Source organism: Chitinimonas taiwanensis DSM 18899 (assembly GCF_900119825.1).
GTDB classification, from domain to species: Bacteria; Pseudomonadota; Gammaproteobacteria; order Burkholderiales; family Chitinimonadaceae; genus Chitinimonas; species Chitinimonas taiwanensis.
In genome coordinates this window covers 169172-225315 of sequence record NZ_FPKR01000004.1, presented here as the reverse complement: position 1 = coordinate 225315, position 56144 = coordinate 169172, and the positions used below count along the sequence as shown (strand labels likewise).

At 64.2% G+C, this 56144-nt stretch carries 53 protein-coding genes (1 of these 53 cut by a window edge); 31 read left to right on the top strand and 22 right to left on the bottom strand.

Annotated features, from left to right (window positions below):
* Positions 1 to 67 precede the first annotated feature (67 nt).
* Genes BT173_RS06545 through BT173_RS06535 form a run of 3 tightly spaced genes read right to left on the bottom strand, consistent with a single transcriptional unit; the run spans position 68 to position 4392 of the window.
* Positions 68 to 919 carry a hypothetical protein gene (locus BT173_RS06545; RefSeq protein WP_139256067.1) on the bottom strand — a complete coding sequence of 284 codons (852 nt, stop codon included), beginning with the start codon at positions 917 to 919 and terminating at the stop codon, positions 68 to 70.
* Positions 916 to 2670, bottom strand: a complete 1755-nt coding sequence (locus tag BT173_RS06540) for a hypothetical protein (RefSeq protein WP_072427830.1) — start codon at positions 2668 to 2670, stop codon at positions 916 to 918. Before BT173_RS06540 ends, BT173_RS06545 begins: the two co-directional genes overlap by 4 nt.
* 12 nt (positions 2671 to 2682) lie before the next feature.
* Complete coding sequence (locus BT173_RS06535; protein ID WP_072427829.1) at positions 2683 to 4392, bottom strand: Hsp70 family protein; 1710 nt, start codon at positions 4390 to 4392, stop codon at positions 2683 to 2685.
* Between the two features lie 216 nt (positions 4393 to 4608).
* Here BT173_RS06535 and BT173_RS06530 point away from each other — a divergent pair, with 216 nt between their 5' ends.
* From BT173_RS06530 to BT173_RS06510, 5 genes are all read left to right on the top strand, one after another.
* The gene (locus BT173_RS06530) at positions 4609 to 5133 is read left to right on the top strand and encodes a cytochrome b (RefSeq protein WP_072427828.1); all 525 of its coding nucleotides are present in this window, start codon (positions 4609 to 4611) and stop codon (positions 5131 to 5133) included.
* A 101-nt stretch (positions 5134 to 5234) separates the two neighbouring features.
* On the top strand, positions 5235 to 5780 hold the full coding sequence (locus tag BT173_RS06525) for a YceI family protein (RefSeq protein WP_072427827.1): 546 nt from the start codon (positions 5235 to 5237) through the stop codon (positions 5778 to 5780).
* 56 nt (positions 5781 to 5836) lie between these two features.
* Entirely contained in the window at positions 5837 to 6406 is a 570-nt protein-coding gene (locus tag BT173_RS06520) for a YceI family protein (RefSeq protein WP_072427826.1), read from the top strand.
* Positions 6407 to 6650: 244 nt separating this feature from the next.
* Complete coding sequence (locus tag BT173_RS06515) at positions 6651 to 7025, top strand: hypothetical protein (RefSeq protein WP_139256066.1); 375 nt, start codon at positions 6651 to 6653, stop codon at positions 7023 to 7025.
* Positions 7026 to 7195: 170 nt separating this feature from the next.
* Positions 7196 to 8590 (top strand): M48 family metalloprotease, encoded by a 1395-nt coding sequence (locus BT173_RS06510; protein WP_072427824.1) that lies wholly within the window; start codon positions 7196 to 7198, stop codon positions 8588 to 8590.
* Between the two features lie 75 nt (positions 8591 to 8665).
* Here the strand turns inward: BT173_RS06510 and BT173_RS06505 are convergent, their stop codons facing one another.
* The 4 genes from BT173_RS06505 to BT173_RS06490 form a co-directional block, all read right to left on the bottom strand.
* Complete coding sequence (locus tag BT173_RS06505; RefSeq protein ID WP_072427823.1) at positions 8666 to 9706, bottom strand: sulfate/molybdate ABC transporter ATP-binding protein; 1041 nt, start codon at positions 9704 to 9706, stop codon at positions 8666 to 8668.
* 31 nt (positions 9707 to 9737) lie between these two features.
* The gene (gene cysW, locus BT173_RS06500) at positions 9738 to 10604 is read right to left on the bottom strand and encodes a sulfate ABC transporter permease subunit CysW (RefSeq protein ID WP_308417558.1); all 867 of its coding nucleotides are present in this window, start codon (positions 10602 to 10604) and stop codon (positions 9738 to 9740) included.
* Between the two features lie 21 nt (positions 10605 to 10625).
* Positions 10626 to 11459: a sulfate ABC transporter permease subunit CysT gene (cysT, locus tag BT173_RS06495; protein ID WP_072427821.1), complete on the bottom strand. Its 834-nt coding sequence runs from the start codon at positions 11457 to 11459 to the stop codon at positions 10626 to 10628.
* A gap of 135 nt (positions 11460 to 11594) precedes the next feature.
* Complete coding sequence (locus BT173_RS06490) at positions 11595 to 12596, bottom strand: sulfate ABC transporter substrate-binding protein (RefSeq protein WP_072427820.1); 1002 nt, start codon at positions 12594 to 12596, stop codon at positions 11595 to 11597.
* 266 nt (positions 12597 to 12862) lie between these two features.
* Between BT173_RS06490 and ssuE the strand changes: the two genes are divergently transcribed.
* Genes ssuE through BT173_RS06470 form a run of 4 tightly spaced genes read left to right on the top strand, consistent with a single transcriptional unit; the run spans position 12863 to position 15917 of the window.
* Complete coding sequence (ssuE, locus tag BT173_RS06485) at positions 12863 to 13459, top strand: NADPH-dependent FMN reductase (RefSeq protein WP_072427819.1); 597 nt, start codon at positions 12863 to 12865, stop codon at positions 13457 to 13459.
* Positions 13460 to 13496: 37 nt separating this feature from the next.
* A complete protein-coding gene (locus BT173_RS06480; RefSeq protein ID WP_072427818.1) occupies positions 13497 to 13712 on the top strand; it encodes a TOBE domain-containing protein in 216 nt (71 codons plus the stop codon).
* 53 nt (positions 13713 to 13765) lie between these two features.
* The gene (locus tag BT173_RS06475; protein ID WP_072427817.1) at positions 13766 to 14839 is read left to right on the top strand and encodes a sigma-54 interaction domain-containing protein; all 1074 of its coding nucleotides are present in this window, start codon (positions 13766 to 13768) and stop codon (positions 14837 to 14839) included.
* 28 nt (positions 14840 to 14867) lie between these two features.
* Positions 14868 to 15917 (top strand): NADP(H)-dependent aldo-keto reductase, encoded by a 1050-nt coding sequence (locus tag BT173_RS06470; RefSeq protein WP_072427816.1) that lies wholly within the window; start codon positions 14868 to 14870, stop codon positions 15915 to 15917.
* Between the two features lie 38 nt (positions 15918 to 15955).
* Here the strand turns inward: BT173_RS06470 and BT173_RS06465 are convergent, their stop codons facing one another.
* Entirely contained in the window at positions 15956 to 16873 is a 918-nt protein-coding gene (locus BT173_RS06465) for a LysR family transcriptional regulator (RefSeq protein ID WP_072427815.1), read from the bottom strand.
* Between the two features lie 101 nt (positions 16874 to 16974).
* On the opposite strand from BT173_RS06465, the gene BT173_RS06460 reads away from it, so the two are divergent.
* Complete coding sequence (locus tag BT173_RS06460) at positions 16975 to 17739, top strand: sulfite exporter TauE/SafE family protein (protein ID WP_245794137.1); 765 nt, start codon at positions 16975 to 16977, stop codon at positions 17737 to 17739.
* Between the two features lie 83 nt (positions 17740 to 17822).
* Entirely contained in the window at positions 17823 to 18908 is a 1086-nt protein-coding gene (locus tag BT173_RS06455; protein ID WP_072427814.1) for an Hpt domain-containing protein, read from the top strand.
* Here BT173_RS06455 and BT173_RS06450 read toward each other — a convergent pair.
* Genes BT173_RS06450 through BT173_RS06440 form a run of 3 tightly spaced genes read right to left on the bottom strand, consistent with a single transcriptional unit; the run spans position 18905 to position 22197 of the window.
* Complete coding sequence (locus BT173_RS06450) at positions 18905 to 20254, bottom strand: LLM class flavin-dependent oxidoreductase (protein ID WP_072427813.1); 1350 nt, start codon at positions 20252 to 20254, stop codon at positions 18905 to 18907. The genes BT173_RS06455 and BT173_RS06450 overlap by 4 nt on opposite strands.
* 45 nt (positions 20255 to 20299) lie before the next feature.
* Entirely contained in the window at positions 20300 to 21235 is a 936-nt protein-coding gene (locus BT173_RS06445) for a TauD/TfdA dioxygenase family protein (RefSeq protein WP_072427812.1), read from the bottom strand.
* Between the two features lie 38 nt (positions 21236 to 21273).
* Positions 21274 to 22197, bottom strand: a complete 924-nt coding sequence (locus tag BT173_RS06440) for a TauD/TfdA dioxygenase family protein (RefSeq protein WP_072427811.1) — start codon at positions 22195 to 22197, stop codon at positions 21274 to 21276.
* Positions 22198 to 22527: 330 nt separating this feature from the next.
* Between BT173_RS06440 and yjjJ the strand changes: the two genes are divergently transcribed.
* The 15 genes from yjjJ (at position 22528) to BT173_RS06370 (ending at position 37946) form a co-directional block, all read left to right on the top strand.
* The gene (yjjJ, locus tag BT173_RS06435) at positions 22528 to 23832 is read left to right on the top strand and encodes a type II toxin-antitoxin system HipA family toxin YjjJ (protein WP_072427810.1); all 1305 of its coding nucleotides are present in this window, start codon (positions 22528 to 22530) and stop codon (positions 23830 to 23832) included.
* 355 nt (positions 23833 to 24187) lie between these two features.
* Complete coding sequence (locus BT173_RS19245) at positions 24188 to 24694, top strand: hypothetical protein (protein WP_139256065.1); 507 nt, start codon at positions 24188 to 24190, stop codon at positions 24692 to 24694.
* 451 nt (positions 24695 to 25145) lie between these two features.
* Positions 25146 to 26492 carry a porin gene (locus BT173_RS06430; RefSeq protein WP_072427809.1) on the top strand — a complete coding sequence of 449 codons (1347 nt, stop codon included), beginning with the start codon at positions 25146 to 25148 and terminating at the stop codon, positions 26490 to 26492.
* 19 nt (positions 26493 to 26511) lie between these two features.
* Positions 26512 to 27606, top strand: coding sequence for an ABC transporter substrate-binding protein (locus tag BT173_RS06425; protein WP_072427808.1), 1095 nt, complete (start codon positions 26512 to 26514; stop codon positions 27604 to 27606).
* A gap of 3 nt (positions 27607 to 27609) precedes the next feature.
* Complete coding sequence (locus BT173_RS06420; RefSeq protein WP_072427807.1) at positions 27610 to 28815, top strand: MFS transporter; 1206 nt, start codon at positions 27610 to 27612, stop codon at positions 28813 to 28815.
* Positions 28816 to 28824: 9 nt separating this feature from the next.
* Positions 28825 to 29670 (top strand): ABC transporter permease, encoded by an 846-nt coding sequence (locus BT173_RS06415; RefSeq protein WP_072427806.1) that lies wholly within the window; start codon positions 28825 to 28827, stop codon positions 29668 to 29670.
* Between the two features lie 9 nt (positions 29671 to 29679).
* A complete protein-coding gene (locus BT173_RS06410; RefSeq protein WP_072427805.1) occupies positions 29680 to 30462 on the top strand; it encodes an ABC transporter permease in 783 nt (260 codons plus the stop codon).
* Between the two features lie 25 nt (positions 30463 to 30487).
* A complete protein-coding gene (locus tag BT173_RS06405) occupies positions 30488 to 31306 on the top strand; it encodes an ABC transporter ATP-binding protein (protein WP_072427804.1) in 819 nt (272 codons plus the stop codon).
* Between the two features lie 10 nt (positions 31307 to 31316).
* Positions 31317 to 31940 (top strand): glutathione S-transferase C-terminal domain-containing protein, encoded by a 624-nt coding sequence (locus BT173_RS06400; RefSeq protein WP_072427803.1) that lies wholly within the window; start codon positions 31317 to 31319, stop codon positions 31938 to 31940.
* A gap of 103 nt (positions 31941 to 32043) precedes the next feature.
* The gene (locus BT173_RS06395; protein ID WP_084658257.1) at positions 32044 to 32616 is read left to right on the top strand and encodes a YceI family protein; all 573 of its coding nucleotides are present in this window, start codon (positions 32044 to 32046) and stop codon (positions 32614 to 32616) included.
* Between the two features lie 166 nt (positions 32617 to 32782).
* Positions 32783 to 33307, top strand: coding sequence for a sigma-70 family RNA polymerase sigma factor (locus BT173_RS06390; protein WP_072427802.1), 525 nt, complete (start codon positions 32783 to 32785; stop codon positions 33305 to 33307).
* The gene (locus BT173_RS06385) at positions 33304 to 34239 is read left to right on the top strand and encodes a FecR family protein (RefSeq protein WP_072427801.1); all 936 of its coding nucleotides are present in this window, start codon (positions 33304 to 33306) and stop codon (positions 34237 to 34239) included. Before BT173_RS06390 ends, BT173_RS06385 begins: the two co-directional genes overlap by 4 nt.
* Before the next feature lie 80 nt (positions 34240 to 34319).
* Entirely contained in the window at positions 34320 to 36836 is a 2517-nt protein-coding gene (locus tag BT173_RS06380) for a TonB-dependent receptor (RefSeq protein WP_072427800.1), read from the top strand.
* 98 nt (positions 36837 to 36934) lie between these two features.
* Positions 36935 to 37525, top strand: coding sequence for a biliverdin-producing heme oxygenase (locus BT173_RS06375; RefSeq protein WP_072427799.1), 591 nt, complete (start codon positions 36935 to 36937; stop codon positions 37523 to 37525).
* 7 nt (positions 37526 to 37532) lie between these two features.
* Entirely contained in the window at positions 37533 to 37946 is a 414-nt protein-coding gene (locus BT173_RS06370; RefSeq protein ID WP_072427798.1) for a YbaN family protein, read from the top strand.
* On the opposite strand, the gene alkB is transcribed toward BT173_RS06370, so the two are convergent.
* From alkB to BT173_RS06330, 8 genes are all read right to left on the bottom strand, one after another.
* Complete coding sequence (alkB, locus tag BT173_RS06365; RefSeq protein WP_072427797.1) at positions 37943 to 38596, bottom strand: DNA oxidative demethylase AlkB; 654 nt, start codon at positions 38594 to 38596, stop codon at positions 37943 to 37945. The two genes, BT173_RS06370 and alkB, sit on opposite strands and share 4 nt — an antisense overlap.
* A 4-nt stretch (positions 38597 to 38600) precedes the next feature.
* Positions 38601 to 39332, bottom strand: a complete 732-nt coding sequence (locus BT173_RS06360; protein WP_072427796.1) for a 2OG-Fe(II) oxygenase — start codon at positions 39330 to 39332, stop codon at positions 38601 to 38603.
* Positions 39329 to 40405 carry a bifunctional DNA-binding transcriptional regulator/O6-methylguanine-DNA methyltransferase Ada gene (gene ada / locus BT173_RS06355; RefSeq protein WP_072427795.1) on the bottom strand — a complete coding sequence of 359 codons (1077 nt, stop codon included), beginning with the start codon at positions 40403 to 40405 and terminating at the stop codon, positions 39329 to 39331. The genes BT173_RS06360 and ada overlap by 4 nt, the downstream gene beginning before the upstream one ends.
* 90 nt (positions 40406 to 40495) lie before the next feature.
* Positions 40496 to 41620: a GGDEF domain-containing protein gene (locus BT173_RS06350; protein ID WP_175545564.1), complete on the bottom strand. Its 1125-nt coding sequence runs from the start codon at positions 41618 to 41620 to the stop codon at positions 40496 to 40498.
* 119 nt (positions 41621 to 41739) lie between these two features.
* Entirely contained in the window at positions 41740 to 42309 is a 570-nt protein-coding gene (locus BT173_RS06345) for a GNAT family N-acetyltransferase (RefSeq protein WP_072427793.1), read from the bottom strand.
* A gap of 30 nt (positions 42310 to 42339) precedes the next feature.
* Complete coding sequence (locus BT173_RS06340; protein WP_072427792.1) at positions 42340 to 42879, bottom strand: hypothetical protein; 540 nt, start codon at positions 42877 to 42879, stop codon at positions 42340 to 42342.
* 156 nt (positions 42880 to 43035) lie between these two features.
* Positions 43036 to 43674 (bottom strand): peroxiredoxin, encoded by a 639-nt coding sequence (locus BT173_RS06335; RefSeq protein ID WP_072427791.1) that lies wholly within the window; start codon positions 43672 to 43674, stop codon positions 43036 to 43038.
* Between the two features lie 132 nt (positions 43675 to 43806).
* Positions 43807 to 44805, bottom strand: a complete 999-nt coding sequence (locus BT173_RS06330; RefSeq protein WP_072427790.1) for a sulfate ABC transporter substrate-binding protein — start codon at positions 44803 to 44805, stop codon at positions 43807 to 43809.
* 187 nt (positions 44806 to 44992) lie between these two features.
* Between BT173_RS06330 and BT173_RS06325 the strand changes: the two genes are divergently transcribed.
* A complete protein-coding gene (locus BT173_RS06325; protein WP_072427789.1) occupies positions 44993 to 45667 on the top strand; it encodes a YiaD family glycine zipper/OmpA-like lipoprotein in 675 nt (224 codons plus the stop codon).
* Positions 45668 to 45840: 173 nt separating this feature from the next.
* On the opposite strand, the gene BT173_RS06320 is transcribed toward BT173_RS06325, so the two are convergent.
* Positions 45841 to 47214, bottom strand: coding sequence for a WG repeat-containing protein (locus BT173_RS06320; protein ID WP_175545563.1), 1374 nt, complete (start codon positions 47212 to 47214; stop codon positions 45841 to 45843).
* A 484-nt stretch (positions 47215 to 47698) separates the two neighbouring features.
* Here BT173_RS06320 and BT173_RS06315 point away from each other — a divergent pair, with 484 nt between their 5' ends.
* The 3 genes from BT173_RS06315 (at position 47699) to BT173_RS06305 (ending at position 53178) form a co-directional block, all read left to right on the top strand.
* Complete coding sequence (locus tag BT173_RS06315; RefSeq protein ID WP_072427787.1) at positions 47699 to 48850, top strand: efflux RND transporter periplasmic adaptor subunit; 1152 nt, start codon at positions 47699 to 47701, stop codon at positions 48848 to 48850.
* Between the two features lie 60 nt (positions 48851 to 48910).
* Positions 48911 to 51988: an efflux RND transporter permease subunit gene (locus BT173_RS06310; protein ID WP_072427786.1), complete on the top strand. Its 3078-nt coding sequence runs from the start codon at positions 48911 to 48913 to the stop codon at positions 51986 to 51988.
* Between the two features lie 203 nt (positions 51989 to 52191).
* Entirely contained in the window at positions 52192 to 53178 is a 987-nt protein-coding gene (locus BT173_RS06305; RefSeq protein WP_072427785.1) for an RDD family protein, read from the top strand.
* A 73-nt stretch (positions 53179 to 53251) separates the two neighbouring features.
* Here the strand turns inward: BT173_RS06305 and BT173_RS06300 are convergent, their stop codons facing one another.
* On the bottom strand, positions 53252 to 55072 hold the full coding sequence (locus BT173_RS06300; RefSeq protein WP_072427784.1) for a S8 family peptidase: 1821 nt from the start codon (positions 55070 to 55072) through the stop codon (positions 53252 to 53254).
* 513 nt (positions 55073 to 55585) lie between these two features.
* On the bottom strand, positions 55586 to 55939 hold the full coding sequence (locus BT173_RS06295) for a 2Fe-2S iron-sulfur cluster-binding protein (RefSeq protein ID WP_139256064.1): 354 nt from the start codon (positions 55937 to 55939) through the stop codon (positions 55586 to 55588).
* A 115-nt stretch (positions 55940 to 56054) separates the two neighbouring features.
* Between BT173_RS06295 and BT173_RS06290 the strand changes: the two genes are divergently transcribed.
* Positions 56055 to 56144 carry the 5' portion of a lytic transglycosylase domain-containing protein gene (locus tag BT173_RS06290; protein WP_072427783.1) on the top strand. Its footprint extends 1854 nt past the window's final position, so only the first 90 of its 1944 coding nucleotides appear in the window; the start codon lies at positions 56055 to 56057; its stop codon lies beyond the right edge, outside the window.

Genomic DNA, 56144 nt, shown 5'->3' with positions numbered 1-56144 from the left:
ATGCAAAGCTAGTGCCGTCGCCATTTTCGCTGCGCCGCGCCGCCGGCAAAGGCCTGCGGCCGGCGCCTCAGACCACCAGATGCTCAGCGCGGCCGTGGAAGCGCTCCCAGGCTTCCGGATGGTATTCATGCAGATGGCGGTAATCGCGCTGCCAGCCAAACAGCTCGATCGCACGCTGGCTGAAAACCATGGGCAGTGGTTCCAGCTCGGACAGGCCGACCATCAGCTCCGCCTCAAACAGATGGCGCACATCCACATTGACCAGCATCTCGTCCTCGACCAGGTGGGCGAGCTGCTGGCTGGCATCGCCCTCCTCGCCGCGCTCAAGCTGGTCGAGCAGCGCATCCACCGCGCTCAGTGCATCCGCCTCCTTCAGGCGCAGCTTCAGCCACTCCACCGTACGCGCGTCCTTCTCGGCCAGCCAGTTACCCGGCTCGGTCCAGCCGAACAGCGCAATCGCCTCGCGCAGGAAATCATCGTGGTTGGCGGCAATATCGCAGCACACCCACAGCATGCCGTCCTCGAACAAGGACCAGAGCTGGGCATCCTGCTGCTTGGCAGTGTGCAGATCGAAGCGGACCATCAGCTCGGCCAGCGCCAGCAGCGCCTCCTCGCTGGTGCCCTGCTCATTCAGGCGCGCCAGCTCCTCGATATGCGGGCGCAGCTGCGCCTCCAGATTCAGGTCGCGCGTGTCGCGGCCAGGGGCCTCGGCCACCTCGGGCGCCGGTCCTGCCTGACGCAGCGCATCGGCCGCCCATAGCGCCGCCTCGAACGCACTACGCAGGATTTGGAAACCCTCCGGGTCATCCTCGGGCCGGGTAGTTTTCAGCAGGCGTGCATAGGCACGCTTGATCTCGCGTTCATCGGGGGTCGGCGTCAGCCCCAGGTGCTGCCAACATTCCGGGCTGCTCATCGTCATCCTTTCAACATCCTCGACAGGGCCGGCGCCAGAAACATCAGCCCCCACAGCAACCACCACCAGCTCGGGCTCCAGCCCGAGGGCGCAGCCTGACGCGGCGGCTTGCCCGCATAGTGGCGTAGGGCAAATAGCCAGAACACCGTCGCCAGCACGGCCGCCAAGGCCCAGTAAAACGCGGTGGCCGGCTCGGCGCTGTCTTCATGCGCAGCCAGCGGTGCGGCGCCGATCAAACCAATCGCCAAGCCTATCCCCGCACAGATCAGCGGGCGAAAGCCGGCCGCGCGCGCGCGCAGGTAGGGCGCAGGCAGGCAGCGTTCAGGCCAGGCACAGACCGCGAAACGCGCGCCATACAGCAAGACGGCCAGGGCCAGACCCAGCAGCAGCGCGCCGGCGCCCAGCTCAGTGGCGAACAGCGCGCTAAAGATCAGACTGGATAACAGGGCGAACAGGGCGCCGCTCAGTGGCGCAAAACCATTGGCCAGCGCGCGGTGCAAGGCCGGACGCGTCTCGGCCCAGCTGGCCAGCTTGCGCGGCCAGTGATAGCGGGCCAAATTACCGAGCCAGAGCGTGCCCGCCGCGCAGCCGATGAATGTCCCCAGCCAAAGCAGCAACCACGCCCAGGGGCTGATCCCCTCCAGCTCGCCCAGCCCGTAGGACAGCAGACCGGCACCACCCAGGCCGCACAGCAGCACGGGCAGCAGCAGGAAGGCGGGCGGATTGGCCCAGCCAGCCTGCGGTCCGCGCCAGAAGGCGAGCATCTCGGGGTCCAGGCGCGCAAACAGCGCCGGCCAGGCGTATTCAATTTCGTCGAGCAGATGGCGCACCTGGGCCGCCAGCTGACCGGAATAGCCGGCCAGCCAGCGCTGCCAGGGTTTGCTCGGCAACAGGACGGCGGCGAACACGCGGCTACGTTGGCGCGTCGCCTGATCCCCACCGCGCTCGCGCGCCAGCGCCTGCCAGTCTTGCCAGACCGATTCCTGGCGCAGGCGCTCGCACAGCCAGAGCACCGGTCGGCTGAGCCCGGCGCGCGCATAGCCCTCGGCATCCAGCCAGCCGCCCCATTGCGCCAGAGCGGCCACCAGGCGCAGCGGGGTGTCCTCGAAACCACCCAGCCAGTCGGCCAGGCTCTGTTCGAGCACCGCGCGTGCGTCGAGCACCTCCCACAACGGCCATTGCAGCAGCTCGGGCAAGCACGCCAGTGCTGCGTCCTCGCTGCCGCTGGACACCAGCTGGCGTATCAACTGATCGGTATACAGGTGGTAGAGGCGGAAACGCGCACGCAGCAGCCATTCCGCCGGGCCCGGTTGGGCGCGCTCCACGTCCAGCCAGCCATAGCGTTCGGCATCGGCGGCCAGTTCCTCGTCCGGGTAGTCGCGCTCATGCGCGGCACGGCGCAGGGCCAGCCAGGCCGGTTCGGCCTCATCGGACTGCGCGCCGGCCTGCTCACGCCACCAGACGGTCTGCACCACGGCAGGATCGGGCTCGGGCGCCGTTGCGGAGTGAGCGGCCGTGTCGGCAGCCGGCGCGCTTTGTGTGGCCTCGGCCACCGGCTCGGCAGCTTCGGTCGCGGCCTGGGCCTGCTCGGCCTGCTGCCAGCGCACCCAGTGCAGCGCCGCCTCGTAGGCATCGCGTAGGCGGCCAAACGCCGCCGCGTCGTCTTCGGGGCGGGTGTGCTTGAGGCGCGCGGCATAGGCGCGCTTGATCGCGCGCTCGTCCAGCGTGGGGTCCAGGCCCAGTTCGTTCCAGGGCATCGTCTTACCGGCTTACAGCCAGCCCTCGCCTTCCAGCTCGTCCAGCACGCGTTTAAGCTCCTCGCGCGCCTTCACGATGGCGGCCTCGTCCTGCTGCTCGAGAATCGCCTGAAACTGCGCGGCAGCCTGGGCCACCCATTGGCGCTCATCGCCGAGCAGCTGCTGGTACATGCGGTCGGCCCGCGCCAGCAAGGTCGCGTTCGGCAAGAGTTCGCGCGGATGAATCTTCAGCTTGGACAGCGCGTGCAGGCGCTCTTCCACCTGCTCGGGCGTCAGCACGCCCGGGTTATCCTCGATGATCAGCCGGTGTTTCTCACCGGTAGCTTCCACGGTCATCTCGGCTTCCAGCAGGCCGTTCACGTCATAGGTGAAACGCACCGAGACGGCCATCTGACCGGCTGGCTTGGGCGGCACCGGAATGGTGATCTCGCCGAGGAAGATATTGTCCTTCACCAGGCGGCTCTCGCCCTGGAAGATGCGCACATGCAGCGCAGTCTGATTGTCGGCCACCGTATTCACCACCTGCTCACGCGACACCGGCACCACCAGATTGCGTTCGATGATGGGCAGGTAGAAGCCGGGCTGATAGCGGCCGGGCGCGGTCTGCTCGCTGACTTCGATGCCGAGCGAGTACGGCGCTACATCGGTCATCACCACTTCATTCAATGCCGCGTCGCGCGCCTTCAGGCCGGCCATCACCGCCGCGCCCTGGGCTACCACCTCGTCCGGGTTGATATTCATGGCAGGCAGGCGGCCAAACAGCTTGGCCACCAGCTTGCGAATGATGGGCTTACGGGTAGCGCCGCCGGCCAGCACGATCTGGTCGAGATCGATCGCCTTCAGGCGCGCATCACGCAGCGCACGCTCGATCGGTTCGCGCAGACGCTTGAGCAGCGGCTCGCAGCGCTGCAGAAACTCGCTATCGCTGATCGTCCAGCTCAAGAGCTCACCCTGGTAATGGAGCTCCATGCTCGCGCGCTCGGCGCTGCTCAATGTGCGCTTGGCCTGCTCGGCCTGCTTGCGCAGCGCCTGGTAGAGATTCGCATCAGCCTGCTTGTCGCTCAGGCCGCGGGCCTTGCCCACCGCCTCGATAAAGCCGTCGATCAACAGCTCGCTGAAATCCTCGCCGCCGAGGAAGTTGTCGCCAGCCGAGGCGCGCACCTCCATCACCCCTTCGAACAGCTCAAGGATGGAGATATCGAAGGTGCCGCCACCGAGGTCAAACACCAGAAAGCGGCTTTCCGGGCTGCCTTCATGCAGGCCATAGGCGAGCGCGGCCGCGGTTGGCTCGTTCACCAGGCGTTCCACCTTCAAGCCGGCCAGCTGGCCGGCGATCTTGGTCGCCTTGCGCTGCGCATCGCTGAAATAGGCGGGCACGGTAATCACCGCCTCCTCCACCGGCTGGCCGAGGAAGCGCTCGGCGTCGGCCTTCAAGGACTTCAGCACCAGGGCCGACAGCTCTTCGGCACGGAACGATTGCGTGCCCAGCCGCTCTGTGCGGTTGGAACCCATATAGCGCTTGAAGACCGAGGCGGTCAGCTGCGGGTGGGTGAGCAGACGCTCGCGCGCAGCCTGGCCGACCAATACCTCGCCCTGGTCATCCAGCCCGACCACCGAAGGGGTCAGCGTCTGCCCGAGCGCATTCGGGATCATCACGGCGCGGCCATCCTGCCAGACGGCGGCCAGGCTATTGGTGGTGCCAAGGTCGATACCAAGAATCATTGCAAGAACGCTTTCACAGGCTGATCGGAAATAAGCGGCTATTTTACGTCAGAGCGGGCCGGGCTTAGCGCGCTCATTGCACACCGGCTTTTCGCTTGTTTGATTTTTTTGAACAAGGCAGTGAAAAAGCTCCGCTATCAGGTGTATCTAAGCTGCAGAATAATGCGACCCATACACGGTGAGGGCCAGCTTGGCCTAGCTAGGAAAGGATTGAACATGAGCGTCAAATACACGCTACCCGCCCGCGCGCTGCATTGGCTGACTGCCTTGGCCATCATCGCCGCCTTCGCGCTCGGTATCACCACCGACAATATGGAAGGCTTCAGCATGCAGAAGCTCAAGCTGATCAATTACCACAAGTGGATAGGCATCGCCGTGCTGCTGCTGGTGGCGCTGCGCCTGTTGTGGCGCCTGTCGCATCGTCCGCCTGAGCTGCCAGCCAATATGGCTAGCTGGGAGAAGCAGGTCGCCCACCTCACCCATATCGTGCTGTATGTGCTGATGTTTGCCGTACCGCTCGGTGGCTGGCTGTATTCCTCGGCCAAGGGTTATCCGGTGGTGTGGCTGGGCCTCGTGCAGCTGCCCGACTTGATGGCCAAGAACGAAGACGTGGCCGGCCTGATCAAGTTCGGTCACAAGATCGGCGCCTGGACCCTGATCGGCCTAGCGCTCGCCCATGCCGCCGCCGCGCTCAAGCACCACTTCATCCAGCGCGACGATGTGCTCAAGCGCATGTTGTAAGCCGACTGTATCCGCCCACGGAACCGATACGCGTTTGTCATGACAAAGCCTGGCGCCAGTGTCCAGCAAGCCTGCCCGCGCCCCACCATCAAGGATCAATAATGCGCAAGACCACCCTTACCCTCGCCCTGCTGGCCAGCGCCGGCCTGGCCCACGCCACCCCGGCCGACCCGGCCAAGAGCAGCGTGAAGTTCGTGTTCACCCAGATGAATGTGCCGGTGGAAGGCCAGTTCAAGAAATTCGCCGCCGACGTGGCTTTCGACAATGCCAAGCTCGACGCCAGCAAGGTCAGCATCGCCGTTGATCTGGCCGCGGCCGACGCGGGCAGCTCGGACGCCAACCAGGCCATGCAGATGAAGGAATGGTTCAACACCAGCGCCTTCCCCAAGGCCACCTTCACCGCCACCCAGTTCAAATCGCTGGGCGCTGGCAAGTTCCAGGCTATCGGCCAGTTTGCCCTGAAGGGCAAGACCGCCAACCTGACCGTCCCCTTCACCGTCAAACCCGATGCCGCCAAGGGCCAGTGGTTTGAAGGCAGCTTCCCACTTTCGCGCCTGGCCTGGAAGGTAGGCGAAGGCGAGTGGAGCGATGTCGGTGCCGTGGCCGACGCCGTGCAGGTGAAATTCAAGCTCTACGTACCGAAGTAAGCAGCCGGCCGGCAGTGCCGGCCGCTTAAACCCTAGCCTCCAAGGAGAGAACACCCATGCAAGCCAAACTGATCGCCACCCTGCTCGCCACCGGCCTGTCCGCCGCCGCCTTCGCCGCACCGGAAAAGTTCGTGCTGGACAGCACACACACCTACCCGAGCTTCGAGGTGAACCACCTGGGCTTCTCGGTAACCCGCGGCATGTTCGGCGAGACCGAAGGCACGCTGGAACTGGACCGCGCTGCCAAGACCGGCAAGCTGGCCGCCACCATCAAGACCACTTCGCTGTACACGGGCCTCGCCGCGCGTGAAGACCACCTGAAGGGCAAGGACTTCTTCAATGTGGCCGAATTCCCGACCGCCGTGGTGAAGGCCGACAAGTTCACCTTCGACGGCGACAAGCCGACCAAGGCCGAAGGCACGCTGACCCTGTTGGGCGTGACCAAGCCGGTGACCCTGAACATCACCCCGATGAAGTGCGATATGCGCATGGGCAAGGACTTCGTCTGCGGCGCCGATGTGACCACCACCATCCAGCGCAGCGAATGGGGCATGAAGGCCTATGTGCCTTTCGTGGGCGACGAAGTGAAAATCACCGTGCAGGTCGAGGCCGTCAAGCAGAAGTAAAATCCAGGCCACTTGGCCAATGCAGTGAAAAAAGCGACGAGAAACCGTCGCTTTTTTTATATCCGCTTTTTTTTACTTGAGCCTAAGCGGTGAAGTCACAGCTTAGACCGTCCAAGCATCTCGCGATATTGAGTCAACTGGAACATTGTTTATCTTGCCTCCGCCTGAGCAGCTAAGTATTTTCCCCCGCGATTGTTAATTTACGCTCACACGCATGCAAGGCGTGCCAATGGGAATAAGAACCATGCGGTCAATGCTAAGGCTAACCATCTCCACCCTGATAACAATAAGTCTATTTGCCGCAATGCTCGGCACATTGGTGAGCGCAAATGCTTATGGCCTGCTGCAGATCTCCAATGTGTTCGGGCAAAGTGCAGTGATGTTGATCGCCCTAGGAATAATCATATTGGTCAGCCCGCTCTGCTGGTTAGTGTTGCTCGGCTTAGGCTGGTCGTGGTCGCTGGGGCTAGCCGTAAGGAAACGTACTGTAAAACAGGCATGCTGGCTTGGGATTGCTGCTTCGATTGCCGTTGCACCATTAAAAATCACCATTCCCATATTGATTGCAACATGGGCGTATGCTTGGTTTCTGTGCCACCGCGATATCAACTGGCAGTAGTCTTGGCAATCCACTCCTTTAGCAATTAGTCCATCAGCATGGAAGCAGAACGGCGGATCACCCCGCCGTTTTTCTTTTGTCATAAGGCCAGCTCGCCTATCATGCTGGCCGGCCGCCACCTCCCGGTGCGCAGGCCAATGACGATAAGAAAATCCCTTTCAGGAGGTTCCATGCCCACACCTTTGGTCTACCCGAAGGAAAAAACTCTCTTCACCATTCTGGCGGTGCTGGCCGTGCCGGTCTGGCTGCTCATCCTCTTCGCCTCCCAGGGTTACGCCCTGGTCTATGTGCTGGGTTTCTTCCTGCTCTATCTGTTCGTGCAGTCGGGCTTTATCTCTTATATCAAGGGCACAGCGGTACGCATCACCCCCGAGCAGTTCCCCGATCTGCATGCACGCATTGCCGCCTGCGCGGACAAGATCGATATGCCTACGTTGCCGGAAGCCTATCTGCTGCGCAGCGATGGCGTGTTCAATGCGTTTGCCACCAAATTCCTCGGCCGCAACTACATCGCCCTGTATGCCGAGCTGGTGGATGCATTGGTCGAGCGCCCCGAAGCGCTGAATTTCTATATCGGCCATGAGCTCGGTCATCTGCAGCGCAAGCACCTGGTCTACGGCCCCTTGCTCAGCGTGGTGGCCTGGCTGCCGCTGATCGGCCCCGCCTATTCGCGCGCGCGTGAATACACCTGCGACCGCTATGGTCTGGCCTGCTGCGCGAACCCGGCCGATGCGGTGCACGCGGTCGCCGTGCTGGCCGCTGGCGGCAAGCATGCGCAAAGCCTCGACGCCGGCCTGTATGCGGGGCAACGCGCCTCGAGCAGCGGTTTCTGGATGTCCTTTCATGAGCTGGTCGGCGACTACCCCTGGCTGACCAAGCGCCTGCATGCCGTGCACGAGCTCGGCCAGTTTCGCGAACCGAGCATGCCCAGGCGCCATCCGCTGGCCTGGGCGCTCGCCCTGTGGGTTCCGCGCAGCGGCATGCCGGCCGGCGGCGGCTTCCTGATCGCCATCGCCATGATCGGTGTGGTGGCCGCCATTGCCATTCCGCAATTCAAGGCCTACCAGCTCAAGGCCAGCGAAGCCAGCCAGGCAAGCGCCCTGCGTAGCCTGATGGAGCAGCAGGAAGGCGTGACGCTGGACCCGAATGCCGAGGCGGCACTGCCGGCCGAAGGCGAGGCGGACGAAATGGAGGCCGTCGAGGCGGAGGCGGCACCCGCAGCCAACAGCAGCGCTTCGGATATGCAGCAGGCCATCCAGGCCGGACTGCAAGCCACCGCGCCGCTGGAATCGGCACTCGGGCTGTATCTGCTCACCAATCAGGGCTGGCCGCAAAGCACGGCCGATGTGGGTGTGGATACCCGCGATCTGGCCCATGGCGATATCGACAGCATTGAATGGGATGGCAAGGGCAGCATCAGCGTGAGCTTCCAAGGCGGCGCCCTGGCGGGCCGCACCTTCAAGCGCAGCGCCAGCCTGGCCGAGGATGGCAGCGCCCAGCTCAAGGGCTGGCGCTGCGAGAGCGACTCGATTCCGCCCCAGCTGCTGGCACGCTACTGCGCCTAAGCAAGCGCTGAATGACCGCTAGCAAGCAAAAGGGCGACCCCAGGGTCGCCCTTTTGTATGGCTGGCCGCCGTGGACTAGATCGCGAAGTCTTCGGCAAACACGCGCGCGCTGCGCGGACGGATATACACCCGTTCGCCGCTGGCAAAGCGCTGATTCGCGTATGCCTCGCGACTCAGCTCGGCTTCCACCGGGTCGCCGTTTTCAAGACTCAGCTCCAAACGCACGATGGAGCCGATCGCGCGCACATGGTCGACCTTGGCCGCCAGCGTCTGCTGGGCCGGTTCGCGCAGGATTTCGATATCGTGCGGACGCACATAGGCCACCGCGCCATCGGCCGCAATCGGGTGCTCGCCCACCTGGGCAAAACCACCGTGCACCCGGCTGTGGAACAGGTTCACATCGCCGAGGAACTGGTACACAAACGGCGTGGCCGGCGTGTCATACACCTGCTCGGGCGTACCGATCTGCTCGATGCGGCCCTTATTCATCACCACCACCCGGTCGGCCACTTCCAGCGCCTCTTCCTGGTCATGGGTCACGAACACCGAGGTCACATGCACTTCCTCGTGCAGGCGCTTGAGCCAGCGACGCAGCTCCTTGCGCACCTTGGTATCGAGCGCGCCAAACGGCTCGTCCAGCAGCAGCACCTTGGGCTCCACCGCCAGCGCGCGTGCCAGGGCAATCCGTTGGCGCTGGCCGCCTGACAGCTGGGCCGGGTAGCGGTCGGCCAGCCAGTCGAGTTGCACCAGGTTCAGCAGCTCATGCACGCGGCGCTTGATCTCCTTGTCGTTCGGGCGCGTGTGCTTGGGGCGCACGCGCAGGCCAAAGGCCACGTTCTCGAACACGGTCATATGGCGGAACAGCGCGTAATGCTGGAACACGAAGCCGACCTGACGCTCACGCACATGGCGCTCAGTGGTGTCTTCGCCATGAAAGCGGATCTGGCCACCGTCGGGCGTTTCCAGGCCCGCAATGATGCGCAAGAGTGTGGTCTTGCCGCAGCCGGACGGGCCGAGCAAGGCCAGCAGTTCGCCGGTTTCCACCTGCAGGTTCACATTGTCCAGCGCGGTGAAGGCGCCGAAGCGTTTAGCGATGTTTTGAATCTCGATACTCATGGGAGCGTTCCTGTGAAACGTTTCACACCATTCATTGATCTGTGGCCATGCGCGCGTCCAGCGCACGCTGGCGGTCGGCCTGCCATTCCACCCAGCTCTTAGCGGCCAGGGTGACCAGCGCCAGCAAGGCCAGGATGGAGGCCACGGCAAAGGCGGCCACGAAGTTGTACTCGTTGTAGAGAATCTCCACATGCAGCGGGATGGTGTTGGTCATGCCGCGGATATGCCCGGACACCACCGACACCGCGCCGAATTCGCCCATGGCGCGCGCATTGCACAGAATCACCCCGTACAGAAGGCCCCATTTGATATTCGGCAGGGTCACTTTCCAGAACAGCTGCCAGCCGCTGGCACCCAGCACCATAGCCGCCTGCTCTTCCTCGGTGCCTTGCGCTTCCATCAGCGGAATCAGCTCGCGCGCCACAAAGGGGAAGGTCACGAACACGGTGGCCAGCACGATGCCGGGCACGGCGAAGATGATCTTGATGTCGTGCTCCATCAGCCACGCGCCCCACCAGCCCTGGGCGCCGAACAGCAGCACATAGATGAGGCCGGCCACCACGGGGCTGACCGAGAACGGCAGGTCAATCAGGGTGATCAACAGGCTCTTGCCCTTGAAATCGAACTTGGCAATCGCCCAGGCCGCCGCCACGCCGAACACCAAGTTCAGCGGCAGGGCGATGGCGGTCACGATCAGGGTGAGCTGGATGGCGGCAATCGCATCCGGCTCGATCAAGGCCTCCACATACAGTGCCCAACCCTTGCGCAAGGCCTCGGCAAACACCGAGAACAGTGGCAGCACCAGGAAGAAGCCGAGGAAAGCCAGCGCCAGCGCAATCAGCGACCAGCGCACCCAGCGCGGCTCATCGGTCGCCACCGAGCGTTGTGTAGCTTGCATGCTATGCATGGTGCGGCCTCCTTATTTACGCATGCCGTGGCGGCGCGAATGCCACCACTGAATCGTGTTGATGACCAGGATCAGCGCAAACGAGATGGCCAGCATCACCGTGGCAATCGCGGTGGCACCCACATAGTCATACTGCTCGAGCTTGCCGATGATGAGCAGCGGCACGATCTCGGACTCGAACGGGATATTGCCAGCGATGAAGATCACCGAGCCGTATTCGCCCACCGCGCGGGCAAAGGCCAGCGTGAAACCGGTCAGCAGCGCCGGCATGGCGGCCGGGAAGATCACCTTGCAGAAGGTCTGCCAGCGGCTGGCACCGAGACAGGCGGCCGCTTCCTCCAACTCGGCTTCCAGATCCTGCAGCACCGGCTGCACGGTGCGCACCACGAAGGGCAGGCCGATAAAGGTCAGCGCCACCACGATGCCCAGCGGCTTGAACGCCACCTGGATGCCCAAGGGCGCCAGGTATTGGCCGATCAGGCCGTTCGGCGCATACAGGGTGGTCAGCGCAATGCCGGCCACCGCGGTGGGCAGGGCAAAGGGTAGGTCGACCAGCGCATCGATAAAACGCTTGCCCCAGAACTGGTAGCGCACCAGCACCCAGGCCACCAAGAGGCCGAATACCAAGTTCAGGCCGGCAGCCAAGAGGCTGGCACCAAAGGTCAGCTTGTAGGAGGCGAGCACGCGATCATCGCTGACCACATCCCAGAACTGCGCCCAGCTCAGGCTGCTGGTCTTGATGACCAGAGCAGACAGCGGCAGGAGCACGATCAGGCTCAGGTAGACGATGGTGTAGCCGAAGGCCAGGTTGAAGCCCGGCAGGACACTGGCTTGTTTGAATTTCATGAGTGAGTGAGGGGTAAGGCGTTAGGGGTGAGGTGGCGCGGGGAGGCGTGACGAGGGGCCGGCCGCTATCGCGCCCGCGTGCCGGGGTCTACCACCTGACCCCGCACACCGTTCCCCTCACCGCGCGTCAGCGCCTCACTTCTTCGCGTAAACCTGATCGAAGCTGCCGCCGTCATCGAAATGGGTCTTCTGGGCATTACGCCAGCCGCCGAACACCTCGTCCACGGTAAACAGTTTCACCGCCGGAAACTGGCTCGCGTACTTCTTCAGCACGGCCGGGTCCTGTGGGCGCAGATAGTTCTGCGCGGCGATTTCCTGCGCAGCCGGGGTCCACAGGAACTTCAGGTAGTCCTCGGCCTGCTTACGGGTGCCCTTCTTGTCCACCACCTTGTCGACGATGGTCACCGGCGGTTCGGCACGCACGCTCAGGCTCGGATAGATGACTTCGAAGCCGCCACGGCCGAATTCACGCGCAATCATTTCCGCTTCGTTCTCGAAGGTCAGCAGCACATCGCCGATACCACGCTGCATAAAGGTGGTGGTCGCGGCGCGGCCGCCACCGTCCAGCACCGGCACATTCTTCAGCAGGGCACCAACAAACTCGCGTGCCTTCTGCTCATTGCCGCCCGGCTGCTTGAGCGCAAAGCCCCAGGCCGCCAGATAGCTGTAGCGACCATTGCCGGTCACCTTGGGGTTGGGCATCACCACCTGCACGCCCGGCTTGACCAGATCCGACCAGTCCTTGATCTGCTTGGGGTTGCCCTTACGCACGATCAGCACCTGCAAGCTGGTGAAGGGCAGGCTGTTATTGGGCAGACGGCTGGCCCAGTTCTCCGGGATCAGCTTGGCCTTGTCATGCAGCGCGTCGATATCGGGCGGCATATTCATGGTGATCACATCGGCCTGCAGACCATCAATGACCGAACGCGCCTGCTTGCCCGAACCACCGTGCGACTGCTGGATGACCAGCGTTTCGCCGGTCTTGGTCTGATAGGTCTTCACGAAGGCCGGATTCAGGTCCTTGTAGAAGTCGCGCATCACGTCATAGGAGACATTGAGCAGTTCAGGGCCAGCCAGGGCGGCGGCGGACAGGCTGGTCGCCAGGGTGGCAGCGATCAAGCGCGTAAAGCGGGTCATGGTAAGTCCTCGCAGTGGATGTGTAGTGGGGCGCAGCATAGCAACATGGTTTTATAGCCATAAAGAATGCTTTCTTTGATCTTAATAACCTGCATTGCAATCGATACAACCCACAATGCGGCGCCAAACAGCGGGGCCTCGCGATGCAGCGATATTCATTTTTAGTTATTTTGAAATCATTTTTCATTCTTTTTTGGAATATTAAACCCAGTCCTATAGTCGCTCCAGCAATTCAGCCCCGACCGCTTCGTTACTGGAGTACAGCTATGTCCACCGTGGTTCTACTGGCCGGCAGCCCGAGCCCGCAGTCCAAATCCAGCCTTCTGCTCAAACGCGCCAGCCAGGTACTCAGTGGCTTTGGCATCCAGACCCGGCACTTCCAGCTCTGCGACTTCCCGCCCGCCGACCTGATCGAGGCGCGCTGGGACAGCCCGGCCATCAAGGCGCTGATTGACGCGCTGGGCGCCAGCGACGGGCTGATCCTGTCCACCCCCGTCTACAAGGCCGCCTATAGCGGCGCGCTGAAGACGGTGCTCGACCTGCTGCCGGAACGGGCACTGGAGCATAAGGCCGCGCTGGCCTTGGTCACCGGTGGCAGCCCGGCCCATCTGCTGGCGGTCGATTACGCCTTGCAGCCGGTGCTGTCCGCACTGAAGGCGCGCCATATCGTCGGTGGCGTGTATGCCAGCGAGCGCGATTTCGTCACCGACGAACAAGGCCGCGCCACGCCGGGCGATGCCATCGTGCAACGCCTCGACGACGCGGTGGGGCGACTGATCGCCCACCTGCCCAACCCCGGCAATGTGCTCTTGCAGGCCGGCCAGCTTGAACAACGCGTCAGCCATGCGCTGATCAGCGTGTGAATCCCGTCTTACCCACCACCCACCCAGGAGTCTTGCCATGAGCATCAAATCCATCAATGTACGCAACCAGTTCCGCGGCACGATCAAGGAAATCATCGAAGGACCGGTGGTCTCCGAAGTCGACGTGGCCACCCCGGCCGGCATCGTCACCTCAGTCATCACCACCCGCTCGGTCAAGGAACTCGATCTCAAGCCCGGTCGTGAAGTCATTGCCTTCGTCAAATCGACCGAGGTGTCGATTGCCACACTGTAACTAATTGGGCCGGCGCAGCGCGTCGGCCCGTCGCCATCCGACCGGAGCCCGTCATGACTGCCCTGCACGCCCTGCCCTCTCCCTTGCTGACTTTTCCCGAGACCGAGAAGAGTCCGCTCAGTATCCGCGCCAAGGCGCTGATCTTTGCCGACCCGCTGTCTCGCCGCCTGCTCGATGAGGTGGAGCGCGTCGCCCCTAGCCAGGCCCCAGTACTCGTACATGGCGAAACCGGCACCGGCAAGGAGCTGATCGCGCGCCATCTGCACCGCAAGAGCGGCCGGCGCGGCCCCTTTTTGGCGGTGAACTGCGGCGCCATCAGCGAAAACCTGGCCGAAGCCGAGCTGTTCGGCCATGAAAGCGGCGCCTTTACCGGTGCCAGCGGCGCCCGCGCCGGCTGGTTCGAGGCGGCCGATGGCGGCACACTGTTCCTCGATGAAATCGGCGATCTGCCGCTGGCCCTGCAGGTCAAGCTGCTGCGCGTGCTGCAGGAGGGCGAAGTAGTGCGCCTGGGCGCGCGCAAACCGATTAGCGTCAATGTGCGCCTGGTGACCGCCACCAATGTGGACCTGGCGCGCGCGGTGCAGGCAGGGCATTTCCGCCAGGACCTGTATTACCGGCTCAATGTGGTCAGCCTGAATCTGCCGCCGCTGCGCGAGCGCACCGGCGACATCCTGCCGCTGGCCGAGTACTTCCTGGCCATCTATGCGCAACGCCTGAACCAGCGCCTGCCCGAGATCAGCCCGGCCGCCAGCCGCGCGCTGCTGAGCTATGCCTGGCCGGGGAATATCCGCGAGCTGGAAAACGTGATTCACTTCGCCCTGCTGGTGGCCGATGGTGCCAGCCTGCAGATTGAACACCTGAAACTGAACGGCGCGGCGCCCCTTGCCGGCGGCAGCGCCAACGATGCCGACATCGACCCGCTGAGCGCGATAGGCCGCCAGCTCGAACGCCTGTTTGCCGAACCGAGCCCCGATCTATTGGCGCGCATCGAAGCGCAGATCGTGCAGGCCGCGTTCCAGCACAGCCGCTACAACCAGGTGCGCAGTGCCGATCTGCTTGGTATCAGCCGCAATGTGCTGCGCACCCTGCTCAAACGCCATGGCCTCTTGCAGGACCTGGCCAGTTGAAACCGCAACCGCCCCTGGAGAACACCGTATGCAATACCGCCCACTCGGTCGTAGCGACCTGAAAGTCAGCCTGATCGGCCTTGGCACCATGACCTGGGGCGAGCAGAACAGCGAAGCCGACGCACATGCCCAGCTCGACTATGCGATTGCGCATGGCGTGAACCTGATCGATACCGCCGAGATGTACCCGGTACCGCCCAAGGCCGAGACCTATGGCCTGACCGAGCGCTATATCGGCAGCTGGCTGCAAAAGCGCGGCCGGCGCGACGATGTGCTGATCGCCAGCAAGATCGCCGGCCCGCAGCGCCAGCCCCATCAACCGCAATACATCCGCGGCGCGAGCAATCAGTTCGACCGCGCCAATCTGGAAGCGGCGCTGCACGACAGCCTCAAGCGCTTGAACACCGATTATCTGGATATCTACCAGCTGCACTGGCCCGACCGCAGCACCAATACCTTCGGCCGCCTCAACTACCCATGGGTGGAGGGCGAGCAGAGCGTGGCGATTGAAGAAACCCTGAGCGTGCTGGCCGACTTCGTGCGCGCCGGCAAGGTCCGTCATATCGGTGTGTCGAACGAAACGCCATGGGGCGTGGCGCAGTTCCTGCGCCTGTCCGAGCAGCTCGGTCTGCCGCGCATCGTCAGCATCCAGAACCCTTACAACCTGCTCAACCGCACATTCGAAATTGGCCTCTCCGAGTTCAGCCACCGCGAACAAGTTGGCCTGCTCGCCTATTCGCCACTGGCCTTTGGGGTACTGAGCGGCAAGTACCTGAATGGCGCACGGCCAGAGGGAGCGCGACTGACGCTATACGAACGCTTCCAGCGCTACACCAAGCCGGCCGCCGAGGCCGCCACGCGCGAATATGTGCAGCTTGCGCAGGCTCATGGCCTCACGCCCACCCAGCTCGCGCTCGGCTTTATCAATAGCCGGCCCTTCGTCACCAGTAATCTGATTGGCGCCACCACCCTGGCCCAGCTGGAAGAGAACATCGCCAGCCAGCAGGTGCAGCTATCTGAAGCCTTACTGGCCGGCGTGGAAGCGATTCAGGCGCGCTACAGCAACCCGGCGCCCTGATTAGAAGCAGCGCGCCCGCTTCCAGACGGCGCCTGCGCCTACCAGGCGCTGCGCCCGTCCTGGGCGCGATAGGCAGCGAAGCGGGCCGCCAGGAAGTCGATGAACACACGCACCGTGGCGCTCAGATGGTGGCGCTGCGGGTAGACCGCGTGGATATCGGCCTCGCTGCCCTGCCAGTCGGGCAGCACGCGTACCAGCTCACCACTGCGCAGATAGCCGGCTACATCCCACTCGCTGCGCAGCAGCACCCCCAGCCCGGCCAGCGCCCAGTCCACTGCGATCTCGCCATGGTTGGCGCTCAGCGGCCCGCGTACCTTGATGGTCTGCTGCTGGCGGCCGTCCGATAGCTGCCAGTTATTGAAGGCCGCCTCGTTCTCGCGGATCACGATGCAGGCATGCCCAAGCAGATCGCGCGGCTGGCGCGGCGTGCCCGCCTGGGCAAGATAAGCAGGCGCCGCGCACAGCAGGCGCCGGTTGCTGGCCAGCTTGCGCGCCAGCACACGCGCATCGGGCGGCGCGCCAAAACGTATGCCCAGATCGAAGGCCTCGGCGGTCAGGTCCAGCGGCCGGTCGCTCAGCTGCAGCACCGCCTCCACCTCGGGCCAGGCGCGCGCGAAATCGGCCAGGGCCGGGGCCAGATGGCGGCGGCCAAAACCGAAGGTGGCATTGATGCGCAAGAGACCGCGCGGCTGTTCGCGCCCCTGGGCCAGCGAAGCCTCCAGCGCGGCAATCTCGCGCAGCAGGCGCTCACCCTCTTCCAAGTAGCGCTCGCCCTCGGGCGTCAGGCTCAGCCGGCGCGTGGTGCGGTTGAGCAGGCGCACCCCGAGGCGCGCCTCCAGCTTGGCCAGGCGGCGGCTGACCGCCGGCGCGCTGATGCCCAGCTGCGGCGCAGCCAGCGCCAGACTGGGTTGGCGCGCCAGGGTGCTGAAGAAGGCCAGGTCGGCAGCGTCGCGCATTCGTGTCTTTCATGCAGCAATGAAATGAAATCAAGCCCATTGTAGCCATACGGCGCATGACTATGATGGGCGGCCTACGCGTTCGTCCTCAGGTTCATCCCGTGTTTGCTCACCCGGCCGAATGGCTGCTTACCCTCACGCTTGGCGCTGGTCTTGGTTTCTTTGGCGGCCTGTTCGGCATTGGCGGCGGCATCATCGCCATTCCGCTATTCGCGCTGGTGTTCGATATGCCGCAGGCGCTGGCCCAGGGCACGGCCCTGGTGATGATGGTGCCCAATTTGCTCATGGGCTGGTGGCGTTACCAGCAGCGCCATCCGGGCGACCGGCGCCAGGCCTTGGCCATTGCCGTGGCGGCGGCGCTGACCACCGCCCTGCTCGCCCACTGGGCCACGCGCGCGCCGCCTTTGCTACTGCGCAGCCTATTCAGCGTCTTCCTGATCGTGCTGGCCTGGCGGCTCTTGCGCCCGCAGCGAGTGAAAGCCCACGACAGGGCCGCCAAGCTCGGGCCGCGCTGGCTGCCACTGGTGGGTGTGCTGGGCGGCAGCAGCATGGGGCTTCTGGGCATAGGTGGCGGGCTGGTGGCCACCCCGCTGCTCACCAGCCTGTTCGGCCTGCGCCAGACGCTGGCGCAAAGCCTGGCCCTGGCCCTGGTTACCCCGAGCGCGGTGATTGCCTTATTGAGCTATGCTCGCGCCGGCCAGGTGAACTGGCAGATGGGCCTGCCCATGGCCGTGGCCGGCCTGTGTACGGTATCGGCCGGTGTGGCACTGGCCCACAAGCTGCCCGATGCGCGCCTCAAACGTAGCTTTGCCTGGCTCTTGCTCTTGTGCGGCCTGTGGCTGCTGTTTGGCATCGCCCGGGGCTGATGCGCGCCAAGCTGGCAGGGGTGGCACGAACGGCTATCATGCAGGCAGTTTCGCTGGCCTGCCCGCGCCAGCCTGGAGTGAGCATGAGTACGGCCGACGTCGATTTCTCCCTGCTGCCCGATGTGCTGACCGAGGTGCAGGAACATATGCCTGGCCTGGAAAAGGACCTGCACCGGCTGGTGGAAACCCCGGATGCGCCCGATCTGCTGGCCAGCGCCTTTCGCCGCGTGCACACCATCAAGGGTGATTTCGGTTATGCGCGCGCCACGCCCATCATGGACTTCGTCCACCATATCGAGGGCGTGCTGCAAAGCCTGCGCGATGGGCGCTTTCTGTGCTCACCCTTTGTGGCGGAAGCCATTTTGCAAAGCATGGACCAGGTGCCGCCCATGCTCGACCACCTGCTGCGCACCCAGCAATTCGACCCAACCCCGCGCGATGCGCTGATTGCCCTAATCGAGCGGCTGGCCGGCGCCAGTAGCCAGCAAAAAGCCGACGACCTGGCACGCGATATCCTGCTGACCGCACATGGCGCCTGGCTGGCCGAGCCCGAACATGCCGCGCCCAGCCACCCGGCCCCGGCCAGCCAGCACCAGCAGCAGGCCTGGGCGCTGGGCGAGCAGCTGGCCGAAGCCCTGGCCAAGCGTCACCCGCTCTGGGCGCGCCGCGCGCGCTTTCAGCTCGATTGCGTGCAGGCGCTCAACCGCCGCCACCGCCGCCCCTGCAATGCCGATGCCCTGCAGCTGGCCGTGCTCTGGCACGACGTGGGCCTGCTGGCCGAGCCGGATGCCAGCCTGCACACCCCGCCCACCTTCAAATCGCCCGATTGGCAGCGCTATGCCGAGCACCCGGAGCGCGCCGCGCAATGGCTGCTGAGCATGGCGCCTGACTGCCAGGAAGCTGCCCAGATCATCCGCCAGCACCATCTATGGGCGAACGGCGTGGGCATTGCCGCCCCCGCCTACCCGCTGCCGCCGCACCCGGGCGCCATGATGCTGGCGGTGGCCGACCTGCTGTTCGACCGCGTGGTCGGCCTCAGCGGCATCGACTACCGGCGCGCGGTGATGCGCACGCTGTTCGATGTGAACGGCGGCCTAGAAACCCGCTTCGATGCGCCGGTCATCAACGCCTTCGAAGCGATTGCCGCCGACCTGAACCTGCCAGCCTAGGCCGTCTGCAGATCGTGCTGGCGCGCGGCCAGATGTTGGTTGGCCGGGCGTGCCAGCCCCAGGTTCTCGCGCAGCGTGCGGCCTTCGTACTCGGTGCGGAACAGGCCGCGCCGCTGCAGCTCGGGTATCACCAGCGTCACGAACTCCTCCAGACCACCGGGCAGCACCGGCCCCATGATGTTGAAGCCGTCGGCCGCCCCGTGCACAAACCAATCCTCGAGCTGATCGGCAATCGATGTGGGCGTACCCAGTATTGTGCGGTGGCCGCGCGCACCGGCTACCCGCTCGTAGAGCTGACGGATGGTCAGCTTTTCGCGCCGGGCAATGTCGTACATCAGCGCTTGGCGGCTCTTATTGCCATTGGTTTCCGGTAACTCGGGCAGCGGGCCGTCGATATCGTAGCCGCTCAGGTCGGCGCCGATCAGGCCCGATAGCAGGCCCAGCCCCACGCTGGGGTGGATCAGCGCCTGGATGGCCGCGTATTTCTCGGCCGCCTCCTCCTCGGTACGACCGATCACCGGGAACACGCCGGGCATGATCAGGATCTCCTCGGCCCGGCGGCCATAGGCGGCGGCTCGGGTCTTGATGTCCTGGTAGAAGGCCTGCGCGTCGTCGCGTTCCTGCCAGGCGGTGAAGATCACTTCGGCGGTGGCGGCGGCCAGCTCGCGCCCGTCGTCCGAGGCGCCAGCCTGTACCAGCACCGGGTAGCCCTGCGGCGGGCGGGCCACGTTCAGCGGGCCACGCACTTGGAAATGGCTGCCGCGATGCTGGGCCACATGCACCTTGGCCGGGTCGAAGTACTGGCCGCTGGCCTTGTCGCGCACAAAGGCATCGTCCTCCCAGCTATCCCACAGCTTGCGCACCACCTCCACATATTCCCGCGCGCGCTGGTAGCGCAGCGCATGCGGCAGCTGCGCGTCCAGATTGAAGTTCTGCGCCTCCGCTTCGCTGGCCGAAGTCACCAGATTCCAGCCGGCCCGTCCGCCGCTCAGGTGATCGAGCGAGGCGAACTTGCGCGCCAGATTGAAGGGCTCGTTGTAGGTGGTCGAGACGGTGGCGATCAGGCCGATCCGCTCGGTCACCGCCGACAGCGCCGACAAGAGGGTGATCGGCTCGAAATGGTCGGCATGCGCGGTGCGCGCGGCCACCTCGTTCTCGCCGCGTACCGCCAGGCCGTCGGCGAAGAAGATGGCATCGAACAGGCCGCGCTCGGCGGTCTGGGCCAGGCGGCGGTAGTGGGCGAAGTCCTGGCCGGCATCGGCTGGTGCATCGGGGTGGCGCCAGGCGGCCACATGGTGGCCGTATTGCATCAGGAAGGCGCCGAGGCGCAGTTTTCTTTGGCTCATGGTCGGGGTCTCGTCAGGTACGCGTATCGGTTGGCGCAGCGCAGCTCAGGCTGCGCGCGCGGCGCTGGGGCTATCGGCCTGCGGGCTATTGGCGGCGGTCGTGGCCTTGGCCTGCTTGCTGCGCGTCCGGCTCTGCCGTCCATCCAGCCCCACCGCCTTGCCGCCCGCCACCGTGACCCGGTGCATCACGCGGCGCGCATCGCCGTAGTCATTGATCGCGTAATGCTGGGTGGCGCGGTTGTCCCAAATCGCCACATCGCCGGCCTGCCAGTGCCAGCGCACGGTGTTTTCCAGGCGGGTGACATGGCCTTGCAGCACGCTGAACAGCTGCTGCGAATCAGCCTGGCTCAGCCCGATCAGCTTCTGCACGAAATGGCCGAGCAGCAGATGACGCTCGCCGGTTTCCGGATGCACATGCACGACCGGGTGCTCGGTCTGGTAGACGGTGGCGGTGAACTCCTCGCGGTTGCGGCGCAGCTGCTCGGCACTGACATTGGCCTTGTAGCTCGCATAGTCGTATTCATTGCTGTGCTCGGCCCACAGCGTGTCGGCCAGTGCGCGCAGCGGCTCGGGCAGGTCGAGATAGGCGGTGTGGGTGTTCGCCCATACCGTATCGCCACCGGCCGCGGGCACGGTAATCGCGCGCAGGATGGACGCCTTCGGATAGGCATCCACAAAGGTCACATCGGTATGCCAGGAATTGGCGCGCCCGCCGCGCTGCGAATCGAGCTCCAGCACATAGTCGGTGCCGCCCACCGTGGCCACGGTCGGGTGGGCCACCGGCTGGCCGAGGCGGCGCGCAAACGCTTGCTGGCGCGCGTCGTCCAGATGATGCTGGCCGCGAAAGAACACGACCTTGTGTTGCAGCAGCGCGGCCTGAATGGCGGCCAGGTTCTCGGCGCTCAGCTCGGTGCCCAGCTCCACGCCGCGGATTTCGGCGCCAATGCGCCCGGCAATCGGATGAATGCTGATCTGACTCATGAGGGAATCCTTGTCATTAAGGGTTGGAAAGGTGGCGCTCAGAACGGGCGGCCGCCGGCCAGGCTCACGCGCTTGAGCACGCGGCGTTCGGTGTCGGGAAAGGCGGTGCGCGAATGCAGGGTGGCCTGGTTGTCCCAGTGCACGATGTCGCCCACGCGCCAGTGGTGCTCGTAGCGGAAGCGGTCCTCGGCCACATGGGCGCGCAGGCGGGCGATCAGCGCCTGGGCCTCGTCGGCCGGCAGGCCGGGCAGTTCGACCTCGGTATGGGTGCTCAGGAACAGGCCGCGCCGGCCGGTTTCCGGATGGGTGCGCACCAGCGGGTGCGGGTAGGCCGCGCCCAGCGGCTGGCGCTCGGGCGTGCGGTAGAGCGGGCGCTCGTCACCCGGCCCGCGCAGAAAGGGGTTGTAGGTAATCAGCTGCAGGCTGTCGATGCGCGCACGGGTGGCCGCGTCGAGGGCATCGTAGGCGGCGGCGATGTTGTACCAGCTGGTGTCGCCGCCCCGGCTCGGCACTTCCAGCGCATATAGCAGCGAGCCGGCCGAGGGCAGCGGCGTCCACTGGTGGTCGATATGCGGGGTCAGCTCGCCGCTGCCGGTGTAGCCACCCGCAATATTGGCCACCGGCACCACGTCCGGCGTCTTGCCATCATTACCCGAAGCGAGCACCGGCACATCGCTGGGCGGGTTGAACACCGCGCCGAAATAGGTGGCAAACGCGCGCAGCTGCGCATCGCTGAGCAACTGGTCGCGGTAGATGAGGATATGGTGCTCGTTCAGCGCCGCCTTCAGGCGCAGCACCTGGCTGGGCAAGAGCGGCTTGCTCACATCCAGGCCGCTGACCACCGCCCCCAGCGCCGCGCCGGTCGGGGTGATCTGCAAAATATCGGGCGCGCCGCCCTTGTGCGCCGTGATCAGGGCCGGTGCGGGGCGGATAAAGCTGGGACTCTGGCTGCTCAGACTCATGCGGGCTTTCCTTGTCGAATCAGCCACCGGGTTGGTGACCGCTGATTCAACAAGGGCAGAAAGCGTGCCCGCAGTTCAAGTTCATTCAATTCAAACACTTAGCCAATTTACCGCCAGCCCGGCTGCTGGCTTTGCAGCAGCGCCAGCCAGCAAGGCGTTGCGAAATCAGCAGCAGACCAAGCGCCCCATCCAGCGCCGCAGCCCCCGGCCAAGCCAAGCAGCACTTAGCACGCCTGTCGCGGCTGAATAGGGCTGAATCTAGGCACGCTTGCAGCCAAGAAGTTATTCAGTTATCTATTCATCTATCTATTCAAAAATCTATTCACCGCCATGGCACGCCATACCGATACGCTGCAGCAGCTGCTCGCCCAAGGCCCGATCACGGCTCGGCAAGCCGTTGAAAAGACAGGCTTAAGCCAGCCCACCGTATCGCGCGCACTGGCTGGTCTGGGTGACGCGCTGGTGCGGATTGGGGCGGGCCCATCTATTCGTTATGCGCTGCACGACCGCTACCGTGGAGTAGTCGCGGCGCCGGTCTTCCGGGTGACGGAGCAAGGACAGGTGCAGACGCTGGGCGAGCTGGTGCCGGTGCTACCGGGCGGCTTTGTCATGCAGGAGGCCGAGGGCCAGACCCAACACAGCGAAGGGCTGCCTTGGTGGCTATTCGATATGCGGCCGCAGGGCTATCTGGGCCGCGCCTATGCCGCGCGTTACGCTGGCGAATTCGGCTTGCCAGCCAACCCGGAAAGCTGGCACGACACCGATGTGCTGCGCCTGCTGCTCGCCCATGGGCACGACAGCATCGGCAATCTGCTGATTGGCCCGCTGGCGCGCGAGCGCTTTCTGCATATGCCGCTGCCCGAGCCGGTGGACAGGGCACGCGACTACCCGGCCCTGGCCCAGGCGGCTGGCGCGGGCGAGGCGGCCGGCTCGTCCGCTGGGGGCGAGCAGCCCAAGTTCTGCGCCTATACCGAACGCGGCCATGTGCTGGTGAAGTTCTCGCTGCCCGACGACAACGCGCTGACCGAACGCTGGCGCGACCTGTTGCTGGCCGAACACCTGGCGCTGGCGGTGCTGGGCGTGGACACCGCGCTATTCGATTTCGGCACGCAGCGCTTCCTGGAAGTACCGCGCTTTGACCGCATCGGCACGCTGGGCCGCCTGGGCGTGTTCTCGCTGCGCGCGCTGGATATGGAATTCGTCGGCGCGGGCGCCGCCCCCTGGCCCGCCACGGTTGCCCGCCTCGCCGCGGCCGGTCATGTCGATGCGCAAGCCACGGCTGGCGCCGCGCTGCTTTGGGCATTCGGCACACTGATCGGCAACACCGATATGCACGCGGGCAATCTGTCCTTCGTCGTCCGCCAGGGCCGCCCCTATCAGCTCGCACCGGCCTACGATGTATTGCCCATGGGCTTCGCCCCACGCAGCAGCGGCGCCCTCGTCAACACCCTGCCGCCCGCTACGCTGACGGCCTCGGTCGATGGCGCCCTATGGCGCGAGGCGCTGGCCCTGGCCGAGCAGTTCCACGCCAAGCTAGCCGCGAGCGAGGGCTTCTCGGCCGCCTTCTCGCCCTGCATCACGGCGCTCAGGCAGCATCTGGATGAGGCGGCGGTTCGTATTGCGCGTTTGGGGTAACAGCCACGCTCTAGGCAGAGGACGTCATTACGATGGAATCGAGGTTTGTCCTGTATGCCACGCTACGACTAGAGCCCTGAATCGGCTCACCAATATGATGCTACACAAGCTCAAAGCTAAAGGGCACTATGGCGACGGCGGTGATCTGTGGTTGCATATCAGCGATGCAGGGACCTAGAGCTGGGTATTTCGTTTTACCCGTGATGAGCGCAGCCGTGAGATGGGACTAGGTGCCTTGCAGACGGTGAGCCTGCCTAATGCCCTTGCTCCTGCGCTGAAAGTACACAATCAATTACAGGACGGCACCTTTTCCCTTTTGAGTAAATCTTAACCCTAAAGCAAATAGTTCATAGGCATGAAAACACTTCTCTTAGTCCTAATTTTCTCAATCGCTATATTTGGAGGCTCTCTCTTGCTTAAAAATGAGCGACCTTCCGAGGACTCTACGACTGTGCACGCTTCAGCATTGCAAGCCCTTGGATACGCCAATTCAATTAAAGGAACAATTGCTAGGGCATGCGATAAAAAACCAGAAAGTACAGATCCTAGGCTTTGCAAAAATGTATTCATAACGCCCGATGCCGAAATTGAAGCAGCACTGGTTCCGCATTTTAAAGCAATCATCCCCGAATCCACTGCTCGGGATGTTGTTCGTCTTTATTCGACCCCGCTGGGCAAGTCAATAAAAAGCAAGTTATTTCAGGTTGTTAGAAAAGATGACCCATCGCTCTTTTCACCAGAGGAAATTGAAGAGCTGGATAAGATTAATCACTCGGATGCAACAAGAGAGCTTGATAAGTTTTCAAGGGACAAATCTTTAAGTCAAATTGCTGTAAATTCTGTCAGATTTTACAGGCAGTAACGAGCTAACGTAAATGTCCGGAAAATGCAAAGCGTTGGAAACCGCCCCAACCCCATTTTGCCATGGTTGCTGTATACCCTGGCACAAAGCCTACCTATCTAGTCCCGGACGATTAACTACACGTTTGCAGAATAACTCAGTCCGATCTCGCTGCCAGCTCGGTAGGTTGGGCTGAATGCAATGAAGCCCAACGTTCACCGCGAATGTTGGGCTTCGCTACGCTCAACCCAAGCTACGGGTTAACGCCCGCCCTTGTCTTACCTCTCCCTCTCCCCGCTCCCACTGCTGCATTCCCAACAATCTGCTGCATCCCGCTGTTGGTTTCGCAATCGCGCCAGGCCACCTGGTGCGTTTATTCCTTGATTTTATAAAGATTTCTTTTTGGCATGCGTTCTGCTCTTAAGCGATGGACGGCTGCACGACAGCCCGCACATCGAACAAGGGAGAAAACATGCGATACCGATATTGGATAGGCGCGACTGCGCTGGCCCTGGCTGGCCAGGTACAGGCGGCGCCCACACTGGATGAATTGCAGCAGCAGCTGAAAACCCTGCAGCAGGCGATAGAGAGCTTGCAGGCGCAGAACGCGAGTGGTGAGCCGGCCTTGCGCTCGGATTTGCAGGGCGTGCAGTCCGATCTGGAGAACTTCAAGTACCAGGTTCAGCGCGACCGCGAAACAGCCACGGCGCTCAGCAGCCGTGGGCTGACCGTGAGCGGCACCATCCAGGCACGGGCCAGCCACACCAGCGAGCCGGTGACGACGGCCGGCAGCGTGGACCGACGCAAGACCAGTCTGGATGTGCCGGTGGCCATTCTCGGCTTTACCGGCAGCCTGTACCGCGATTACCAGGAAGGCCGCAACCTCAACTACACCTTGCGCCTGGGTGCTTCGCCGCTGGGCAATGGCACGCAGTTCCTCAATCTGCTCGACGCCAACCTCACTTATGCGCTGCGCCCGACCATCGACCAGGCCGATGGGCAGCTGAATGTGACCTTCGGCCAGCAGCTCTTGCCCTTTGGTCTGGAAGTGCCGGCCACCGAAGACCTGAAGCCGGTGATCAACAATGCGCAGTTCGCCAGCAAGCTGGGCCTCGCGCAGCGGCAGATTGGCGTGATCGTACGCGGCGACCTCGACCCCACCGTGGACTATGGCTACAACTACCGCGCGCCGCTGCTGGCCTATGCCTTGGGCTGGGTGAATGGGGCGGGGCCGAATGTGTCGGACAACAACTCGGCCAAGGACTTCGTGGGCCGGCTGGCCTTTACCGCGCCATCCGATTACAGCTCCTGGCTGCGCCAGCTCACGCTCGGTGCATCGGTCTACCACGGCAAGCAGAACCGCCTGATTGGCAGCACCTTTGTGGCCCAGGGCAAGCGCGAACGCGTGGGCGTGGACTTCAGCTACAACCACGAACCGTTCGGCATCACCTTCGAGGCGATCCGCGGTGAGGACGGCACGGTCAGCGGCAGCGCCAATGCGCCGGTCTACGGCACGGTGAAGAGCAAATCGCACACCGCCACCTTCTTCTACAACTTCGGCGAGCAGTTCGTGAAGGGCTACCGCGCCCAGGCGCGTTTCGATGACTGGTGGCCGAAGTCCTACCAGCCTTTCGTGCGCGTGGACCGCTTCGACCCGAATACCGCCGCGCAGAACGATGCGGTGGATATCGACACCCTGGGCCTGAACATCTTCTTTGCCCAGACCAGCAAGTTCCAGCTCAACCTCAACCGCACCCACGACCGCGCGCGCCAGCTCAAGTACCGCGATGTGCTGGCCCAATTCCAGTTCGGCTTCTGATTTTTCCGGAGATTCAATCATGAAACGGTTTACCGCTTTTATCAGCGCCTTGGCGCTATCCCTGATCGCCGCGCCCGAAGCGCTGGCGGCCGAGCAACCGAAGGTGATCCGCATTGGCGTGGCCACCGTGGGCACTGGCAACCGGCCGGTGTTTGGCGGCGCGGTCACCTCGCTGGTCAATGTAAAGGGCCTCTTGGAGCAGGAATTCCGCGCCGAGGGCATCAAGGTGGAGTGGAATTTCTTCAAGGGCGCGGGGCCGGCCGTGAATGAGGCCATTGCCAACAAGCTGCTCGACTTTGCCTGGCAGGGCGATTTGCCCGCCATCATCGGCAAGGCCGGTGGGCTCAATACCAAGCTGCTGCTGGCTGACGGCACGCGCGGCACCGCCTATGTAGCGGTACCAGCCGATTCGCCTGCGCGCACGCTGGAAGAGCTGAAGGGCAAGAAGGTGGCGTTGTTCAAGGGCACCAATGGCCAGCTGGTAGCGGCCAAGGTGCTGGACCAGCGCGGCCTGAGCGAGCGCGATTTCAAGTCCATCAATATGGATGGCGCCACCACCCAAGCGGCCATTGCCACCAAGGACGTGGATGCCGCCTGGTTTGGTTATGACGTGTATCCGCTGGTCGACCGCGGCATTGCCCGCATCGTCTACAGCACGCGCGGCCAGCCGGCCAATCTGAGCCGCCAGACCCACTTCCTGGTCACCGGCGACTTCGAGCAGCGCTATCCGCACATCGTCCAGCGCGTGGTGAACACCCTGGTGCGCGAAGCAGCCTGGGCCTCGGATGACCGCAACCGCGAGCAGGTGCTGCAGCAGTGGGCCAAATCGGGCGTGCCCTACACCGCCTTCAAGCAGGACTACGAAGGCACGCCGCTCAAGGTGCGCCTGTCGCCGCTGTTCGATGATTTCTTCACCACCCACTACAAGGACGCGGTGGCGCTGTCGAAGAAATACCGGCTGATCCGTGGCGAGGTGGATGTGGATAGCTGGCTGGAGCCCAAGTACCAGCGCGAGGCAGTGCGCCAGCTCAAGCTCGATGGCTACTGGGCCGAGTTCGACGCCAAGGGTGGGGTGAAGAAGCCAGCCAGCCTAGCCAGCTATCAGGCGCCCTGAGCCATGTCGCTTGCCGCCCAGACCCTGCACGGCTTTATCGCGCGTCACCGCTTCCTGCTCGGCTTTGTGCTGCTCAGCCTCTTGGCCGGCATCAGCGTCGGGCTGGCCAAGGTCACTACCTCGCTGTACGCGCTGTCGCTGCATGCCACGCCGCTGGGTTTTGGCTTGATCGCCGGCGCGCAGAGCGTGGGCATCCTGTTCATGAGCCTGCCCATGGGCGTGCTGGTCGATCAGTTCGGGCCGGGGCGGCTGTTTCGCCTGGGCAGCGTGGCGGTGGGGCTGATCTATCTGGCTGTGCCGGCCGTGGATGCGCTGGCCTGGCTGCTGGCCACCACCGCCCTGGTCAGCTTTGTGATGCCGCTGCGTTTTGTCTCGCTCAATACCGTGTTCATGCAGCAGTTGCAGACGGTGGGCGAGGCCAAGGCCGGCTGGTTTCGCGGCTCGCACATGCTGGGCATGTTTCTGATCGGGCCGGGGCTGGCAGCCAGCCTGGTGGCCTGGGCCGGCTTTGCCGCCAGCTACTGGTTGATTGGGCTGAGCTTTATCACGGCGGTGTTGCTGGCGCCGCTGGTGTTCCGCTGCGGCGTGTACCAGCGCCAGCCGGGGCGGCGGCTGAGCCTGGCCGAGCTGCGCCAGCAGCTGGCACTGCTGCGCGACGAGGCCGCGCTACGCCAGCTGGCGCTGTACGACTTCGTCGGTGGGGCCTGCCATATGTATTACAGCTTCTTCATCGTGGCGATTGCCATCCAGGGCTTTGGCCTGGGCGCCACCGAGGCAGCCGGGCTGATCACGGTGCTGGGCGCCTGCTTTATCGCCACCCTGTTCCTGGCCGGCAGCCTGCTGGCGCGCTGGGGCGAGGCGCGCTTTTACCTGGCCGGCTTTGCCCTGGCGCTGCTCGGCCTCTTGGCCCTGGGGCTGGCGCGCTGGGCGCCGCTGCTGTGGCTGGGTGGCGGCTTGCTGGGCCTGGGGCTGGGCGTGCAGCAGGTCGGCAACCTGGCCCGTTATGCGCGGCTGGGCCGCACGCTGGGCGGTGGGCGCATTGCCGGGCTGATGGCGCTGATCGGCCCGGCCGGCAGCGTACTGGGCAGCGTGGCAGGTGGCCTACTGGGCGGTCTGTTGGGCTTGCAGACCTTATTCCTCTGCCTCTTGCCCTGCTTTGTTCTGTTTGCCTGGCAACAGCGGCCGCGCCGCCAAGCCGTCTTTATCTAAGGAGTCCGCATGTCTTCCACCGACACCCTTCCCCTGCCGCTGCCCCACAGCCGCAACCTGGCCGCGCGCAGTCTGCGCTGGCGCCAGGCCGTGCTGGCGCGGCTGAGGGACAGCGCGCTGGCGCTCTTGCTGCCCGCCGCCATCGTGCTGCTCTGGCACCTGGCTGCGCGGCATGGCTGGGTCGCCGCGCAGATCCTGCCCGCGCCTGAGCAGGTGGCCCTGACCCTGTTCGAGCTATGGGACAGCGGCGAGCTCTGGGCCAATCTGTCCATCAGCCTGGGCCGCGTGGCCTGGGGCTTTTCCGCCGCGCTCTTGATTGGCACCGCGCTGGGTGTGGCGATGGGCCTGTCGAAAACCGCCGAGGCCTACCTCTACCCAAGCTTCAAGGCGCTGAGCGAGATCCCGGTGCTGGGCTGGATTCCGCTGCTGATCATGCTGGTTGGCATCGGCGAGGCGATGAAGATCCTGATCATTGCCAAGGCGGCGGCCGTGCCCATCACCATCAACACCCAGCAGGGCATACGCAATATCCCGGCCAATTTCCTCGAGGTGGCGCGCGTGTACCGCTTCACGCCGCGCCAGCTGTGGCTGAAGGTGGTGTTCCCGGCCAGCCTGCCCAGCCTGTTCAACGGCTTGCGCTATGGGCTGACCAATGCCTGGCTGTCGCTGGTCACGGTCGAACTGCTCGCCTCCAGCGAGGGTATTGGCTACCAGATGGTGTGGGGCCGCCAGCTGTTCCAGCTAGATGTGGTGATGGCCTGCATGGTGGTGATCGGCCTCGTCGGGCTGGCCATCGACCGGCTGCTGCAACTGGCCGAAACCTTTTTGCTGCGCTGGCGGCGCAGCGCTTTCTAAGGAGCGCACATGTCCACCTTTACCAAGCAATTCCAGTGGCTGCGCGCGCGCGATCTGCGCGGCCTGGCCCTGCCGGCCGGCCTGCTGGCCCTGTGGTGGCTGGTCAGCCATTTCCAGCTGGCCAACCAGCATGTGCTGGCTCCACCGCAACAGGTGGTGCAGGAGGGCCTGAGCCAGATCAGCGGCGGTTTTGGCTGGGATGTGCTGGCCAGCCTAGGGCGCGATCTGGCTGGTTTCTTCCTGGGTGGCAGCGCGGGCTTTTTGCTGGGCAGCCTCCTGGGCGTATCGCGCCTGGCCGAAAAGCTGATCGGACCGAGCTTCAACGCGGTGAAGCAGATTGCGCTATTTGCCTGGATTCCCCTGCTGTCGGTGTGGTTCGGCATGGGCGAGCCGGCCAAGATCATCTTTATCGCCATGGCCGCCTTCTACCCGGTGACCATCAATACCTTCGAAGGCATACGCAGCGTGAGCCGCGACTACGCCGAGGTGGCGCGCGTGTATGCCTTCAGCCGCTGGCAGCTGTGGCGGCGCGTGATCATTCCGGCGGCCAGCCCGCAAATCTTCACCGGCCTGCATCTGGCGCTCATCTACAGCTGGCTGGCCACCATCGGCGCCGAGTACTTCCTCAAATCCGGCCATGGCGTGGGCAACACCATGATCGACGGCCGCGAGCATTTCAATATGGGTTCGGTGCTGTTCGGCCTGGTGGTAGTCGGCTGCATCGGCGCCACGCTCAATCAACTGGCCGTGCGCTTCGAGCGCCGCGCCCTCGTCTGGCGCAAGCCCAACTGAGCCACTTCACCGCAAAGGACAAGCAATGACAGACAGCAAACTTCGCGTACGCGCCGTGGCCAAGACCTATCCAGGCCAGGACGCTCCCCTGCAGGTGCTGCAGGACATCCATCTCGATATCCGCCCGGGCGAATTCCTGTCCATCGTCGGCAGCTCGGGCTGCGGCAAATCCACGCTGCTGCGCCTGATCGTGGGGCTGGAAAACGATTACCAGGGCGAGATTCTGCTCGATGGCCAGCGCATTACCGGCACGGGTCTCGAGCGCGGCATCGTGTTCCAGGAACATCGTCTATTCCCCTGGCTGACCGTGGCGCAGAACGTGGGCCTGGCGCTGGAGAACGCCACGCTATCCGAGGCGGACAAGCAGCGCACGATTGCCGAACACCTCGATCTGGTCGGCCTGCGCGGCTTCGAGAGCGCCTACCCCTACCAGTTGTCGGGCGGCATGAGCCAGCGCGTGGCGATTGCGCGCGGCCTGGTCAACCGGCCCGAGGTGCTGCTGCTGGACGAACCGTTTGGCGCGCTCGATGCGCTGACCCGCGCCACCCTGCAGGATGAGCTGCGCCGCATCTGGCAGGCCGAGGGCATCACCATGATCCTGGTCACCCACGATGTGGAGGAAGCCGTCTATCTATCGGACCGCGTGGTGGTACTCGAGCCGCGCCCCGGCCGCATCAAACGCATTGTGGAGGTTGACCTGCCCCAGCCGCGCCAGCGCACCGATGCCGCCTTCGTGGCGATCAAGGACGATGTGCTGTCCGACTTCGGCCAGCTGCCACGCCCTAGTCTCTTGCCCACCAGCTGGCCCGCGCGCAGCGCCGCCGACTATCTGTTTGCCCTGTAAGGAACTCACCATGCCTACCCTCTACGTCGCCCGCGGCGCCTGCTCCTTTGCCGCCCATCTGCTGGTCCACGAACTGCAACTGCCAATCGCGGTGCAGGTGGTGCCGCTGCGCACGCCCGATTCACCCATTCATGCCGTCAACCCGCTCGGGCGCGTGCCGGCCGTGCAGTTTGAAGACGGCAGCCTGCTGACCGAGAACAGCGCCATCCTGCCCTGGCTGGCCGACCAGCGCCCGGACAGCACGCTGTTTGCCGCGCCCGGCACGCTCGAACGCGCGCAAATCCAGTCCTGGCTTGGCTATCTGAACAGCGAGCTGCATGTGGGCGCCTTCCGCCCCTTGAACCGGCCCGAGCGCTATTCGGCCGACAACAGCCACCATGCGGCCATCCGCGCCCAAGCCCTGCAGCAGCTGCACGCCACGCTGCGCCCGATCGACGAGGCGCTGCGCGGACGCGATTACTTGGTCGGCGCGCGCTTTACCCTGGCCGATGCTTACCTGGGCGTGTTCCTGCACTGGCTAGGCCGCCTGCCCAGCGAAGCCTTTGCCGACCTCGCGCAGCTGGCGCGCGTGCGGGAGGCCTGGCTGGCCCGGCCCAGCGTACAGGCCGCGCTGGCGGCTGAAGCCGCGCACTGAGGTCTGGCCGCAACGCCCCGCCCGGCGGGGCGTGTTATTGCCTGCGCGGGCATGCCACACTGCGCGCCACGCCCGCCTCCTGCGGCCCATACCGGAGACTGCCATGCTGCGCCTTGCCCCTGTCCTTGCCCTGCTGTGCACCACCACGCTGCTGCACGCAGCACCGCTGCGCTACACGCTCGACCCCAGCCATACCTACCCCAGCTTCGAAGCCGATCATATGGGCCTGTCGCTATGGCGCGGCAAGTTCAACCAGAACAGCGGCTTTGTGCTGCTGGACAAGGAGAAGGGCGAGGGGCAGGTCGAGGTGAATATCGAGATCGCCAGCATCGACTTCGGCCATGAGGCGATGAATGCCAAGGCACGCGGGCCGGAGCTGTTCGATGCGGCCAAGTACCCGCAGGCGCGCTACACGGGCAAGCTGGTCAAGTTCCAGAACGGCGCCCCGACCGAGGTGGAGGGCGAGCTGAACCTGCATGGCGTGAGCAAGCCCCTGAACCTGACCATACGCAGCTTCAAATGCGTACCCCACCCGATGCTCAAGCGCGAATTCTGCGGCGCCGATGCCTATGCGCAGTTCGACCGCAGCCAGTTCGGCATCGATGCCGGCAAGGCCTATGGCTTCGATATGACGGTGCAGCTGCGCATCCAGGTCGAGGCGCTGGCCGACCAGTAAGCACGCGCACGGCAGGCCGGCGCGAGCCCCCTGCCGTGCCAACCCCACGCTGCCTGTAGCGTGGGGAAAAGTGCGGATCGACGTCCTGGGCTGGGGAAAACCGAGGTTTGATGGATTTAATGATAATGGTTATCATTAATACTAAAATCACCGTTAGCCGCTCTGCATGCCCCCCAGCAATCCCGCCCTGACCGCGCGCCTGTCCGATGCCTACCAGCACCACCAGCCCTGGCTGCAAGGCTGGTTCCGCCGTCGCTTGGGCGATGCGGCGCAGGCCGAGGACCTGAGCCAGGATGCCTTCATTCGCCTCCTGCGCGCGCCGCGCCTGCCGGTGGCCGAGGAAGTGCGGGCGCTGCTGACCACCATCGCCAAGGGCTTGCTGATTGACCACTACCGCCACGATGCGCTGGAAAAAGCCTATCTGGCCGAGCTGGCCCAGCAGCCCGAGGCACTGAGCCCCTCGCCCGAGCAGCGTGCCGAAGCGCTGCAATATCTGATCGCCATCGACCGCCTGCTGGACGGGCTGTCGCTGAAGGCACGCACCGCCTTCCTGCTTAGCCGCATCGACAAGCTCACCCATGCCGAGATCGCCGCCCAGCTGCAGGTCTCGGCCTCGCGCGTGCGCCAGTATCTGGCCCAGGCCCTGCTGCAGCTCTACCAGCTGGACGACGCCTTCGGTACGCCCACATGACGCGCGTCGACCCAGCCGTGCAGCAGGCGATAGCCTGGCAGCTGGAACTGGAAGCACGCCAGCAGGCCGCGCACGAACACGCGCCCTTGCAGGCCTGGCTGGCACGCGACCCGCGTCACCGCCAGGTCTGGCAGCGCCTGCAGGCGGTGGACCAGCGTTTTCACAGCTTGCCCGCGGCGGCTGGGCGAGCCTTGCAACGCCCCGGCAAGCGGCCGGGCAAACCGCTGCTGCTTGCGCTGGCGCTTGGTCTTGCCGTGCTGCTCGGCCAGCATATCTACGACCCGTTTGCCCCACCCGAACAACGCGCCAGTTACCAGCTGGCCAGCGCCGAGCAACGTACGCTGCACCTGGCCGATCAGACTCAGCTACAGCTCGATGCGCAAACCCGCCTGGACCTGCATTACAGCGCGCGCCAGCGTCAGCTGCGCCTCTATCGCGGCCAGATCGCCATTACTACCGGCCACGACAGCACGCGCCCCTTCCTGGTCGAGACCCCGAATGCCCGCCTGCGCGCGCTCGGCACCCGCTTCACAGTCAGCCACCTCGATGGCGTGACCGTGCTGGCCGTGCAGCAATCGGCCGTGGCGGTCAGCCAGGGCGAGGACGGCGCGGAAACCATCGTGCCGGCCGGCCAGCAGCTGCGCATCGCCGCGCAGATCGGCCAGCCCCAGCCGGCTGCCGTGGGCGCGAATGCCTGGACGCGTGGCATGACCGTGGCCGAGCAACGCCCGCTAGGTAGCCTGGTAGCCGAGCTTGCGCGCCACTATCGCGGCCAGCTCAGTCTCGATCCGCGCGTGGCCGAGCTGCAGGTCAATGGCAGCTTCTCGCTACGCGACCCGCAGCAGACCCTGCTGGCCCTGCAAGCTGTGCTGCCCATTCGCGTGGAAGCACCACAGGCCGGCTATTTGCAGATCCTGCCTGCCCAGCCCTGAAAAAATATTCTCGCTGCCCCCTGTCAGTTTTCCTGCCTGCTTCGGTAAGCCAAATAGAACCCCACTTGCAAGGAAACTGCATGCGACCCGTTGTGCCACGCCTTCCCCTGCGTCCTACCCTCTTGGCCCTGAGCATCGCCCTGCTGGCCCCGCTGCCTAGCTGGGCCGCCGAAGCACAGCCTGCCCCCACCCTGCGCGACTATGCATTGCCGGCCGGCCCACTGGCCGAGCGGCTGAACCAGATCGCCAGCGAGGCGGGGCTGATCCTGGTGCTCGACCCGGCCCTGACCGCGCAACGCCGCGCCAGTCCGGTACAGGGCCGGCTGGATGGGCAAGCTGCGCTGCAGATGGCACTGCGCGATAGCGGCTTAGCACTGGAGCGCACGCAGCTGGGCACCTTCCAGCTCAAGGACCCGAACCGCAAGCCGCCCAAGGCCGCCCGCAACGAGGTGCTGCTGCCCTCGATCACCGTGGTGGGTGACCGGCTCAATAGCGATACCGTGGGCCGCTCCTACCTGAGCCGCGAAGACGTGGCCAGCCAACAGGCCAGCAATGTGGCGGCCCTGCTCGATACCCTACCTGGCGTCGATCTCTCGGGCAGCTCGCGCCCGGGTGGGCAGTCGCTGAATATCTGGGGCTTCAACAAGGTCCAGGATGTGAAGGTGATCGTGGACGGTGCACCGAAAGGCTTCGAGAAATACCGCCAGGGCTCGGTGTTCATCGAGCCCGAGCTGATCAAGTCACTGGAAGTGAACAAGGGCCCGCACACCGCCCTGTATGGCAATGGCGGCTTTGGCGGCATAGTCAGCATCGAGACCAAGGACGCCAAGGACCTGCTGCGTGCGGGCGAGCAGATCGGCGGCCTGATCAAGTACAGCCACCACACGAATAACCGCGAACACGATGGCACGCTGGCGCTGTATGCAGCCAGCGAGGATGGCCGCTTCGATGGCCTCGCCTATTACACCCAACGCCATGCCGATGACCTGAAAAAGCCCGATGGCACGCCGTTTCGCTTCTCGGCCATGGATACCCCCTCGGCGCTGGCCAAGCTGAATTTTCGTCCTGGCGACGGCCAGGTGATCACCGTGTCGGCCATGCAGAGCAAGAGCACCGGCTGGGTGCCATTTGCCGCCATGGGCGAGGATGTGGCCACCCCGACTGAGGCCGAGATCAAGAAATACGGCTGGGAGGGTGCCTGGCAGCGCAAGGTGCTGTACCGCGACCAGCAGGACGACACGGCCAGCATCAAATGGCGCTACCAGCCTAGCGGCAATGCGCTGCTGAACCTGACCGCCAGCTATGCGCATTCGAAGACCCGCCAGCACGACCGCCGGCCCGATACCGCGGCGCAAGGCAGCTTTCTGGGCAGCTTGGGCAATGAAAGCTGGGCCAGCTATCGCGACGAGCTGGCCGAGCTGCGCAATGAGAGCGCGTTCAGCACCGGCGCGCTCGTGCATGTGCTGACCGTGGGCGGCCAGCTGCACCAGAACCGGCGCGAGACGCTCATGTACTACCCGAGCAGCACGGCGCTGAAGGACCCGAGCTACAACTACGGCTACTTCCAACCCTATTACATGCCGGGCGGCCGGCAGGACACACGCGCCGCGTTCGTGCAGGACGCGGTCAGCTACGACAGCCTGACCGTGACCGCCGCGCTGCGCTACGACGAAGTGGAATCGGAAGGCACGCCGAATCTGGCCGCGCGCTACAACAGCCCCAATCCGCTGGCCGGGCACGATTACCGCACGGTCATCTATCGCGGCCTGTCGCCGCGCCTCGGTCTGTTCTGGAAAACCAGCGAGGGCTCGGCCCTGTTCGCCGACCTGAGCCGCACCTGGCGTGCGCCCACCATCGACGAGCTGTACACGACCCAGTACTACGTGAGCGCCAGCAATAGCTCGAATGTGCCGGGCACCAGCCGCCAACTCAAGCGTGAGCGCATCCTGGCCAGCCGCCTCGGTGCCATGTTCAGCGGCCGCAATCTACTCAGCGCAGGCGACGATGGCCTGCTGCGCATCACCCTGTTCCACAACCGCGTACGCCAGGCCATCAATCTGCAGCGCGGCACTTATTACTACGGCTATCAGAGCGGCATGCCGGTGCCGGCCGCCCTGCCCAATTACCGCAATCTGCCCGGCTACCACAGCGAGGGACTGGAGCTGGAAGGCTTCTATAACACGCCGCGCCTGTTCGCCAGCCTGTCGCTGGCCGTGCAGCACGGCAAGCGCGACGGTAGCCAGAACAACCCTTGGGCCGAGGATGAGCCGATCTCGGCGATTGCCCCGGCCAAGCTGATCAGCCAGCTGGGCCTGAAATTACCGGCCTGGGGCGCAGCCATCGGCTGGCAGGGCCGCTTTGTCGCCGCACAGCACAAGGTGCTGCCGGTGGGCAATGTCTACCGCCTGCCACCCTCGGCCGGCTACGGGCTGCACGGCCTGTTCGCCAGCTGGCAAGGGCGTGAAGGCGCGCTGCAGGGTCTGGAGGCACGCCTCACTGTCGACAATCTGTTCGACAAGACCTACCAGCCCTATCTGAGCGAAGCCGTCACCGGCGTGGGCCGTAATGTGAAGCTCAGCCTGGCCAAGTTCTTCTAAACAGCCGTCCAACACCCCCAAGCAAGCACACACACGCCGCCGCCCCGCGCGGGGCGGCGCCATGCCCATTTCCCCCGTTCGTACCGAGGACCCAGCCCATGACCACCGATATCTCCGCCAGCCTGGCCCAACGCCTGAAGACCGAGACCCATGCACAGCACGAGCGCATGCACGGCCTGATGGAGCAGGGCCAACCGTTTGCTGACCGTACGCGCTATGCCCGTTTCGTGGCCGCCCAGTATTTGTTCCAGCGCGATGTCGAGCAGCTGTTCGCCGACCCGGCCGTGCGCACCGCCGTGCCCGACCTGGACAGCCGCGGCCGCAGCGCCGTGTCCCTGCTTGATCTGCACGACCTGGGCGCCACCCAGCCGGATGATGCGATTGCCAGCCAGGGCGTGCAGATGCCAGCTGCGCTGGGCTGGTTGTATGTGTCGGAAGGCTCCACCCTGGGGGCCGCCTTTCTATTCAAGGAAGCACGTGCCAAGCTGGGCTTGGATGAGACCTTCGGCGCGCGCAATCTGGCCGCCTACCCGGAAGGCCGCGCCCAGGCCTGGCGGCGCTTTCTGGCCGCCTTGCAGGAAAGCGGCTTGAACGAGGCCGAGCAGGCCGAGGTGGTGCAAGGCGCGCATGCGGCTTACGATCGCTTCGGCGCCCTGCTGGAAACCCATCTGCTTGCCACCCAACCCTGATTGCCGCATGCACGACCCATCGCCCCAGCCGCTGATCCTGGCGCGCTCGCGCCTGAGCCGCCTGCTCTACCTGCTCCTGGCCGTGTTAAGCCTGGGGCTGGCGGTGCTGGGTGCACTGCTGCCCGGCCTGCCCAGCACCGAATTCGTGCTGTTGGCTGCCTGGGCCGCCGCGCGCAGCTCGCCGCGCCTGCATGCCTGGCTGCTCAACCACCGCCTGTTCGGTCCCACCCTGCGCCACTGGCACCAGGGCCAGCAGCTGAGCCGGCGCAGCAAATGGGTGATCAGCGCCTCGATGAGCGTGGCCGCTGGCCTGCTGCTCTGGCATCTGCGCCCCTGGCTGGCGCTGAGCCTGATCGCCTGCATGGCCGTGGTGCTGCTCTGGCTATGGCGCCGGCCGGAGCCACACAGCGCCGCCGGCTAAGCGGCACGGCGCAGGGTCAGATTGATGCGCTGCGCCCCCAGCAAGGGATGCAAGCCGGGCTTGAGCGTGCTTACCCCGTGGTAGCGCAACCGCGCCGGCCCACCCCAGACCACCACATCGCCATGCTGGAGCAACACCTTCTGGGTCGGGTCGCTGCGCCTTAGCCCACCCAACAGAAACACCGCCGGCAGACCAAGCGACACCGACACGATGGGTGCGCTGAAATCGCGCTCGTCTCGGTCCTGATGCAGGGCCAGCTTGCTGCCCGGCGCATAGCGGTTGACCAGGCAGGCATCGGGCTGGAAATGCGCGAAACCGGCCGCCGCAGCCGCCGCCTGCGCCAACTGCAGCATGCACTCGGGCAGCGCCGGCCAGGGCTGGCCGCTGAGCGGGTCGATCGTCGCATAGCGATAGCCGTGCGCATCGCTGACCCAGCCCAGGCTGCCCGCATTGCTCATCGCCACCGACATGCGGTAACCGCCCGGCGTGTCCATCTGCCGGAATGGCGCCGCCGCGCTGATCGCCGCCACGGCCGCCAAGAGCGCCAACTCCCCTTCCAGCGCAAAGCCCGGCAGGTGCCAGGCACCGTCGGCCAAGGGCCTCGGTTCACCAGGGCCGGCGGCGCGGGTGTCGAACAGATCGTGCTGCATGGCTTCAGGCCGCGTCGTGAAAGATGATGCCCAGGCAATGGCGCTGGCCGCTGCGCACGCGGCTCACACCATGGCGCAGATTGACCCGATACGTAGCGCGCGTGCCCTGCACCGGGCGCTGCTGCACGGCAAATACCAGCGCATCGCCCTGCCGCCAGGGCAGCACCATGGGGCGCGACTGCATGCGCGGGCGCTGCTCGGTCAACACGAACTCACCACCCGCAAAATCCCGCCCCGGTTCGGACAAGAGAATGGCCAGCTGCAGGGGAAACCACTGCTCGCCATACAGGTCCTGGTGCAGGCAGTTGTAATCACCGGGCCCGTACTGCAGCAGCAGGGGCGTGGGCCGCTGCTGGCCGGCGGCCTGGCAACGTGCAATGAAATCGGCATGCGTGTCCGGGTAAGGCACACCGCCACCCATCGCCTGCTGCCAGCGCCGCGCAATCGGCAGCAGGCGCGGGTAGACCAGGCTGCGCAGCTGGGCCAGGGGCGCGGGCAAGGGGTAGGCGAAATACTGGTATTCGCCGCGCCCGAAGCCATGCTCGGCCATGCGCACGCGGCTGCGGAACAAGGCTGGCTGCGCATAGAGCTGGGCAAGCGCCGCGCATTCCGCCGCGTTCAACAGCTGCGGCAGCAGCGCATGGCCATCCGCGTCCAGATCATGCTCGAGCTGCGCCCAATCGCGCTGCGCAAGCCGCTCGGGCAGCGTGTCGGCCCAGCTCAGCGCGGCACTCATGCCTCGGCCTCACAGGCCAGCAGCGCGCGCTTGCGTTCCACGCCCCAGCGATAGCCGGACAGCGCGCCATCCTGGCGCACCACGCGGTGGCACGGTATCGCCACCGCCAAGGTGTTCGCGGCGCAGGCCCCCGCCACCGCGCGTACCGCACGCGGGGCACCAATGCGCGCGGCGATCTCGGCATAGCTAGCGGTCTGACCAGGCGGTATCTCGCGCAGCGCCTGCCACACCCGCTGCTGGAACGCGGTGCCGCGCACATCGAGCGGCAGATCAAGCCCGGTGGCTGGCGCCTCGACAAAGCCGACCACGGTGGCCACCAGCTGCTCGAACTCGGCCTCGCCGCCGATCAGCTGCGCGCGCGGGAAGCGGTCCTGCAGTTCGCGCAGCAAGGCATCCGGGTCGTCACCGAGCGAAATCGCGCAGATGCCGCGCTCGCTCTGCGCCACCAGAATCGCGCCAAGCGCGCACTGGCCGAGCGCGAAGCGGATGCGCATCTGCACACCACCAGCACGGAAGCGGCTGGCCGTCATGCCCAGCACCTGATCGGCCTCGGCATAGAAGCGGGTATTCGAGTTGTAGCCGGCATCGAAGATGGCATGGGTGACCGAGGCGCTGTCGGCCAGCTGGGCGCGTAAACGCCCGGCGCGGTGTGCCTGCGCATAGGCCTTCGGGGTCAGGCCGGTCAGCTGCTTGAACAGGCGGTGAAAGTAGTACGGGCTCAGCCCGGCGCGCTCGGCCAGCGCGTGCAGGCTGGGCGCCTGCTCGGCCGTCTCGATGAAGCGACAGGCCTCGGTCACCATGGCCGCATATTGCTCGCGCTGGCTGGGGGCCTGCGGACGGCAGCGCAGACAGGGCCGGAAGCCGGCCGCCTCGGCCGCCGCGCAGCTGTCGTGAAAGGCAATGTTTTCCGGGCGTGCGCGGCGCGATTTGCACGAGGGCCGGCAGTACACGCCGGTGCTGCGCACCGAGTAATAGAACTGCCCATCCGCCGCCGCATCGCGCGCCAGCACTTGCTGCCAACGCGGGTCGGCCTGGACCTGGGCGGCCAAGAGGGCCTGCTGCTTGGGGGACATGGCTTCGCTTCCTGTAGCGGTGGTGATGGCGCGAATCTAGACCAGGCCCGTCGCCTGCGCACGCCGCTCCTTGCGCAGTAATTCGACCCGCTAGCTTGGCGCGGTGGGTGAGAACAGCGCCACCCCATGCTTGCCGCTGCGCTTGACCGCATACATGGCGGCATCGGCCGCCGCGCGCAAGGTCTCCGCATCCTCGCCATGCTCGGGGTAAAGCGCAATGCCCACGCTGGCCCCCACCTGCAGCACCTGACCGTGAAAGTCTATCGGCTGCGCCAACATCTCCACCACCCGCTGCGCGACCTGCATGGCCGCCACCGGCGCTGGCAGTTCGGCCAGGATCAGCAGGAACTCATCGCCGCCGATGCGCGCAGCGGTATCGCTGGCCCGTATCAGCTGGCTCAGGCGCGTGGCCACCCCGCATAGCACCGCATCACCGGCCGCATGGCCATGCCTATCATTGACCGCCTTGAAGCCATCCAAATCGACAAACAGCAGCGCCAGACCGTGGCCGCTGCGCCGGCTCGCATGCAGGGCCATCTGCAGGCGGTCGTGGGCCAGCCTGACCGTGGGTAGGCCGGTCAGCGCATCATGGGTGGCCAGTTGCTCGATCTGATCACGCTGCGCCTGGGTCTGCTGCAGCAAGGCCAGTATGGTCTGCTGATAGGCCGATACAGCCTGAAACACGATGAAGGGCACGATGGAGGTGATGACCAGCAGCACCCACCAGGCGATCGGCGAACGGATATAGGCATTCGCATCGACATCAGCCTGCAGATAACCATGGGTATAGGCGATGCCAGCCAGCACGATGACGAGGGCGGTAGCCAGCGCCGTGTAGGTGCCGGCCGCGGGCGAATGCAGCACGCTCATCAGAAAGCTGCTCATCACCAGCACCCAGATGCCGGCGCCGAGCAGGCCGAAGCTGAGCACACCGGCAAGGCCAATGCTCCAGAACAGGCCGATCAATAGACACAGCTTGCTTCGATAGGACAGTCGGGCACGACACAGGTAGATCAGCAGCACCAGGCCACCAAGCACCAGATGCAGGCCATACACGGGCAGCCAGCCGGTCAGCCAGGCGCGCGCCAGCGAGGCCGGCAGGGCCAGTACAGCCAGGCAGCTAAGGCCGAACCAGATGCGGTCCATCATGCGGCGTCGGCTGATGGCCAGCAAATCGCTGTCCGGCGATGGGATAGGCGCGGCGGGGGCAGGCATCGAAACCTCTCGGTGTATCGAGGCCAGCATAGACCGCGCTGCCAACATTATCGATCGCTAATTGATAGCGGAATCAATCACTTAAACATGACAAATGACTGAAATGGTGCAGGTAGCGCTCAGCGGCTGCCTGCCCGACGCGCCAACCATTCATCGCGCAGCAGGCCATACATCTGCGCATCCTTGATCTCGCCCTTCATCACGCGGCGCTGGCGCAGCAGGCCTTCGCACTGAAAGCCGAGCCCGAGCAGCAGCTGGCCGGAAGCCCGATTGCGCGGATCCACCTCGGCCTCGATGCGGCGTAGCTGCATGGCCCCGAATGCATAGTCGAGTAGCGCACTTAGCGCCTCCTGCATATAGCCCTCGCCCCAGTCGCGCCGACCCAAGGCATAGCCAAGCTCGGCCAGGCCGCTTTCCGGCTCGAAGCGAAACAGCAGGCAGCCGCCGATGACCCGGCCACCGGCCTGCTGCTGCAGCACGAACTGCATCGCACTGCCCTCGCGCCGGCGCTGCAGCACCTTCGCATACCAGGCCTGTGCATCGGCCATGCCGCGCCAGGTTACATAGGGCAGATAGCGATTGACCTCCTCATCGGCGTGCACGGCCAAGAGGTCGGTCAGGTCGGCTTCCTGCACCAGGCGCAGCAGCAGGCGGGGGGTGAGCAGTTCGGGCGGGGGCAGACTGGACATGGGCGGCAACCGGGAATGGAAGCCGCGAACTTACTGCGCGTTCAAAGCCACGTCCAGCGCGGTGCGCAGCGTGTAACCCTCGCCCAGATAGCCGTCGAGCGTGCTCTGCGGCAGGCCCTGCGGCACTTCCAGCACGATGCGCGCCGGGCTCAGGTCGAAGTGGGCCAGCAAACGCGCGAAAGTGCGCCCATGGCCATGGCGCACATAGTCGAACAGGCGTGGGTGGATGGGCAGGATCAGCGGCAGCGCCTGTTCGGCCACGATGAAATGATTGAGCGCATGGATCAGCCGGCACAGGCGATCGAGCTTGAGCAGGCCGTCCTCGCCGCTGGGTAGCTGGAACAGGCGCTCGGCCGGAAACGGCTCGCCATCCGGACCGGTAATCGCCAGCTCGGCACGCGGCATGGCCAATGCGCCGACCGGGGTGGGCACGAACACGCTGCGCAGCTCGCATTTGAAGAAGCGCCCGACCACGCCGTGTTCGTCAAGGCTGAGCGGGAAACCAGCCACCCATTGTGCGGGCAGACTGGCAATTCCCTGGGCAAGCTGCCGCTGGGTATCAGGGCGCATGGCAGTATCCAGAAAAAGTGCCCGGTAGGACCGGGCCAGGGCTTACATGAAGTCCGTACGGGGCTGAGGCACAGCCATCGCACCAGCACACTGCTCCCCAACAGGGTGGTGGTGCGATGGCTGCGGCTCAGTTCCCTTGCGCGCCAGCTTGGGCGCTTAGCGATTCGGTTGCGGGGTCAGGCGCAGATAGGGGCGCACGGCGCGATAGCCGCGCGGGAAACGGCGCTTGATCTCTTCCTCGTCCTGCAGGCTGGGCACGATCACCACTTCATCGCCGTCCTGCCAGTTGGCCGGCGTGGCTACCTTGTGCTCATCGGTCAGCTGCAGCGAGTCGATCACACGCAGGATCTCGTGGAAGTTGCGCCCGGTGCTGGCCGGATAGGTCAGGGTCAGGCGGATCTTCCTGTCCGGGTCGATCACGAACACGGTGCGCACGGTCAGATTGGCCAGCGAGTTCGGGTGGATCATGTCGTACAGCGTGGCCACCTTGCGGTCGGCATCGGCCAGAATCGGGAAGTTCAGCTTCACGTTCTGGGTGTCTTCGATATCGGCCACCCAGCGGCTGTGCGAGTCGAGCGTATCGACGCTGACCGCCAGCGCCTTCACATTGCGCTTGGCGAACTCATCCTTGAGCTTGGCGGTGAAGCCGAGTTCGGTGGTGCACACCGGGGTGAAGTCGGCCGGGTGCGAGAACAGCAGCACCCAGCTGCTGCCTGCCCACTGGTGCAGGCTGATCGGACCGTCGGTGGAATCCTGGGTGAAATCGGGGGCGATATCGCCAAGTCGCAAGCTCATGCCGTTCTCCTAAAAGTGGTTTTTTTGATGGGGCGCAAGGGCGGCGCCCTGCAACAGGATAGTTGCCGACCCGCCACTTTGCCGACAGCAGGCTGCAGGGCGTCCCGGCCCCGGCAGCCTGCCTGGCAAAGCTTACTTGCTGTAAATCTGGTCGAAGATGCCGCCGTCGCCGAAGTGCGCCTTCTGCACCTTCGCCCAGCCGCCAAAGACCTGGTCGATGGTGAACAGGTTCACCTTGCCGAACTTGCTCGCATACTTGGCCGCCACCGCCGTATCGATAGGGCGGTAGTAGTTCTGGGCAGCAATCTCCTGGCCCACGGGCGAGTACAGGTATTCAAGATAAGCCTGTGCGACCTTGGCCGTGCCCTTCTTGGCCACATTCTTGTCCAGCACCGCCACGGTGGGCTCAGCCAGGATGGATACCGAAGGCGTGACGATGTCGAACTTGTCCGGGCCCAGCTCCTTCACGCTCAGATAGGCCTCGTTCTCCCAGGCGATCAGCACATCGCCAATGCCGCGCTCGACGAAGGTGACGGTCGAACCGCGCGCGCCGGTGTCGAGCACCTTCACGTTCTTGTACAGCTTGCTCACGTAGTCCTTGGCCTTCTGTTCGCTACCGCCCGGCTGCTTGAGCGCCCAGCCCCAGGCGGCCAGGTAGTTCCAGCGCGCACCGCCGCTGGTCTTCGGATTCGGGGTGATCACTTCCACGCCAGGCCTGGTCAGGTCGGCCCAGTCGCGAATCTGCTTCGGGTTGCCCTTGCGCACCAGGAACACGATGGTCGAGGTATAGGGCGCGCTATTGTGCTTGAGGCGCTTCTGCCAATCGGTGGGCAGGAGCTTGGCCTTGTCGGCGATCTCGTCGATATCACCGGCCAGCGCCAGCGTGACCACATCGGCCTCCAGACCATCGATGACCGAGCGTGCCTGCTTGCCAGAGCCGCCGTGCGACTGCTTGATGCTCACATCGTCGCCGGTCTTCTTCTTCCAGTCGGCCGCAAAGGCCTTGTTGAAATCCTGGTAGAGCTCGCGGGTCGGGTCGTAGGACACATTGAGCAGGGTCACATCGGCCGCCAGTGCCGACAGCGGCAGGAAGGCGGCGGTAATCAGGGCGGCAAGTTTCTGGCGGGACATCGTGGGCTCCAAGGCGGTGATCAGTTGATGGATCGCAGTCTAGGCGCAGAACAAAATCACCAAAAAGAATTACAAATACAATTATTAGAACATTTAATTACATAAAGACCGTTCATAAGCACTGGCTGTCAAAGCCCACACTCGGCACAATCGCCCCCCGTTTCTGAAATACACAGGAGTACATCCCATGCAAGCCAAGCACATGAAGCAAGGCATCAGCCTGGCCCTCATCGCCACGATCTTCGTCGCCGGCTGCGCCGCCGACGGCAGCGGCATGACCAAGACCGGCCAGGGCGCCGTGATTGGCGCACTGGGTGGCGCAGTGCTCGGTGCCGCCATCAACCACAAGAACCGCGGCAAGGGCGCGCTGATTGGCGCCGTGGGCGGCGGTCTGGCCGGCACCGCCGTGGGCGCCTATATGGATAAGCAGCGCCAGGAACTGCAGAAGGTGCTGGCGCCGGAAGTGCAGGCCGGCAATATCTCGGTGCAGGCGGCCGCCAATAATGCGATCAAGATCACCATGACCTCGGCCACCGCCTTCGACACCAACTCGTCGAATGTGAAGCCCGGCTTCAATGCCACCATGGACAAGATCGCCAAGGTGGTGAATGTGTACGGCAAGACCACCATCGCCATCGTCGGCCACACCGACAGCCAGGGCAGCGACGAGTACAACCAGACCCTGTCGCAAAAGCGCGCCGAAGCCGTGGCCGAGCAGTTCCGTGCCCGCCGCGTGATCGACGAGCGCCTGGATGCGCGCGGCCTGGGCGAAAGCAGCCCGATCGCCAGCAACGACACCGAAGCCGGCCGCGTGCAGAACCGCCGCGTCGAGCTGTATGTGGAGCCGGTGGTGGCCAAGTAAGCGCCCCCAGCACTAGGCAGCCCCCGAAAACGCCGGCATTTGCCGGCGTTTTCACATGCTTCATCAGGTTAAGGTGCGTCCGCATCCATTGGGAATCGGACTATCATGGTGTTAAGGCCTGCACGTATATTTGGAAAGTGCCTTGATATACGACAGCCTCAAGCACTCATGTATTAGGGAAACGAAACCAGCATACGCTCAACAGACACAACAGAGGGAAGCGGGACACCATCGCGCAATACCGTTAAACGAACCGAGGTTCCCGCCTTACCCCGTAAGAGACTAGTAACGGCATGAATATCTTCATCTGCAACTGAGTGATCATTGATGTGCGTAACTACATCACCCGCTTCAAGTCCAGCCCGATCAGCCCCACCACCTGCAATAACATTGAGCAATACCAGCTCAGACCCAGGGTTATTTGACTTTTTAATATTGGCACCGATGCCAGCAAAAGCCAAAGATCGATCCGCAGGCAACAAGCGCCAAACCCCCGGCACATTTTGGGTGAAACACTTCTCACAAACCGCCACACCATGCTTTACCCGAAAAGATAGAAAATTGTTGGACTGAACACTATTCGCACTCTCATTAAGCCCAAGCAGATCAAAGCCTTGCGGTGTACGCTTCACACGAAGGACGTGATGTAAGCTCTCCAGCTTAGCCTTTTTGAAAATACTAAATGCCACGTATGCATAATCCCCTTTTATTTCAATCGATGGGACTGCAGGCCAGCGTAACTCACCCCCTTGCCAGGCACGCCAAGCCGAATTCATGCTTGGATAAGCACCCGCCGCATAAAAGCCATCAAATAGGGCAGGCTCTACCGTGGCGGTTGAGTGAGGATAATAATCCGAGCTAAATTCAACAGCCGCATCAGTCACGCCCAAGAACTTACCATTACTGAAATTTAAATAAACCAATTTACCATCTTTTTCAGCAAGCGCCCCCCGATCCAACCTTACGTCACCCATCAAGTCATACTCAATTGGCACAAGCACTTTTCCGTCTGTCGTCAGCACGCCAAACCTTAAGCCTTTCTGAACAGCAACAATCCCCTCCCCCTTTGCATTCACCATACCCGGGCCAACATCAATATATTCATACTCAATCGGAATCAAGACCTTTCCAGTCAAGATATTGACATAGCCATATCTACGCCCAATTTTCGCGATATTGACAGGCTCCACTTTATTATTCGATATAAAATCAAGACCATCAAAAGCGACAGGAACCGCCACCTCCCCCTGCCCATTTAAATAACCAATCTTAAATCCCTGCGGAGCAGTGCGGCGCGCAACCCTAAATAGCTTATGTCGCCGGATATATTCTATATATAGAAACTCAACAGGAACAACCAACTTCCCCTGAAGATTAAATACTCCATATAGCAAACCAGGGCTATCCTCGGACAACTTAGCCGCCATAAGGTATCCATCTTCCAACTCCACAATATCTTCATAGGAAAATGGCAAGATAACTTGACCCTGCGCATCCACCGCACCCCATTGCCCATGCTTGTCGGGGAGAATAGAAACCGCGGCCATAGACTCTGCTGCGACGGTCCAAAGTAACAAACATGGCAGAATGAACAACCTAGAAACCTTAAGAACGTTCCTCATCCAATTATTCCTTAATAATAATCACAAAAAGAAAAATACCCAAAATTAATCTGTACACACCGGCCAAAAAAATGGAAAAGCACAGAGAAATGCCAGCAGCAGTGAAGTAAGTTGAGCATTATCCGCCCCCCCACGCACTAATGACTATCGAAATTATAGCCTTGGCTCCGTCACCCAGCAGCGGTGATGCATCTTGAATCTGAAAACTCCCTCGACCGTAAATCGATGCCTCCTTGCTTCCTTGGCAGCGAAGCCTTGGCCATCTAGGCAAGCAACTATATATAACTGTGCTGTAGGCTAGGCTTCATAAGCCGGTGCTAAACTCGGCGCGCGCTCAGTGGAACTAATGTCCCAGACTGGGCGTCTTTGTTGTCTACCCTCTGTCATCCCCTCACCTCCGAGGCTACGCATGTCCCGTCGTCCTGTTTTCTGGCTGCTTGCCAGCGGCATTGTTGCCGTGATTGCCTACGCCGCCTTTAAGCCCGCTGCCAATGGCGGGGGGAATGGTGGGCCGGGTGATAGGCCTACCCAGATCAGCACGGTACTCAGCGAAGTGGGTGAGGTGGCGCTGCAGGTGGAGGCGCAGGGCACGGTCAGCGCGCTGAATACGGTGGAGCTGCGCCCGCAGGTGTCGAGCACCGTGCGCAGCGTCCATATCCAGGAAGGCCAGGAAGTCCGCAAGGGGCAGGCGCTGTTTACCCTGGATGGGCGTGCCGACGCAGCCAAGGTCGCGCAGCTGCAGGCCGAGCTCGCCCAGGAAAAGGCCAAGCTGGCCGATGCCGAGCGCAATCTGAAGCGCTCGCGTGAATTGCTGAGCCAGGGCTTTGTCTCGCAGAGCGCGCTGGATACCGCGCAAACCACGCTCGATAGCGCGCGGGCCAGCGTGCATGCCAAGCAGGCCGAGCTGGAAGCCGGCCGCGTCGGGCTGGCCTACCAGACGCTGAATGCGCCCTTCAGCGGCCGCACCGGCGCCATCGATGTACACCCGGGTGCACTGGTGCAGCCGGGTATGGCCAGCCCGCTGGTCACGCTGACCCAGATCGACCCCATCGGTGTGGCCTTTACCCTGCCCGAACGTGAATTGAGCCGACTTTTGGCCGTGCAGGCCGCCGGTGCGGCACGCGCCGAGGTGCTGCTGAACAATGGCGAGCGCATCAGCGGCAAGCTGAGCTTTATCGACAATGCGGTGAATACCGAGAGCGGCACCATACGCGTAAAGGCCGAATTCCCGAACGCCCAGCGCCAGTTGTGGCCAGGTGCGTTTGCGCGCGTGACCCTGGACCTCGGTGTAGAGAAGCAGGCGGTGATCCTGCCGGCCGGCGCCGTGCAGACCGGTCCACAAGGTCAGTTCGTCTACCTGGTGCAGGCCGACCAGACCGTGCAGCTGCAGCCGGTGACCCTCAAGCGCGTGATCAGCCGCGCGGGCAAGCAGTATGCAGTCGTTGATGGCCTGCCCGGCGGGCGCAAGGTGGTGGCCGAGGGTGGCCAGAACCTGCGCCCCGGCGCCAAGGTGAGCGAAGGCAAGGCGGCGGGCAAGCCTGAACCCGCTGCCAAGTCCTAAGCCCGCGCGGCCGGCTGCGCGCCGGTCCGTTCCGCCCAGCTCTTTCCAGGCCTAGCGTCCATGCATATTTCCGAACTCTGTATCCGCCGTCCCGTCATGACCACGCTGCTGTCGATCAGCGTGGTGCTGCTGGGCGCTTTTGCCTACCAGAAGCTGCCGATTGCCGCGCTGCCGTCCTACGACACGCCCACCATCAATGTGTCTGCCAATCTGGCCGGTGCCTCGCCCGAGACCATGGCCGCCTCGGTGGCCACGCCGCTGGAAAAGCAGTTTTCCACCATCGCCGGCCTGAACCTGATCACCTCCACCTCGCGCCAGGGCTCGACCTCGCTGACGCTGGAATTCGACGAGAACCGCGATATCGACAAGGCGGCCGTCGATGTGCAAGCCGCCCTGCTGCAGGCCCAGCGCAGCCTGCCGGAGGACATGACCGACCTGCCCTCCTATCGCAAGGTCAACCCGGCTGACGCGCCCATCATCCTGATCAGCCTGACCTCGCCGTCGATGACGCTGTCCGAGCTCAACGACTACGCTGAGAACCTGATTTCGCCTAGCCTCGCCACCATCAATGGCGTGGCCCAGGTCAATGTGTTCGGCCAGCGCAAGTACGCGGTACGGGTCAGCGTGGACCCGGACAAGCTGTCGGCACGCGACCTGACCAGCGGCGAAGTCGCCACCGCCCTGCGCGCCGCGAATGCCAATACGCCGGTCGGCGTGCTGGACGGCCAGCGCCAGCAGCTGATCATTGAAGCGAACAAGCAGCTGCGCAATGCCGACCAGTTCCGCGAGCTGATCGTGGCGGTGAAGAACGGCCGTCCGGTGCGCCTGGGCGATATCGCCCGAGTGGAAGACAGCATCCAGTCGATCACCTCCTCGGCGCGCATCAACGGCGAACTCGGCGTGGTGATGGGCGTGCAACGCCAGCCGGCTGCCAATACCGTGGCGGTCATCGACCGCATCCGCGAGGTGATTCCGGGCCTGGTTGCGCAGATGCCCGAATCGGTGAAGCTGGAGTTTCGCAATGACCGCTCGGTGTCGATCCGCGAGGCGATTGCCGATGTGAACTTCACGCTCGGCCTGACCGTGGCCCTGGTGGTACTGGTCATTTTCCTCTTCCTGCGCCGCGCGACCGCCACGCTGATCCCCACCGTGACCCTGCCGGTTTCGCTGATCTCCACCTTCGCGCTGATGGCCTGGCTTGGCCATTCGCTGAACAATATCTCGCTCTTGGGCATCACCCTGGCCGTGGGCCTGGTGGTCGACGATGCCATCGTGGTGCTGGAAAACATCGTGCGCTACATCGAGGAGGGCATGAAGCCGCTTGAGGCGGCCATCAAGGGTTCGCGCGAGGTGGGCTTCACCATCGTGTCGATCTCGCTCTCGCTGGTGGCGGTGTTCATCCCGATCTTTTACATGCCGGGCGTGATCGGCAAGCTGTTCCATGAATTCGCCGTGGTGGTGAGCCTGGCTATCCTGGTCTCCGGCATTGCCTCGCTGACGCTGATTCCGCTCTTGTGCGCGCGCTTTCTCAAACATGAAGACGAGGCCAAGCCAGCGAGCGGCATCATCCGCCTGTTCGAACGCGGCTTTGACGCGCTGCTCGGCGCCTATCAGGAATCGCTTGATCTCGCGCTCAAGCACCGCCGCGTAGTGCTCGGCGTGGCGCTGGCCACCTTCGGCCTGACCGCTTGGTTCTTCTACACGATTCCCAAGGGCTTCTTCCCCGAGGAAGACATCGGCCAGATCACCTTGCGTACCGAGGCCTCGCTGGATACCGCCTACCCAACCATGCTGGCCCTGCAGGAACAGGTCGCGCAGCGCGTGCGTGGCAATCCGCATGTGGCCCAGGTGGTGTCCATCGTCGGTGGCGGCTTCAATAGCAATAACAGTGGGCGCATGTTCATCACCCTCAAACCGAAGGCGCAGCGCCCGGCCATCCAGGCGGTCATCGGCGAGCTACGCAAGAGCACGGGCAATATCCCCGGCCTGCGCGTATTCATGACACCGGACCAAAACCTGCAGATCGGCTCTGTGCAGAGCAATAGCAAATTCCAGTACGTTCTGCAGGCCGTGCAATCGGACACCCTGTACGACTGGGCCGACAAGCTGGAGAAAGCCCTGCGGGACGAGAAGCTGCTCACCGATATCAGCAGCAATGCGCAGCGCAAGGGCCTGCAGGCCAGCTTGAAGGTGGACCGCGAGCAGGCAGCCCGCCTGGGCGTGAGCATGGCCGCCATGCGCGATGCGCTGTACGCGGCGTTTGGCGACCGTCAGGTGGCCACCATCTATACCTCGGCCGACGATTACGCGGTGATGATGCGTTTTGACGACCCGTTCCGCACCGATGAAACCGCGCTGGAAAAGGTCAAGGTACGCGCGAGCAGCGGCCTGCTGGTGCCGCTGACCAGCTTCGCCACGGTGGAACGCACGGTGGGGCCGACCTCGATCAGCCATCGCGGCCAGCTGCAGGCGGTTACCCTGTCTTTCAACCTGGCCGAGGGTGCCACGCTGGGTGATGCCTTGAAGCGGGTGGATGAGATCAAGCGCGAAATCGGCATGCCGCCCACCATCCTGACCGCGCTGGGCGGCGATGCGGCCACCTTCGCCTCCAGCCAGACCAGCCAGATCGCGCTGATCATCATCGCGCTGGCGGTCATCTATGTCCTACTCGGTGTGCTGTACGAAAGCTATATCCACCCGATCACCATCCTGGCCGGCCTGCCCTCGGCCGCCGTCGGCGCGCTGGTCACCCTGCGCCTGTTCGATATGGACCTGAGCCTGATCGCGGTGATCGGCATCCTGCTGCTGATCGGCATCGTGAAGAAGAACGCCATCATGATGATCGACTTCGCCATCGAGGCGCGCCACCGCGGCGAGACCGACCCGGTGAAGGCGATCCGCGATGCCTGCCTGCTGCGCTTCCGCCCTATCATGATGACCACGCTGGCCGCCATGATGGGTGCGCTGCCGATTGCGCTCGGCCATGGCGCCGGCGCCGAGCTGCGCCAGCCGCTGGGCCTGGCCGTGGTCGGCGGGCTGATCTTCTCGCAGCTGATCACGCTATTCATCACCCCGGTGCTGTATCTGTTCTTTGATGGGCTGCAGGACCGCTTCAAAGGCCGCCCGCAAGCCGCCTGAGCGCGAGCCCGCACCCGAGCAAAAACGCCAGCCCCAGGGCTGGCGTTTTGCATGGCTGCCACAGATCACGGTCCTGGTAGCCGCTTCGCGCCTTGGCAGCCTGCCCAGGGCAGGCTAGCCGTGCTAGAAAGCAGGCGCCGCCGCGCGCCCAAACCTGGCTGCGCCTGGCACCGCCCTCCCCTCCTCACCAGACTGCCCCTGCCATGCCTACCGACACCTCGCCCGCCGCCCCCAACTTCGCCGGTTTCTGGCGCCGTGTGGGCGCTTTCATCGTCGATGTGCTGATACTCGGCCTACTTGGGCTAAGCCTGCACTTCTGGGCCGGCACCTGGCTGGTCCGACTCGATGCCTGGGGGCCGCTACTCGGCTTTGCCTTGGCACTTGCCTATTTCGGCCTGCTCAATAGCCGCTTGGGCCAAGGCCAGACGCTGGGCAAGCGCCTGCTGGCCATCCGCGTGGTGGATGGTGCGGGGCAGTTTCTAACACCCAGCCGCGCGCTGCTGCGCTTTGTGCCGCTTGGCCTGCCCTGGTTCCTGAACAGCCTGCAAGGCTATCTGGGCTGGCTGCTCTGGCCGTGGAATGCGCTGCTGACCCTGCTCACACTGGGGCTGGGAAGCGTCCTGCTCTATCTGCTGATCTTCAATCGCACTACGCGCCGCTCGCTGCACGATTTGCTGGTGGGCAGCCATGTGCTGCGCGCTTCGGGAGGCAGCGTCGCGCCCGCCACACCCCTCTGGGCTGGGCATCTGGCGGTCTGTGCTGTGCTGGCCCTGCTCAGCCTGGCCCTGCCCACCTTGCTGGAGCGCACACTGTCCGGGCCGGCGCTGCGTGATGTACGCGCCATCCAGCAGCGGCTGGAGGCCGAACCCGATGTGGCCCGCGCCGCCGTGCTGATCGGCACGCGCCGTCATCTGGCCACACAAAGCAGCCAGCATGATTTCAGCTTCCTCAGCCTCGCCGTGCATAGCCGGCATGCCGACCTCGCCAATCCACGCCGTGCGCAGCAGCTGGCCCAGGCCGCTCTGGCGGTCAGCCCCGGCCTGCGCAGCGTGAACCAGGTCCAGGTCGAACTGATCTACGGCTACAACATCGGCATCTTCTCCTCGCACCAATCGGTCAGTTACACGCGCACACCCGCGGTATGGCTGGCCCCAGCCGTACCCGCCGCATTGCCGACGGCGCAGCCCTGAACGGCACGCACCAACAAAAAGGGCCGACGCTTGCGCGCCGGCCCTTGGCTTTCCCACTCCCCTTGCTAGCGGCTTACCACGCCAGATTCAGCGAGTACTTGCCGTTGGTGCTGCCGGTACCGCCGCTGTAGTAGATCACGCGAGCGTAGTAGACGGCGCTGGTCGTGCCGTTGTTCTTCACCGAGGCAGTGTCGGTCTGACCGGCGCTCAGCTCACTCTTAGCCACTTGGGTGCCGGCCGAGTTGTACAGATAGAGGTCGTAGTCAGCCGAGCTCAGGCCGGCGGTCAGCTTCGCGGTCAGCGTCTTGCCGGCGGCCAGCGTCACCTTGAAGTAATCGGTGTCGGTGGAAGAAGCCAGCGTACCGGCGATGGTGGCCGGTGCCGAAACGGTGTTGGCCGTGGCGCGGGTATTGTTCGACTCGGTCTCGGTGCTGCCGGTCGGCGGCGGCGTGGTGCCACCACCGATGGCGGCCAGCACAGCGGCGTTGGCGTCCAGCATGCCGGTGCCGCAACCGCTACAGGTCGCCACGAAAGGCCGTGCCGAGGACTTGAGCAGGCTTTCCACCTGGTCCGGGGTCAGCGAGGGCTTGGCCGCAATCATCAGCGCGGCAACGCCGGCCACATGCGGGGTCGCCATCGAGGTGCCCTGGAAGTAGGCGTAGCTGTCCGAACCCGGCGTGGTGCTGCCCGCGTTCAGCGTGGACAGGATGCCATTGGCGTTGCCGCTGCTTTGGTCACCACCCGGTGCGGCGATATCCACCAGCGTGCCGTAGTTCGAGTAGTAAGCACGTGCACCGGTCTTGCCATAGGCCGCCACGGCCACCACGCCCGAGCAGTTGGCCGGGCTGGAGTTGCTGACGTTCTGGTTCTCGTTACCGGCTGCCACGATCACCACGGCGCCGCGCGAACGGGCCGAGTTGATGGCGTTCTGGCTGGTGGTATCGCAAGCGCCGCCGCCGCCCAGCGACAGGTTCAGCACGCGCGCCGGATTCGGGTTGGCGGGCAGGCCGCTCACCGTACCGCCCGAGGCCCAGATCATCGCGTCGGCGATATCCGAGGTATAGCCGCCGCACTTGCCCAGCACGCGCATCGGCACGATCTTGGCGTTCGGGGCAATGCCGGCCACGCCGGTGCCGTTATTGGTCACGGCGGCGATGGTGCCGGCCACGTGGGTGCCGTGCCAGCTGGAGCTGCTGGACGGTTCGCCTTGTGCGCATTCATTCGCGGCGGTGTAATCGCCCGGGTCCTTGGCATCGCTGTCGCGGCCATTGCCATCGTTGGCCACGGCGGTGTCGGCGATCATGTCGTAGCCGCCCACCACATTGGCGGCCAGGTCAGCATGCGGACGGTAGCCAGTGTCGATCACGGCCACATTCACGCCAGCGCCGGTCGAGTTGTCCCAGGCTTGCAGCAGATTGATGCCAACGCTGCTGGTCTGCAGCGCCCACATATCGGCCCAGCGGCTGTCATTCGGTGCCGCGGCCATCGCATGCATGATGCGGTCCGGTTCGGCATATTCGACGTTCGGATCATCCTTGGCGATCTGCTTGGCGAGCGCAGCCACGTCGTTCAGTGAACGGCGACGATCCAGCTTCCACACCTGGGCACCCAGGCCAGTACCACGCAGGAACTTCACCGACGCACCCAGGCGGCTCCCCGCTGCCTGCATGCGACTTTGGCGTTCCGACTGCACGGTGGCCATGGCGGTGGCAGCGCTCGGGCTGGCCATCTGGGCAGCGGTCACGCCGCTATCGCGATATTTCACGATGATGCGGTCGGTATCGATGATGGGCTTGACGCCCTGTGCAGCGAAGGCGGTGCCGATGGCCAGGCCAAGGGCGAGTGCGACACGGCTATGCGAGAAAAGCGGTGCCCACTGATTACTTTGTTTCATCACGATGCTCCATTTTTACGGCTGCTTCGCGCCGGGGCTCTGCCGACGCTGGATATAAACCACCCGCCGCCGCCCCGGGGTTTGGGGTAGCAACGGTAGAGCCTGGGGGGTTCGGTGGGGCGACGGGCATAGCGAATGCCCGCGGGCCGGAAAGCTTAGGCGGAGGAGGAGCGGCGCCAAGGGCGGCCGCGGCGCGAGGCGCAGGGAGACGGGAAAATCAGCAGCGACGACGAAAACATGCCCAACCCTCCGACGGCAGCAGAAGCGCAAACCTTCTGCCGGGCGTAACGAAAATAGGTTTGCCGTAAAACGCTACGGCGACGTGCAGCAAGATGTCGGGGAAGCTCGCCACGCGACGGCGGAACACACGTGGCGCGGCTGTCGGTCTAGTGCCGATCTGAAGTGCAGCGAATATATCCTATTCCACTGTCATAATTAAAATTTTTGTAGCAATTTGTGTATGGGTCGCAACACATTGAAAAGTAAGCACTAATATAGTGCAGCAAGCGCTTGCTACCAGTGCACTTTCAGCACGCCCGGCACCAGCACCACATGGCAGGCCAGGCGCGGCAGCGCAGGCGTGTCGGGCAGGCGGTCCGCTTGGCGCTCGGCCTCTGTCAGCATCTGCTTGCGCGCCAGCACATTGCGCTCCTTACCGCCCATGCTCAGCAGCCCGGGCTGACCGGCATGCTGCAGATGGACAAGACAGGCGCCACAGGTGCCCTGCCCGCAGCGCCAGTACAGCGGCAGCTGCCCGTCACGCACCAGCTCACGCAGCGGGTCGATCAACAGACCGCCGCTGGGCACGCTCAGCTGCAGCGGCGCTGGCATGCCGCCGCCTTGCAAGATCAGATCGGTTTTATCCATATGGCCGATGGAACGCGCACGGCCGCGCCAAATCAAGCGCTTTTTGACCGTCAGTGCGCGGAACGGGCTGTGCTAAGCTCGGTCGCAAGCGCATCAGGCAAGCCTTTCCACGCATATGAAACTGTTTCACACCCTCATCCCCACCACCCTGCTCACCCTGGCCGCCCTCGCGCCGCAGGCCGCACTGATCGACGATATGCGCAAG

Bases quoted from the DNA above. Each gene is read 5' to 3' on its own strand.
- BT173_RS06295 (WP_139256064.1), bottom strand. From the start codon at position 55,939: ATGGATAAAACCGATCTGATCTTGCAAGGCGGCGGCATGCCAGCGCCG.
- BT173_RS06425 (WP_072427808.1), top strand. From the start codon at position 26,512: ATGAAACGGTTTACCGCTTTTATCAGCGCCTTGGCGCTATCCCTGATC.
- BT173_RS06345 (WP_072427793.1), bottom strand. From the start codon at position 42,309: ATGTCCAGTCTGCCCCCGCCCGAACTGCTCACCCCCCGCCTGCTGCTG.
- BT173_RS06375 (WP_072427799.1), top strand. From the start codon at position 36,935: ATGACCACCGATATCTCCGCCAGCCTGGCCCAACGCCTGAAGACCGAG.
- BT173_RS06320 (WP_175545563.1), bottom strand. From the start codon at position 47,214: ATGGCCGCGGTTTCTATTCTCCCCGACAAGCATGGGCAATGGGGTGCG.
- BT173_RS06405 (WP_072427804.1), top strand. From the start codon at position 30,488: ATGACAGACAGCAAACTTCGCGTACGCGCCGTGGCCAAGACCTATCCA.
- BT173_RS06330 (WP_072427790.1), bottom strand. From the start codon at position 44,805: ATGTCCCGCCAGAAACTTGCCGCCCTGATTACCGCCGCCTTCCTGCCG.
- BT173_RS06445 (WP_072427812.1), bottom strand. From the start codon at position 21,235: ATGAGTCAGATCAGCATTCATCCGATTGCCGGGCGCATTGGCGCCGAA.
- BT173_RS06440 (WP_072427811.1), bottom strand. From the start codon at position 22,197: ATGAGTCTGAGCAGCCAGAGTCCCAGCTTTATCCGCCCCGCACCGGCC.
- BT173_RS06370 (WP_072427798.1), top strand. From the start codon at position 37,533: ATGCACGACCCATCGCCCCAGCCGCTGATCCTGGCGCGCTCGCGCCTG.
- alkB (WP_072427797.1), bottom strand. From the start codon at position 38,596: ATGCAGCACGATCTGTTCGACACCCGCGCCGCCGGCCCTGGTGAACCG.
- BT173_RS06470 (WP_072427816.1), top strand. From the start codon at position 14,868: ATGCAATACCGCCCACTCGGTCGTAGCGACCTGAAAGTCAGCCTGATC.
- BT173_RS06520 (WP_072427826.1), top strand. From the start codon at position 5,837: ATGCAAGCCAAACTGATCGCCACCCTGCTCGCCACCGGCCTGTCCGCC.
- cysW (WP_308417558.1), bottom strand. From the start codon at position 10,604: ATGCAAGCTACACAACGCTCGGTGGCGACCGATGAGCCGCGCTGGGTG.
- BT173_RS06385 (WP_072427801.1), top strand. From the start codon at position 33,304: ATGACGCGCGTCGACCCAGCCGTGCAGCAGGCGATAGCCTGGCAGCTG.
- BT173_RS06305 (WP_072427785.1), top strand. From the start codon at position 52,192: ATGCCTACCGACACCTCGCCCGCCGCCCCCAACTTCGCCGGTTTCTGG.
- BT173_RS06390 (WP_072427802.1), top strand. From the start codon at position 32,783: ATGCCCCCCAGCAATCCCGCCCTGACCGCGCGCCTGTCCGATGCCTAC.
- BT173_RS06335 (WP_072427791.1), bottom strand. From the start codon at position 43,674: ATGAGCTTGCGACTTGGCGATATCGCCCCCGATTTCACCCAGGATTCC.
- BT173_RS06525 (WP_072427827.1), top strand. From the start codon at position 5,235: ATGCGCAAGACCACCCTTACCCTCGCCCTGCTGGCCAGCGCCGGCCTG.
- BT173_RS06510 (WP_072427824.1), top strand. From the start codon at position 7,196: ATGCCCACACCTTTGGTCTACCCGAAGGAAAAAACTCTCTTCACCATT.
- BT173_RS06300 (WP_072427784.1), bottom strand. From the start codon at position 55,072: ATGAAACAAAGTAATCAGTGGGCACCGCTTTTCTCGCATAGCCGTGTC.
- ssuE (WP_072427819.1), top strand. From the start codon at position 12,863: ATGTCCACCGTGGTTCTACTGGCCGGCAGCCCGAGCCCGCAGTCCAAA.
- BT173_RS06505 (WP_072427823.1), bottom strand. From the start codon at position 9,706: ATGAGTATCGAGATTCAAAACATCGCTAAACGCTTCGGCGCCTTCACC.
- BT173_RS06395 (WP_084658257.1), top strand. From the start codon at position 32,044: ATGCTGCGCCTTGCCCCTGTCCTTGCCCTGCTGTGCACCACCACGCTG.
- BT173_RS06325 (WP_072427789.1), top strand. From the start codon at position 44,993: ATGCAAGCCAAGCACATGAAGCAAGGCATCAGCCTGGCCCTCATCGCC.
- BT173_RS06340 (WP_072427792.1), bottom strand. From the start codon at position 42,879: ATGCGCCCTGATACCCAGCGGCAGCTTGCCCAGGGAATTGCCAGTCTG.
- BT173_RS06535 (WP_072427829.1), bottom strand. From the start codon at position 4,392: ATGATTCTTGGTATCGACCTTGGCACCACCAATAGCCTGGCCGCCGTC.
- BT173_RS06530 (WP_072427828.1), top strand. From the start codon at position 4,609: ATGAGCGTCAAATACACGCTACCCGCCCGCGCGCTGCATTGGCTGACT.
- BT173_RS06410 (WP_072427805.1), top strand. From the start codon at position 29,680: ATGTCCACCTTTACCAAGCAATTCCAGTGGCTGCGCGCGCGCGATCTG.
- cysT (WP_072427821.1), bottom strand. From the start codon at position 11,459: ATGAAATTCAAACAAGCCAGTGTCCTGCCGGGCTTCAACCTGGCCTTC.
- BT173_RS06515 (WP_139256066.1), top strand. From the start codon at position 6,651: ATGCGGTCAATGCTAAGGCTAACCATCTCCACCCTGATAACAATAAGT.
- BT173_RS06360 (WP_072427796.1), bottom strand. From the start codon at position 39,332: ATGAGTGCCGCGCTGAGCTGGGCCGACACGCTGCCCGAGCGGCTTGCG.
- BT173_RS06310 (WP_072427786.1), top strand. From the start codon at position 48,911: ATGCATATTTCCGAACTCTGTATCCGCCGTCCCGTCATGACCACGCTG.
- BT173_RS06545 (WP_139256067.1), bottom strand. From the start codon at position 919: ATGACGATGAGCAGCCCGGAATGTTGGCAGCACCTGGGGCTGACGCCG.
- BT173_RS06315 (WP_072427787.1), top strand. From the start codon at position 47,699: ATGTCCCGTCGTCCTGTTTTCTGGCTGCTTGCCAGCGGCATTGTTGCC.
- BT173_RS06540 (WP_072427830.1), bottom strand. From the start codon at position 2,670: ATGCCCTGGAACGAACTGGGCCTGGACCCCACGCTGGACGAGCGCGCG.
- ada (WP_072427795.1), bottom strand. From the start codon at position 40,405: ATGTCCCCCAAGCAGCAGGCCCTCTTGGCCGCCCAGGTCCAGGCCGAC.
- BT173_RS06420 (WP_072427807.1), top strand. From the start codon at position 27,610: ATGTCGCTTGCCGCCCAGACCCTGCACGGCTTTATCGCGCGTCACCGC.
- BT173_RS06380 (WP_072427800.1), top strand. From the start codon at position 34,320: ATGCGACCCGTTGTGCCACGCCTTCCCCTGCGTCCTACCCTCTTGGCC.
- BT173_RS06350 (WP_175545564.1), bottom strand. From the start codon at position 41,620: ATGCCTGCCCCCGCCGCGCCTATCCCATCGCCGGACAGCGATTTGCTG.
- BT173_RS06465 (WP_072427815.1), bottom strand. From the start codon at position 16,873: ATGCGCGACGCTGCCGACCTGGCCTTCTTCAGCACCCTGGCGCGCCAA.
- BT173_RS06490 (WP_072427820.1), bottom strand. From the start codon at position 12,596: ATGACCCGCTTTACGCGCTTGATCGCTGCCACCCTGGCGACCAGCCTG.
- BT173_RS06415 (WP_072427806.1), top strand. From the start codon at position 28,825: ATGTCTTCCACCGACACCCTTCCCCTGCCGCTGCCCCACAGCCGCAAC.
- BT173_RS06400 (WP_072427803.1), top strand. From the start codon at position 31,317: ATGCCTACCCTCTACGTCGCCCGCGGCGCCTGCTCCTTTGCCGCCCAT.
- yjjJ (WP_072427810.1), top strand. From the start codon at position 22,528: ATGGCACGCCATACCGATACGCTGCAGCAGCTGCTCGCCCAAGGCCCG.
- BT173_RS06475 (WP_072427817.1), top strand. From the start codon at position 13,766: ATGACTGCCCTGCACGCCCTGCCCTCTCCCTTGCTGACTTTTCCCGAG.
- BT173_RS06450 (WP_072427813.1), bottom strand. From the start codon at position 20,254: ATGAGCCAAAGAAAACTGCGCCTCGGCGCCTTCCTGATGCAATACGGC.
- BT173_RS19245 (WP_139256065.1), top strand. From the start codon at position 24,188: ATGAAAACACTTCTCTTAGTCCTAATTTTCTCAATCGCTATATTTGGA.
- BT173_RS06430 (WP_072427809.1), top strand. From the start codon at position 25,146: ATGCGATACCGATATTGGATAGGCGCGACTGCGCTGGCCCTGGCTGGC.
- BT173_RS06480 (WP_072427818.1), top strand. From the start codon at position 13,497: ATGAGCATCAAATCCATCAATGTACGCAACCAGTTCCGCGGCACGATC.
- BT173_RS06455 (WP_072427814.1), top strand. From the start codon at position 17,823: ATGAGTACGGCCGACGTCGATTTCTCCCTGCTGCCCGATGTGCTGACC.